Raw genomic sequence first — 56157 nt, 5'->3', positions numbered from 1 at the left:
ATGGGTTCGGTGAAGACGTGCTGGAGCAGCCCGGCGAAGAGCGTCAGGCCGTATTGGTAGAGAAACAGGGGGATGACGGAGAACAGCACGCCCAGGCCGTAGGTCGCGGCCAGGGCCACGGCGGCCAGCCCGTCGAGCAGGGACTTGGTGAACAGCAGGGTCGGGTCGCCGCGCAGGCCCTCGTCGAAGGCGCCCAGGATGGTCATGGACCCGACGCAGAAGAGCAGGAAGGCGGTGACCAGCCCGTCGGTGAACAGTTCGTTTTTGGAGCGCAGGCGGGCCTTGAGACGCTCGGACAGGCCCTCCAGGCGGGCCTCCAGGTGCAGCAGTTCGCCGAGGACCGCCCCGCCGACCACGCTGAAGATGATCACCAGCGGGTTGTTCATTTTCAGGATCATGGTCACCCCGATGCCCAGGGTGCACAGGCCCAGGCCCTGGAAGACCACGGTGCGCACCCGGGCGGGCAGGCGGTTGCCCGCCAGCAGTCCCGCCGCGCCTCCGGCCAGTACGGCCAGCACGTTGACTATGGTTCCCACGGGCAGCATCGCCAGGGTGTTAGGCCAAGGCGGGCGGAAATTCAAGGGGATCGTGGGCCTGCGGGGCGGAAGACGCCCCGCCCGGGCGGGCTTGCGTCCCGGAAGGTTCCCGGGCATGGTGGGCACGGGAGAAGGGAATGCAGGAGGAATGATGCGCGGTTATCTCGAAGCGTTGCGGCAACCGGGGCAGACGGTGAACCCGCTGTTCGCCACCCTGGGCGTGGAAGTGGAGCACGTGACCGACGGCGAGGCCACCTTGCGCCTGGCCACCGGCGGCGGACTGGTGCAGGGCGGCGGGGTCATCGCCGGGGGCATTCTGGCGACCATGGCCGACGAAGCCATGGCCCACGCGGTTATCGGCGGGCTGGCCGACGGGCTTGTGACGGCGACCATGGAGTGCTCGGTGCGCTTTTTGTCCCCGGCGCGGGCCGGGGCGGTGCTGCTGGCGCGGGCGGTGGTGGTCCGCCGGGGGCGGACGGTGGTCTTTGCCGAGGCCAGCGTCACCGACGGCGACGGCAGGCTTTTGGTCCGCGCCTCGGGGTCGTTCCTGGTCCTGCCCCGCAAGGGGAACCCCGCGCCCGGCGAGACCCCTTGACGCGGCTCCCCCGATGCCATAGGAAGTCCGGGCACTGGCCGGGGTGGCGGAACTGGTAGACGCACCAGACTCAAAATCTGGCATTGGCGACAATGTGCGGGTTCGATTCCCGCCCCCGGTACCAGTTGAAGCAAAAGGGTTTTCCTGTTCTCCCGGTGGGAAGGACGGGAAAACCCTTTTTCGTTTGGATTCGCCCGCCCCTTCGGCCCCGTTGCGCCCCGGGCGCACCCCGTTTTTGCGCCGTACCGTCCTTTGGATGCGTACCGGCCCGCTCCGGCTTTTGCGGTTCCGGGGGGCACTTCCCGGCGGGATGTGCTCCGTCGGCGCATCGGCCCGGGGCTTTCCCTGGCGCCGTTGCGCAGCATGCCTTGCGGGCGTCGTCGGGCCTTCCTTCGGCACCGTGGCCGGGCGGCGTGGGATGGCCCACGCGGGTCGCGCGGCCCTGGGCTGCCGGGAGGCGCTGCCGCAGCCAGGCGTGTCCCTTCCGGTCCGGTTTCCCGGAAACTCGCGGGTGCGGATTGCGCAACCCGCTCTCGGGCAACGGATTTCGTCTTTTTGAGTTGACACTGATTTTCATTTTCAATATTGCTGGACGCGGTTCGAGAACGTCGGGAAAGGAGCGGCGCGGATGGACAGGGACTGCGAGTTGGACAAACTCTGCGAGCACGATCCGGTCGGGGAACTGTGGCCGCTCATGGCGCGGCTGGGCACGCCTTTGCAGGTGCTGGACATGCAGGGCCGGATGCTGGAGTGCAACGGCCCGGCCCGGGCCCTGCTGGGCCTCGAAAACGACGACGCCTGGCGCGGGCGCTGCCCGTGCCCTCCGGGCAGCGACGGCGCGGTGCATCTGCCGGACCTGTTGCGCGAATGCGCCCAGGGCTTGCGCGACGAGTTCATCCAGGAGGAGGACCTGCCCAGGGCCGACGGCGTGCCCCTGGCCCTGCGCCGCTGCGGGGCCGTGGTGCGCGACGGCCAGGGGCGGCCCGTGTGCGTGGTCGCCTCGCTGGAGGACCGCTCGGCGGTGCGCCGGGCCGAAGTCCGCCTGCGCCATGCCGCCCTGCACGACGATCTGACCGGCCTGCCCAACCGGACGCTGTTCATGGAGCGGCTGCAAAGCGCCCATCGCCTGGCCCGGCGCCACGACGACTACGATTTTTCCGTGCTGTTCCTGGATTTCGACCGCTTCAAGCTGGTCAACGACAGCCTGGGCCACCGCGCGGGGGACGAATTCCTGAAAACGGCGGCGGGGCGCATCCGGTCCTGCCTGCGCGACGTGGACACCCTGGCCCGCTTCGGCGGCGACGAGTTCACCGTGCTGCTGCCCGACGCCTGGGAGCTGCGCGAGGTCAAGGGCGTCATCGACCGCATCCGCGAGGCCCTGAGCGAGCCGGTGAACCTCGGGGGCCGCGAGTTCTTCGGCAGCGTGAGCATCGGCGTGGTGCTCGGCGCCGGGCGCTACCATCGCGCCGAGGACATCATGCGCGACGCCGAGACGGCCATGTACCGTTCCAAGGCCGTGGGCAAGGCCGGGTACGCCCTGTTCGACGACGGCATGCACCGCCACGCCCTGCGGCTGCTCGAATGCGAAACCGAGCTGCGCCGGGCCCTGGCGCGCAGCGAGCTCCTTTTGCACTACCAGCCCATCGTGAACCTCGAAACCTCCACCGTGGACGGGGTCGAGGCTCTGGTGCGCTGGCAGCACCCCACGCGCGGGCTGCTGCCTCCGGGAGAGTTCGTGCCCCTGGCCGAGGAGGCCGGGCTGATTCTGGACATCGACCGCTGGGTGCTGGGCGAGGCCTGCCGCCAGCTTCGGGCCTGGCAGGAAACCGGGGCGCCCGGGCGGGCCAGCGTGAGCGTCAACCTGTCGCCGCGTTTCTTCATGCGCCCCGGCGCGGCGCGCGATTTCGAGGCCATCGTCCGGGCCAGCGGCGCTCCAGCCGGGCGGCTCAAGGTCGAGATCACCGAGTCGCTGCTGCTGGACCCCTCCAGCGAGGTGGAGCAGGCCATCGCCACCGTGCGGGCCATGGGCGTGTCGCTGGTCATGGACGATTTCGGCACGGGCTATTCGTCCCTGTCCAACCTGCACCGTTTTCCCTTCGACACCATCAAGATCGACCGTTCGTTCATCGCGCGGATGGTGGACAGCCCGGCCCACGGCGGCACGGTGCGGGCCATCATCGGCCTGGGCCGGACCTTCGGCATGGACGTGGTCGCCGAGGGCGTGGAGACCCCGGGCCAGGCCGACGCCCTGCGCGCCCTGGGCTGCGACCGCGTGCAGGGCTGGCTCTACGCCCGGGCGGTGGACGCGGCCAGCGCCGGGGCCATGCTCGGGCGACGCCTGGCTCCGGAGAGCGGCCGCCGGCGCTCCGGCGGGGCGCCCCTGGCCGTGGGCGCGTGAAGGCGCCGCGCGGCCCGGGCGGGCTTGGCAAACGGCCCGCCCCGGTGTATCCAGAGCGCGGACCCCGGGGCCCCGCCCCGGGCGCTGCACCACGCAGAACACCGGAGGCGACCATGGCGCGGCACTTTTTGAAATCGACGCTGGCGGCGGGGGTGCTCCTTGCCGTCGGCCTGGCTCTGTTCGGCTGCAAGACGACCGGCACCGGGGCCGCCCAGGCTCCGGCGGCGGCCCCGACGGGCGCGCCCGCGCCCGCCACCCAGGCCGACCCCATGGCCGACCTGGAGCGGCGCATGTTCCTGTTGCCCGACGGCCGGGACATGAGCTTTGTCATCGTGCGCGCCGTGGGCCAGGGCGCGAACGAAAGCGCGGCGCGCGAGGCCGCGCAGGAATTGACCTTCGCCGATTTCCGAAGCTGGCTGAACGATTCGGCCCAGGCCCATCGCGTGAGCTACCTGGGCGGCGGCAGAATTCAGGTGGACGCCCTGCACCTGCACATGGACGGAGTGGAGTTCATGGAGACGAACTTCGTGTTCCACCTGACGAACTTCGCCACCGCCGGGAAGACCATCGAGGGCGTCATCCTCGACCGGCTGGTGCTCGACGGGCGCGACCTGACGCGCAATGCGGGCCTCAAGGCCTACGAACTGCTGCTCCAGCGCAAGATCGGACTCTAGGGGCCGGGCTTCCGGTGCCGGAGACGCGAACGGGGTGCGGCCGCAAGGCCGCACCCCGTTTGCCGTCGCAGGGGAGCGGGGCGGCTACTTGGCGTCCACCACGCGCACGGCGGTGCCGTAGCAGGAAATGTACTTGCTGCCGTCGGGGTGGAAGGCCACGTTCTCCTGGTAGCCGACGATGGCGTTGGCGCCGTTGGTCAGGGCGCGGGTGATCATGCCGTAGAAGGCCTGCTCCATGTCGTAGGCGCGAAAGGCCGCCAGGCCGATGATCCGGCGCACGGCCTTGCCGGGCATGTCCCGGGTGGTCACGACCTGGAACTGGCCGGAGGTGAACAGCTCCTTGGCGCTGTCGATCTTTTGCCTCTGGGCGCCTTCGGATTCGGGACGTTTGAGCAGCGAGAGCATGATGGTCCTCCTTGGGAGCGTGCTTGCAGGTGCGTGGTGTCGGAGCGCTGGCGTCCGCCACGCCGGTCGGCACCCTTCAAGCAAACACCTTGCCAACGGAGCAACATGCCGTAAATTCAAGATTTACCAGGAATGTTTGGCCCGGTCTTGGTCCTGGGGGCGCTCCGGGCGTCAAGGAGCCGCTTTTCCCTCGACTTTCGAAAATCGCGGAATTAGGACTGGGGCATGAACCCGAACCCCGGGCCGCGCCGGGAACCTGTCCGAGAGAAAAGGCCATGCGCAAGGGAGTGAAGATTTTCGGCACGTTCAACGGCATTTCGCCCCAGGCCTTCGAGCGCCTGGAAGAGGTGCTGGACTTCGACGAGGTCAGCTACGAGGGCGGCACCGTCGTGGTGGAGCACGACGGCGAGTACGAGCAGGTGGAGGATGTCGTGCTGCGGGTCATGGAGGCCATGGCCGAGGGCCACGAGAGCGGGCTGGACATCATCGACCACGACGGGAACACCATCACCCGCTACGTCATCGAGGCCGACGGCTTCCGCGCCAAGCGGCTGAACATGGACGACGTGGTGGCGCCGTATCCCAATTCCCAGGCCTGACGTGCCGCGCGGGCGGGGCGCTCCCTCCCCGCGCGGCGCCTCCGTCCCGCAGGCTACGCCGCCGCGAGCACCGCGCCCAGCAGGCGCGACAGCCGCCCCGAGGCCGCCCCGGCCTGGGCGATGACATCATCCAGGGACGTTTCGCCCATGCAGTCGGGCAGGTTCTTGTTGGTCAGGCACGAGATGCCCAGCACCGCAAGGCCCATGTGCCGCGCGGCAATGACCTCCAGCACCGTGGACATGCCCACCGCGTCGGCCCCCAGCAGGCGAAAGGCGCGGGTTTCCGCCGGGCTCTCAAGATTTGGCCCGCTTACGCCGATATAGACACCACGCTCCAGGCGGATGCCCAGCTCGCGGGCCTGCTCCAGGGCCAGTTCGCGCAGCCCGGCGTCGTAGATGCGGCTCATGTCCGGGAAGCGCTCGCCCCAGGCGTCCTGGTTGGGCCCGATGAGCGGATTGGCGCCGGTGAAGTTGATGTGGTCGGTGATGAGCATCAGCCCGCCCGCGTCGAACTGGGGGTTCAGGGCTCCGGCGGCGTTGGTGATGACCAGCCGCGAGACGCCGAGGGTCGCCAGGGTGCGCACGCCCATGCAGACCTCGGCGGGCGACCAGCCCTCGTAGAGGTGGAAGCGCCCGCGCTGGACCCATACGGGCACTCCGCCCACCAGGGCCGCCGTCAACTTTCCGGCATGGCTCTGGACGGTGGAATGCGGGAAGCCGGGAATGGACGGGTAGTCGAAGGAGGCCACCTCGGCCAGGCCGTCGGCCCAGGCGCCGAGGCCCGTGCCCAGCACCACCGCCGTGCGCGCGGGATGCGGCGCGGGAAGGCCCGCGCGGATGAACTCCGCAGCTTTCTGGACTTTTTCGATGTTTTGCATAATTATGTGAATCTTTGGAACGAGGTTGACGATCGTGTCGGCCTCGGCGGGCCGCCCGGGAGGCAGTGTTGACGCATTCCGCGCCGGTGTCAACGCTGATGCAACACTAGCGGAGCAACGCGCATGGATATCGTTACCCTACTTGGCTCCATACTCGGCTTTGTCCTCGTCATCGGGGCCATGGCCATGGGCGGCGACCTTGCCCTGTTCTACAACGGCCCGGGCCTGCTCATCGTCGTGGGCGGCACCTTCGCGGCCATCTGCGTCACCTTCCCCCTCAAGGATGTCATCGACTCGCACATGGGCGCCCTGTCCATGTTCATGAAGAAGAAGGGCAAGGTCGAGGACGTGGTGAACATCATGGTCCGCATCGCGGAAATCAGCCGCCGCGAGGGGCTCATCGCCCTGGAGAACATCCAGACCGAGAACCCCATCCTCAAGAAAGCCTGCCAGCTCATCGCCGACAACGCCGACCCCCAGCTCATCCGCGACACGCTGACCATCGAGATCGGGACCATGAAGCGCCGCCACAACATCTCCATCGAGGTGTTTCAGAAGCTGGCGGGCTACTCCCCGGCCTTCGGCATGATCGGCACCCTCATCGGCCTGGTGCAGATGCTCTCCAACCTTTCGGACCCGACCTCCCTGGGCCCGGCCATGGCCGTGGCCATCCTGACCACGTTCTACGGCTCGATCATGGCCAACCTGATCTTTTTGCCTTTCGCGGGCAAGATGCGCGCGCGTACCAGCCAGGAGGAACTGCACCTGCAGATCATCTTCGAGGGCGCCAAGTCGATCCTGGAGAACAACAACCCGCGCCTCGTCTACGAGAAGCTGTCGTCCTTCGAGCCGCCCAAGGAGCGCAAGAGCAGTGGCAGATGACAAGTGGGAAACCCTGCTCGGCGTGGAAGAGCCCGAGCCGGAGCAAAACGAGTGGATCCTCACCTTCGCGGATCTGGTCACCTTGCTGCTGGTCTTCTTCATTCTGCTCTATTCCATGTCCACCCTGGACCCCAAGAAGTTCACGGACTCGTTCCTGTCCGTGAAACTGGCCCTGGGCATGAAGGACGACGCCTTGATGACCGCCCGCGTGAAGAGCGAGGAGGCGGCCATCCTGGACACCGTGCTGCTGCAAAAGCAGCTCATCGAGGCCCAGCGCAAGGTGTTTTCCGACGTGCGCACCTTCATCACCCGCCGGGGCGTGGAGGGCGTGGTCGGCGCCGTGCTGGAGGAGGGCAAGATCACCCTGCGCCTGCCCGGCGACGTGCTCTTTGCCAGCGGCGAGGTGGAGCTGAACCAGCGCGGCCAGGAAGTGCTGCGGATGCTCAAGGATTTCCTGGTCAAGGCCAACGACCAGCAGATCAACATCAAGGGCTTCACCGACGACGTTCCGCCCAATCCGCGCGGACGCTTCAAGGATAATTGGGAAATTTCGTCCTTGCGGGCCGTGTATGTTTTGCGCTATCTAATGCAGCTCGGCATCGACCAGAAGCGGTTGACAGCAACGGGGCTGGCCGACATGGAGCCCCTGTTCCCCAACAACACGGAGGAGAACCGCGCCCGCAACCGCCGCGTCGAGATCGTGCTCGAAAAGCAGGTCAGCAGGTAGCAGGAGCCGTGATGTCTTCCGAGGAGTTGTCGTTTTCCATTGCCGGCGACGAGCAGGGTGCCCAGCGGCGGGCCTTCCGGGCCAGAATTCCGGGGCTTGCGGTCTTCATCCCCGAGCGCGGAGCCACCTGTGAGGTGATGGACGTGTCCGCCATGGGCCTGGCCTTCAAGGCCTGCGACGGCGCGCCTTTCGCGGCCGGCTCCCTCGTCGAGTTCGATCTGCTCATCAACAAGAAAGTATTCATCCCCAAGCTGCGCGCCAAAGTCATGCGCACCCTCGACAACGGCCTTGTGGGTTGCAATTTCGAGGGCCTGGACCGCCGCCAGGAAGTCAAACTGGACAAGCTGGTTCTGGAAGTCCAAAAGCGCATGATCGCCTTGCGCAAGAAACAGCAGGGGCAATGATTCAACCAGGACGGGAAACGTGCCCATCAAAGGAAAAGTACTCGTAGCCAACAGAGGCGAAATCGCCATGCGGATAGTCCAGGCCTGCATCAAGCTGGGCCTGGATTTTGTTTGCGTCCATACCGCCGCCGACGCCCACTCCGGCCACGTGCGCATGGCCCGCGAGAAGGGCGGCCCGGGCTCCCTGTACCGCATTTCGTCGTATCAGGACGCCAATGAATTGCTTGCGGTCGCAGACGATGCGGGCGCAACGGCGTTGCACCCCGGCTACGGCTTCTTCGCCGAGGACTTCCGCTTCGCCCGCCGCGTCACCGAGCGCACCCGCTCGCTGGTCTGGATCGGCCCGTCGTGGCGCGTCATCCGCGAGTTGGGCGACAAGATCAACACCAAGCGTCTGGCCCGCGGGCTGGGCGTGCCCACCGTGCCGGGCTCCGACCGCCCGCTCTACGACGAGCTGGAGGCCGAGGAGATCGCCGCCAACCTGTTCAGCTTCCAGCGCGAGCAGGGCGTCGCCCGCCCGGTGGTGCTGGTCAAGGCCTCGGCGGGCGGGGGCGGCATGGGCATCGAGGAAATCCACGACATCGATTCCTTCCGCATGACCTACCGGCGCATCCGCAACTACGCCAAGCGCCAGTTCGGCGACGAGGGCGTGCTCGTGGAGCAGCGCATCTTCGATTTTAACCACCTCGAAGTGCAGATTCTGTGTGACCGCCAGGGCGGCGAGCCCCTGCATTTCGGCACGCGCAACTGCTCGGTGCAGTCCACCGGGCGCCAGAAGCGCATCGAGGTCGCCCCGGGCTTCGCCCCGGCCGAACTGCGCTACGCCTTCGACGCCGCCGGAGTCATGGAGGCCATCAAGGACCACAGCCTGGCCATCGCCCGGGAGGCGGGCTACGACAGCGTGGGCACCTGGGAGTGGATCGTGACCCCCAAGGGCGAGCCGTTCCTCATGGAGGTCAACACGCGCATCCAGGTGGAAAACGGCGTGTCCGCCGTCATTTCGCGCATCGGCGGCAAAAACGGGGTGGACCTCATCGCCGAGCAGATCCGCTGCGCCCTGGGCGAGCGCCCCGGCTACACCCAGAAGGACATTTCCTTCGAGGGCGTGGGCATCGAATACCGCCTCATCGCCGAGGACCCCGACAACAAGTTCACGCCATGGGCCGGGCGCATCGACACCTTCGCCTGGGAGCCCGCACCGTGGCTGTCGATGTACACCCAGGTGCCCACCGACGAGCCCTACCAGATCCCCACGGACTTCGACCCCAACCTGGCCCTGGCCATCGTCTGGGGCAAGGACCTGGCCGAAGCCAAGGCGCGCGGCCTTGAGTTCCTTGACAAACTGGTGTTGGGCGGTACAGATTCCACAGGCGTGGAACTGAAATCCAACGTGGAGTTCCTGCGTCACAAGACGGAGAAGCTGCTGGTCTTCTAGGCGCGACGCGCCTCAACCCCCGGCGCCCTCCGCCCCGCCCGCCGCGCCGCCAGCGCGCTGCCCGGGGCCGCCGCGCCGGTCATCCCCCGGATAGCCATGGACATCGAAAAGCGCATCCAGAGCCTTGTGGAAAGGCTCAAGTATATCCAGGACATCTTCACCGAGAAGGAAAACGCCAACATCGAGCTGCTCCAGTCCAAGCTCAAGGACTTCACGGACAACGGCTCGGGCATGTCGGCCCAGGAAGCCGCCCGTCAGATCGATGCCCTGGAAGACCTTTACGTCTTTCTGGAGAAAAAGCTCGAACGCGAGCTGACGCCCATGGACAAGGTGCGCATCGTGCGTCACCCCCAGCGCATCTGCCTGAAGGACATCCTGGAAAACGTCTACGACAACTACACCGAGATCGGCGGCGAGGGCGAATACAACATCGACCCCAGCGTGCTCATCGCCCGGGCCTACATCACCCGCCGCGTGGGCGGCAAGGTCTACAACCAGCCGGTCATGGTCATCGGCCAGGAAAAGGGCCACGGCGAGGAGTTCCGCAACGGCGGCTCGGTGAAGCCCTGGGGTAACGCCAAGGCCCAGCATTATATGCAGGTCGCCGAAACCGAGAACATCCCCATCCACACCTACGTCTTCACCCCCGGGGCCTACCCCATCGAGGACTACCCCGGCGCCGCCCAGCAGATCGCGCGCAACCTCTACGAGATGGCCGGGCTCAAGGTGCCGGTCATCGCCGTGTTCTCCGAGGGCGGCTCGGGCGGGGCCGAGGCCATCGGCCTGGCCGACATGCGCCTGATGCTCTCCCACGGCTACTATTCGGTCATCAGCCCCGAGGGCGCGGCGGCCATCGAGGGCCGCCTGCGCGACGGCCAGCGCGCCACCCCGGAGCTTATCGAAACCTGCGCCCGGCGGCTGAAAATGACCGCCGACGACAACCGCGCCATGGGCTACGTGGACCGCGTGGTCCAGGAGCCGCCCCTGGGCGCCCGGCCCGAGCACTACGACTTCTTCAAGATCCTGCGCTCGGAGGTCATCCGCGCCACGGACGAGGTGGTCCTCAACGTGCGCGGCTGGAAGTTCTTCCGGGCCATGACCCTTTCGGCCCAGCGCAACAAGCGCAACGCCACCGCCGAGGACATCTACGTGCGCTGGACGCTCTCGGCCGGTGCACGCGACCGGCTGGTCTGGCGGCGCTACCAGCGCTTCCGCCGCATGAGCCGCCACGCCTACATCGACAATTCGCCCCTGGGCAAGAAGATCGAGCGCCTGGCGCGCGAGGCGGGCTGGTCGGTCTACTCCTTCTTCAAGTACGACTTTTTCCGCAAGCACAAGAAGAAGTTCACGCACATGCTGGAGGAGATCGGCAGCGAGTTCCAGGTGGTGCGCGACAAGGCCGCCGTGCCGGTGCGCTGGGCGCGCCGGGTTCTGGCGCTGGACCGCGCCCCGGCCTGCTCCGAGGAGACGGGCAAGAGTCTGACGGAGCTGTCCTGCTGGGACAAGGGCTCCTGCGACGCCCCCGGCGTCTACGTGAGCCCCCAGGCCCGCGAGGACCGCGTGCTGACCTGCACCAATGCCGAAACCCACGGCTGCAAGGACCTTTGGGCTCCGGACCTCTTCGGCGACTTCGCCGGGGTCTGCCCCACCTGCGGGCACCATTTCCGCATGGAATACCAGTGGTACCTGCACAACGTCTTCGACTACGGGTCCATCTTCGAGTTTTCGCGCAGCGTGGAGTCCGGCAATCCGCTGGACTACGACGGCCTGTCGGCCAAGCTGGAAAAAGCCAAGGCCGAGACCGGCCTCAAGTCCGCCTGCGTGACCTTCGAGGCGCGCATCAAGCACGTCAACGTCATCTGCGCCACCCTGGTGGGCACCTTCAGGGGCGGCAGCGTGGGCGCCGCCGAGGGCGAGAAGTTCGTGCGCGCCGCGGAACGCGCGCGCAAGAAGCACTATCCCTTCATCGCCTACGTCCACGGCACGGCGGGCATCCGCATCCAGGAGGGCGTCAACGGCGTCATCCAGATGCCGCGCTGCACCATGGCCGTGCGCCGCTACATCGAGGCGGGCGGGCTGTACATCGTGGTCTACGACACCAACTCCTACGCCGGGCCGGTGGCCAGCTTCCTGGGCTGCTCGCCCTACCAGTTCGCCATCCGCAGCGCCAACATCGGCTTCGCCGGGCCCGGGGTCATCAAGGAAACCACCGGCCTGGACATTCCGCCGAACTATCATGTGGCGCATCAGGCTCTGTCGCGCGGGCATATCCACGGCATCTGGGACCGCCGCGACGTGCGCGCCAACCTGAACCAGGCCTTGCAGACCATGGGCGGGCGCAACCTCTACTACCGCTAGCCCCGCGGCCCTGCGGACACGACAACAGGACGGAATCTCCAGTGATGGATGTGAAGGCTCTTCTCGACGAAATGAAATCCGCCCCCTACAAGCTGGTGGAGGTGGCGGCTCCGCATACGGGCGTGGTGGCCCACGTGGTCACCGAGCCGGGCACCAAGGTCACCGGCCCCCAGGGCACCTGGAACGAGCGCCCCGGCACGCTGCTGGCGCACCTGGAACGCGAGCGCAACAGAAAGCCCATCCGCGCGCCCATGCGCGGCGAGGTGGAAACGGTGTTCACCGAGCACGCCGGGCGCTTCGTGGAGGCGGGCACCGTGCTCTACACCCTGCGCCACTACCTGACCAAGGACGAGGTCATCCAGGAAATTCTCAAGAAGACCTTGTACTTGTTCCAGGCCCGGGAACAGGCCAAGTATTACTTTTTCCCCGAGGTGGACACCAAGATCAAGGCCTACGGTCCGCAGTCCGTGCGCGTGCGCGACGGGCAGGACCTGTTCATCGTCTCGCGCATGAAGCGTGAGACGGTGCTGCCGTATTCCGGCCCGGAAGGCATGATCTACGCCGTGTACTTCAAGGACAACCACAGCGTGGAGGCCGGGCAGCCGCTCATCGGCGTATGCCCGCCGGACCAGTTGACCCTGATCCAGGACGTGGTCAACCGCGTGAAAAGCGAGTGGGAGGAGCGCACCTAGCGCCGCGCATGGGCAGGAATCTGCAAATCCGCGTGACGGCGACGACGTTTCGCCCCGAGGACGTGGCCCGCGACTGGCCCCGGCTGGTGCATCTGGCCTGGCGCGGCGAGCAGGCCCTGCCCGGGGCGGCGCCGCGCGGTGTGCTGGAACTTGCGCGCGACCTGGCGGACGTGCTGCGCCTGGAGGCGCCGCCCGAGGTGCGCCGGGCCCTGGAGGCCGACGCCGCCCGGGCCCAGGCTCTGGCCGACGAGCTGGACGCCGCCCTGGCCGACTGGAACCCCGCGCGGGCCAACGCTTTGTCCGAACGGCTCGAAGCCCTGCTGGACGAATTGGAGCCCCTTGCCCCCGAGGCCCCTTTCATCGTATCCAGGCCCAGGACGAAACTTTAACGGGAGAACGACATGGCATCGCTGAACAAGGTCATGATCATCGGCAGGCTGGGGCGCGACCCCGAGCTGCGCTACAGCCAGAGCGGCGCCGCCATCTGCAACCTGAACGTGGCCACCGACGAGAGCTATACCGACAAGCAGGGCCAGCGCGTGGAGCAGACCGAATGGCACCGGGTGGCCGTGTTCAGCCGCCAGGCGGAGCTGTGCGCCAACTATCTGCATAAGGGCAGTCAGGTCTATGTGGAAGGCAGCCTGCAAACGCGCAAATGGCAGGCCCAGGACGGGACGGACCGCTACACCACGGAAATCAAGGCCCAGCGCGTGCAGTTCCTGGACCCCCGGGGCGCGCAGCAGGGCGGCTACGACGCCCCCCAGCCGCAGCAGGCCCCCGCGCGCCCGTCCGCCCCGGCCAAGGGCGGCAACCGCAAGCCCCAGCAGCAGTTCCAGGAGGACGAAGACCTCGGCCCGGCCTTCCCCAGCGAGGCCAGCGGCATGGACGACGTGCCGTTCTAGGCGCGAAACGTCTCCTGGGCGCAAGGTTGCTGCGCGAAGAGGGCGGGGATTCCCCGCCCTTTTTTTGTGCCCGAAAGGGACCAAAGCGACGGGACCGGGCACCGTCTGGTCAGCCTGATGTGCCTTGGATTCGGGGTGGGGTTTCCGGCGGAATGGATGGGGGACCGGGGACGGCCCGGGCTCAGAGCAGCGGCGCCACGGCGGCGGGGGGCAGGTTGAAGGCCAGCAGGGTGAAGCCGCCGGGCCGGGGGCGCAGCAGCGTGGCGCGGGCGTGCAGGGGCTCCAGGCGGAAAAGGTGCTCCAGAGGCATGCCCAGGGCGTGGCAGAGCACGGCGCGGATGACCCCGGCGTGGGTCACGGCGACGACGGGGCCGGAGGGCGGCGAAGCGGCGAAACGCGCCGCTCCGGGCTCGAAGTGGGCCATGGCGTTGCCGGGGGCGCAGGCCGGAGCGATATCGGGAGCGGGGAGAGCCGGGGTTCGGGAACTTCTTTCTGCGGCCACCTGTGCCGTTTCCGTTTCCTTTGCCAGAGTTGTCAGCGTCGCCAGGGCCGCCAGGGCCCGGGCCTGGAGTTGGGCGAAGCTCTCGCCGCCCGGGGGGCGGAAGTGGGTGAAGTCGCGGCCCCGGGCGGCGTAGGCCGCCGGGTCGGCGGCGCGCACGGCTTCGCGGGGCTGGCCGTCCCAGGTGCCGAGGTCGATTTCGGCCAGCCCGGGCAGGGTGCCCACGGGCAGGCCCAGGGCTTCGGCCAGGGGCCGGGCCGTGGCCTGGGCACGGGCCAGGGGGCTGGCGAACACGGCGCGCGGCCGGGCCGGGGCCAGGGCGGCGGCCAGCGCCTCGGCCTGGGCCTGCCCGGTGGCGGACAGGGGCAGGTCCGTGCCGCCGATGAAGCGACCCTGGCCGCCCTGGGCTTCGGCGTGGCGCAGCAGCACGATCATGGCCGCCCCTCGCGTATGACATCCAGCAAATCCGGGGCTCCGGGGCCCAGCAGTTCGCGCACCCGGGCCGCCACGGCCAGGGCCCGGGCCTTGCGGCCCTCGATGGCCCGATGCACCTCGGGCTCATGGCCCCACTGGGCGATTTTTTCGTCGTAGCGCCGGGCCACGGGCACGGGTTCCTCGCCGCGCACGAGCTTGTCGGCCAGGAAGACGAGTTCGCGCTCTCCGGGCAGGACTCCGGGGGCCAGCTCCAGGTCGCGGTGGGCCGCCACCAGGGGCGCCAGGGCCGTGAAGCCCCAGGCCGCCAGCAGCCGCCCGCCCTCGGCCTCGTGGCGCTTGTGGCCCTTGGCCAAGTCGTGCAGCAGCCCCCCGGCCTCGGCCAGGGCCGGGTCCAGCGGCTCCGGGCGCTCCGGGGTGCCCAGGCGGGCGTTCAAGGCCCGGGCCAGGGCGGCGGCGGCCCGGCCCACGGCCCGGCAATGGGCCCGGGTGGCCTCGGGGGTGCCCGCCAGGGTCCAGAGCATGTCCACCTCCCCGGGCAGGGGCACGTGGCGCCGCGCGGCCAGGGCCGTGGCGCGCTCGTAGTCCCCGGGCTCGTCCAGGTCCATGAGCACGGCGGCGTCGGGCACGGGCACCTCGGTCACGGCCACGCCCGGCGCTTCGAGTACCGCGCGCAGGCCCCCTCGGGCCTGGGCGTCGTCGGGGCCCAGGATGGCCGGGATGAGCCGGGCGCGGATCGCGGGCGGGTGCCCGCGCTGGCCAGCGAAGCACGGCACGGCCCAGTCCGCGTCGCTCGCCGCCAGGGCGGCGGCCACGGCGCGGCAGGTGGCCGGACGGACCAGGGGCGTGTCCGCGGGCAACACGAAAAAGGCTTCGACCTCCGGCCCCAGGGCTGCCACGCCCGTGGTCATGGACCCGAACATGCCTTCGGCGTAGCGCGGGTTGTGCACCGGGCGGGCCCCGGCACGCCGGGCCAGGGCGGCCACGGCGTCGGCCTCGCGGCCCGTGACGACGACCACATCGGCGGCCCCGGCCTCGCGCAGGCAGGCCACGGCGCATTCGAGCACCGTGGCGTCGCCCAGGGGCAGGGCGGGCTTGAGCCGCCCCATGCGCGCGGACAGCCCGGCGGCGGGCACCACGGCGCCCAGGCGCAGGGGAGGGCGGGCCTCCGCCGCGTCTGCCGGAGCCGCCGGGTGCGGCGCGGACTGGCCGCCCGGTGCGCCCTGCGCGGGCTTCACTTGCCGCCCTCGGCCGCCGCGCGGCACTGCACCAGCTCGGCCACGATGCTCACGGCGATCTCCTCGGGCGTGCGCGCGCCGATGCTCAGGCCGATGGGGCAATGGCAGCGGGCGATGGCCGCATCGGGCACGCCCTCGTCGCGCAGGGCGGCGTACACGGCGTCGCGCTTGCGGCTGCTGCCGATCATGCCCACATAGCGCGCGGGGGTTTGCAGGGCGGCGGCCAGCACGGTCTTGTCGTGCAGGTGGCCCCGGGTGACGATGACCAGCGAATCGGCCTCGCCCACCTCCAGGCCGTCCAGGGCCCGGTCCATGGACGGCGGGACCAGCACGGCGTCGGCGTCGGGAAAGCGTTCGCGGTTGGCGAACTCGGTCCGGTCGTCCAGAACCACGGTGCGGAAGCCCGCGATGCGCGCCACCTGGGCCGTGGGCCGCGACACATGCCCGGCGCCGAAGATGAACACGGCGGGCTGCGGCGCCAGAGGCAGGGCCGCCAGGAGGCCGCCCGGGACGGGCAGCAGCCCGGGGCGGCCCGTGTTCTGGGCCGTGTCGCGCGCTCCGGCCAGGGCGGCGGGGTCGTGCCCCGGCCAGGACGGCGGCTGCTGCCCGGGGGCCAGGGCCGCCCGGGCCGTGGCGCGCAGGGCGCCTTCGGCGGGGCCTTCCAGGGCCGTGAGCAGCGTCGCGCGCCGTCCCCGGCGCAGGGCGTCGTCCAGGGCGGCGAAGGCCGGGGCGTCGGCCGGGCCCAGGCGTTCCAGCAGTACGGTCACCCGTCCGCCGCAGACCATGTCGGCCTTGGCGGCCAGGTCGTTGTCCAACTCGTGGCGCTGCACGCACGCCGCCGCCGGACCCCGGGCGAACAGCTCCCGGGCGGCACGCATGGCCCGGGCCTCCAGCAGGCCGCCGCCCACGGTGCCCTCGATGCTTCCGTCGGGCCGCACGGCCATCATGGCCCCGGCCCCGCGCGGGGTGGAGCCGCTGCTGGAGACGATGGTCGCCAGCACGAGGTCCCGGCCCGCTTCCAATGCCGTGCGCACGGCGCGCAGGCAGTCGTTCATGACGTTTCTCCGTTGGTTGGTCCGTTGTCCGCCTTGTCGTCCGTTGTTCCGGGGGCCGGAGGCATGGCCCGTTTGGCGAAGCCCGGGGCGATGCGCCCGTCGCGCGCGGCCACGCGGATATCGGCGCGCGAGGCGTTCCAGGGGGGGGCCGCCAGGGCGGCGGCCACGGCCCGCGCGGGGCTTTGGGCGCCGGGCGCGAGATACAGGTCCAGTCGCCATGCCCCGGGGCGCGGGCCCCGGCTCAAGGCATAATCCAGGACGCCCGCAAGGGCCAGCACTGCGGCGTCCAGGGTGGCGCGGCCCGGGCCGCTCCCGGCCCCCAGCCGTCCCGGCACGGTGTCCAGCCGCCGCAGGGGGCTGGCGCAGGGGCAGGCCCCGGGCAGGATGCGCCCGGCGTCGCCGCTGCGGTAGCGGATGAGCGGCATGGCCCGGCGGCCCAGGGTGCTGATGATGATTTCGCCCCACTGGCCGTCGGCCACGGGCGCGCCCGTGGCCGGGTCGGCGATTTCGACCAGCAGGTCGGCCTCGCGCAGGTGCATGCCCGGGCCCCGGCCGCAGGAGACGGCGCCGCCCAGGCCGGTTTCCGTCATGCCCCAGTGCTCGTGGACGGCGCAGCCCAGCAGGGCCTGCACGCGCGCGGCCAGGCCTTCGGGCAGCGCGTCCCAGCACATGAGCACCCGGCGTACCTGCCCGGGAGGCACTCCCCGCGCCGCCGCCAGGCGCGCCAGGGCGTGGACGTGCACCGGCGTGCCCACCAGCACCCGGGCGCCGGAATGCTTCAGCACGTCCAGCGCGGCGGGCACGTTCCACGGCTCGGGGCAGCACAGGCAGCGCGCGCCCAGTGCTTCCACGCCCCGGGTCAGCAGCCGCCCCACGCCGTCCTCGCCGGCTCCGGGCAGCAGGGCCAGGACCACGTCCCCCGGGGCGGCCAGCAGTTCCATGCCGTGGCGGAAAAAGTCCACTGTGGCGTCCAGGTCGGCCCGGGTGAAGAACAGGCGCTTGGGCGCGCCCGTGGAGCCCGAGGAGGCCAGGGTCACCACCCGGGCCACTTCGTCCTGCGAGGTACACAGCAGCCGTTCGGGCGCCGCGCGCAGGGCCCGGGCCTCCAGGCGCGGCAGGCGGGCGAGGTCCGCCGGGGCGCGCAGGGCGGCGGGGTCCACCCCGGCCAGATGTTCGCGGTAGAAGGGGCTCTCGCGCCGGGCCAGGGCCACGGTTTCGCGCAGGCGGGCCATCTGCCACGCGGCGAGTTCCTCCCGGCCGGGGGGCGGGCCCTGGGCCGGGAGGCCCATGCGCCGGTTCAGCCAGCGGTCAAGGGCGTGCATGGCCGGGCCTCATGGGCGGATGGGGTGCGGGGCCTCGCGCCGGGCGCTGGTGGCCCTGTGCAGCGGCGTGCCGTCCGTGGCCGTGAGGTTGTAGGCGCAAAAGGGCACCAGCCGCCCGTCGGGCGCGGCCACGTGGATGCAGCAGCCGCGCAGGCGCTCCAGGTCCAGGGTCCAGGCGTCCTGGAAGGCCATGGCCGACACGGCGAAGATATGCGTGCGCGCCCGGGCCAGGAAGCGGTCCAGGTCGTCGGCGGGCCCGGCCATGGGCAGGGCCGCGCCCCGGGGGGCGGCCCACTGGCGGGCCACGTAGGCCTTGGCCTTGTCCGCGCCCTCGGCGGCGGGGCGCGGCGCGCAGCAGTTGCCGCCCCCGCGCGACAGGCGCGTCAGGCCGCCGTCTTCGCCCACAAGGTAACTGGCGTTGAAGGAGCACAGGGCGTGCTCGCAGCCCGGGGGCGAGAAGTCGGCGGCGTGGACCAGCCCTGCGGTTTGGGCCTCCAGCGCGGTCATGACCTCGGGCAGGGTGATGCGCGCGGTTTCGGCCGGGGGGGCCGGGGAGCCCGGGTGGCGGCCGAAGTAGCTCACGGGCTGGAAATGCACCCCGCGCACCCCCGGGGCCCGCTCCACGCCCAGGCGCAGGATGGCGCCCAGCTCGGCGTCGTTGACCCCCGGCACCACCGTGGGCACCAGCACCACGCCCACCCCGGCCCGCGCCAGGGCCTCGATGGCCGCGAGCTTGTCCTCCAGCAGGGGGCGCCCGCGCAGGGCTTCGTAGGGGCCCTGGGTCACGCCGTCGAATTGCAGGAAGGCCGAGTCCAGCCCGGCGGCGGCCAGGGTCTCGGCGTAGCCGTCCTCGCGGGCGATGCGCAGGCCGTTGGTGTTGAGCTGCACGAAGGGAAAGCCCGTGGCCTTGGCCTGGGCCACCAGGGCGGGCAGGTCGTCGCGCACCGTGGGTTCGCCGCCCGAAAGCTGGATGTTGCACGGCCCGGACTGGCGCATGATGCCCTCCAGCAGCCGGGCCACGGCCCCGGGAGCCGGGTCCGGGCGTGGAGCCTCGCCCGCGCTGGCAAAGCACAGCGGGCAGGCCAGGTTGCAGCGCCAGGTGACCTCCACCAGGGCCGTGCAGGTGTGTTGGCCGTGGTCCGGGCACAGGCCGCAGTCGTAGGGGCAGCCCCGGGCCCGGGGCGTGGCGGGCGCGGCGGGGGGCGAGGGCGTCTTGGGCCGCAGCCAGCCCGCGAAATCCGGAGCCCCGCGCCATATGGGCGTGGAAAACTCGCCGTGCCGCGGGCAGGTCTTCACCAGTCGGGTCTGGCCGCCCACGGTTTCGCGCCGGGCCGGGACGACTTCCAGGCAGACGGGGCAGACGCTGGCCGTGGGTTGCGGGGCATCGGGAGCGCTCATGCCGGACGGCCCAGGGTCGGGTCGATGCCGTTTTCGGCCAGCAGGTCCATGGTTCGCTCGAAGGTCTCGGCCACGATGGCCCCGCATACGGCGCGGTCGGGGGCCGTGCAGTCGCCGCCGGTGATGGCCCCGCAGCTCACGCCGCCGTGGCGCGCACCGACGGTCTCGCGGAACCAGTCGTTGAGTTCGGCCAGCATCAGCGGCAGGCGGTCGTGGGGTTCCTCCCCGGCCTGACCCCGGCCCGCGTGCAGCCCGAGCACCAGGGCCGCCCCGGTCAGGGCGCCGCAGGGCCCGGCGCAGTCGCCCGCGCCCAGGCACAGGCCCTGGGCCGCGCGCACCAGGTCGGGGTTGTCGCGGCCCAGGTCCTCCAGGGCCAGGAGTACGAAAATCTGGGCGCAGCAGAAGCCCGCACCCGCCAGCCGCGCCATGCGCAGGGGCGTTTCGCCCATCATGCCCATCGTGTCTGTCATGTCGGTCCTCCGGGTTTACGGGCCAGGAGCAGAAAATAGCCGCGCCGCGCCGGGCAGGCCGGGGCCGCGCCGCCGAAGGCCAGCCGTGCCGCCAGCTCCCGGGCCAGGGCGCCGTGGTCCTCCACGGCGAAGGGGTCGAGTCCGGCGGCGCGCACCAGGGCCGCGACCTCGGCCACCGTCCTGGCTCCGGTGGCGCAGGAGGGGGGCGCCTGCTCTCCGGGTTCCTCAGGGGTTTCGATCCCTCCCGTCCCTTCGACCCGGGGCGCGCCCGGGGGCAGGCAGAGGTCCGCCAGGGCCAGCACCCCGCCCGGGGTCAGCACGCGCGCGAACTCGCCCAGGGCCGCCGCCGGGTCGGGCACCAGGGACAGCACGCATTCGCACAGCACCAGCCGTTGGCTGCCCGCGCGCACGGGCAGGGCTCCGGCTGCGGCGCGCATGAGCGGGAGCCCGGGCTGCACCGGGGCGTCGAGTTGCCCGGGGTCCGGGTCCAGCCCCACGGCCCGGGCGCCGTGGCGGCTGCGCAGCCGGGCCACGCTGGCACCGCCGCCCGCGCCCACGTCCAGCACGGGCCAGCCCGGCAAGAGCCCGGCCAGGGCCACGGCGCGCTCGGTCAGTGCGAAGCCTCCCGGGCGCAGGGTCGGCCCGGTGACGGCACGCAGGGCCGGGTCGCGCCACGAGGGCCCGGCGCAGGGGGCCGCCGGAGCGCTGTTTCGGGGCGCGGCCTCGTGGCTCATTTGTCCTCCAGCAGCTTTTCCACTTCGAGCATCTTGCCCAGGGCCAGGTCCTCGGGCACCAGGGTCAGGTCGCAGGCCGTGCAGCGCGGCAGCTCGACCTCGAAGCGGCTGCCCATGTATTCCAGCACCGCCGGGGCCATGACCAGGGGCTGGCCGCAGGCCGTGCAGCGCCAGTCCGAATAGTCGCCGTCCAGAACCTTCATGGTGCTCATGACCGGCCTCCCATGATCTGCATGCGGTGGCTCCAGGCCTTGTGGACCACAAAACCCCCCGCGTCGTCGGGTTCGTATTCCACCCAGTAGGTCACCGGGCCGGGCTGCAGGCTGGCCAGATGGCGGCCCGTGGCGGCGTTGACCATGGCCCGGCCCGTCTCGCGGGCGTGGAGGATGACCTTTTGCAGGTCGGTGACCAGGATGCGCCGGTCCTCCATGGCCCGGGCGGCTTCGGGGGCGAGGGTCAGGGCCACGGCCTCGTGGGCCGGGCGCGGGCCGGGCTCCTCGGCCCACAGGCCGCGCAGCAGCGCCTCGCGCAGGCGTACGCGGTTCTCGCGCCGGGCGGAGTGCCCGGGGGCGGGGCGGGCCGCCGGGTCGGGCGCCTCGCCCGGGGCCAGCAGGTCCAGCAGGTGCAGGGCGCGCTTGCCCGCGCGGGCCAGCATGTCGCGGCACATGGCGCAGGAGGTGACGAAATCCTCGCTGGCCGCCCGGGCGCGCCGGGCGGCGACCTCGGCGCCCAGGGCGGGGTTGGCGGCGTCGAGCAGGCCGCCGAAGCCGCAGCACTCGGTGTATTCGCCCGTGAGGACGGGCTCCACGGTCTCGCGGCCCAGGGCGTGCAGCAGGTCGCGCACGGCTTGGCGCTGGGGCGTGTCGTGGCGCGAGGCACAGGGGTCGTGCACGGCCAGGGCGGAGCCCGGGGCCGGGGCGGGGGCGGCGTGCCGGGTCAGGGCCTCCCACAGGGTGCCCACCCGGGCCTCGGGCAGGGCCCGGCGCAGGGTCAGGGCGCAGGTCGGACAGGCGGCCACGAGTTCCGGTCGGCCCAGGGCCTGCCAGTCGGCGCGCAGGGCCTCGCCAACCTGGGTGAACAGGGCCTCGCGCCCGGCCCAGTGCGCCGGGGCGCCGCAGCAGCGCAGCAGCAGCCCCGTGGGCCCGGGCAGGGCGCTGCGCAGCAGGGCGTAGGCCCGCTCGACGGCCCCGGGGTCCGAGGCCGCAAGCTGGCACCCGGGGAAGAAGGCGAAGGCGCTGGCCGTCTCGCCGGGGGCGTGGCGGGCCAGGGTGCAGTCCGGCCCGCAGGCCTGGGCCATGTCGTCCAGGGCGAAGTCGTGGGCCGAGGGCGGCATCTTGCCGCGCGCCACCATGTCGCGCCGCGCCGTGAGGCACAGTTCGCCCATGTCGAAATCCTCGGGGCAGATGGCCTCGCACAGGCCGCAGACCATGCACGAGTTGATCATGGTGTTGGCCTGGCGCATGCCCATGACGATGGAGGCGTTGTTGTAGATCTGGCGCGCGTAGACCTTGGGGTAGCCCTTGTAGTGCTCCAGGTAGGCGCACTGGCGCACGCACTGCATGCACTGGCAGCGCAGGCAGCGCCCGGCTTCTGCCCGGGCCCAGGCGGCATCGGGGCCGTCCGGGGGCGGGGGCGGCGGAGCCAGGGGCGCCACGCCCGTCAGGTCCGTGGACAGGCGCGACTCGAAGGCTCCTTCGCGTTCGCGCCCGGCCGTGAGGGACGCGCCCTGGGTGAAGCGCTCGATGGAGTTGGCCGCGCGCCGCCCCAGGGCCGCCAGCAGCACCGGGGACGGCGCCGCTCCGGCCGGAGCCCCTGCCGGAGCGGCGGGCAGGGGTGCGGCGAACAGACCCAGGCGTGTGGTGCCCAGAGTCAGGGCGTCGGGCTCGCCCACGCCCAGGGCTGCGGGCGGCAGGGCTTCTGGGTCGGCGAACACTGCGTCCATGCCCTCGGGCAGGGCGCCGGGGTCGTCTTCGCGCCCGGCCATGGCCGGGGTGGGCTCGGCGCCCGTGCGCAGGGTCACACCCATGCGCTCCAGGGCGGCCAGGGCCTCGGCAAGCACGGCCCCGGGCAGTTCGTCGCCGTGGCGGTCCAGCAGTGCGCGGCCCGGCTCGCGGGCCGCCAGGGTCACGGCGTAGCCCTTTTTGGCCAAGTCCCAGGCGCAGGTCAGCCCGGCCAGCCCGCCGCCCAGCACCAGGGCGGCCTTGCCCCGGGCGGGCAGGGGCCGCACGGGCGGGGTGCGCGTGGCGGCCCGGGCCAGGAAGCGCTCCAGCGCGCCCATTTCCACGGCGCCGCCGAGCCCGGCGCGCAGGCAGGCGGCCTTGCAGGGCGCGTCGCAGATGCGGGCCATGACCCCCGGCAGGGGCAGGGTGCGGCAGGCCGTGGCCCAGGCGGCGTCCACCTTGCCCCCGGCCAGGGTCTCGCACAGGCCCCGGGCGTCCAGGTGCAGCGGGCAGGCCGCCTGGCAGCGCGGGGGTTCCTCCTGGGTGCAGCGGGCTTCCCACTGGCGCAGTTCCGTCTGGTCCATGCCCATGGCGGCCTCCGAAAAAGACGGCGGCGGCCCTGCGGCAAACCGCAGCGCCGCCGCCTGTTTATCCAGTTGCTTACGCCTTGGCCTTCAGCCCGGCAAGCACCTTCTCCGGCAGGGCCGGAAGGGCGGTGATGCGCACGCCGCAGGCGTTGTAGATGGCGTTGATGATCGCCGGGTGCGGGGCGCACAGCGGAATCTCGCCGACGCCGGAGGCGCCGAAGGGACCATCGGGGCGCGGGCTCTGCACGTAGATGATCTCCATGTCGTCGGGGATCTGCTTGATGTACGGGAACCCGGCGCCGACCATGGTCGAGTGCTTCTTGATGTCCTCGTAGTCCTCGGACAGGGCAAGGCCGATGCCCTGGGCCATGCCGCCGTAGATCTGGCCGTCGGTGACCAGGACGTTGTTCACCTTGCCGATGTCGGCCACCATGGTCATCTTTTCCACGGAGGTCTTGCCGGTGGCCAGTTCCACGGCGACCTCGGCCATGAACAGGCCGTACATGTAGCAGCAGAACGGGCTGCCCTGGCCGTTGGCGTCGCAGTCGCGGGCCGGGGCGGTGAACTTGCCGCTGTGGCGCACTTCCAGGCCCTCGGCCTTCATCTCGTCATAGGTGCGGAAGGAGCCGTCGGGCTTCTTCATGGCGGCGATGAGCACTTCGCAGGCGTTCTTGGTGGCCTGCCCGGTCATGACCTGGGAGCGGCTGCCGCCCGCGGGGCCCGCGTTGGGCGCCTTGCTGGTGTCGTTCATGACCAGATGAATCTTGTCCGGAGCGATGCCGAGCGGGCGCAGGGCCTCGTGGGCCGTGCCCAGGGAGCCCATGTCCGCGCCCTGGCCGTGGTCTTCCCAGCAGGTGTAGATGGTCACGCTGCCGTCGGGGTTCAGTTCGGCGTCCACCTGGGAGGAGTCGGGGCCGTCCAGGCCCGAGCCGTACACGCCGATGGCGATGCCCACACCGCGCTTCACGGCGTCGGTGGAGGCGGCGGCGGCGCGCTTTTTGGCTTCCGCATACTTGGGCCGCAACGTGTCGATCATCTCGGGCAGGGAGTAGACTTCGGGGTCCTGGCCCGTGGGCGTGGTCGAGCCCTTGCGGTAGACGTTCTTGTAGCGCAGCTCCAGCGGGTCCATGCCCAGCTTTTCGGCCAGTTCGTCCATGAGCACTTCGGAGGGGAACTCGGCCTCGGGGCCGCCGTAGCCGCGGAAGGCCGCGCCCCAGGCGTGGTTGGTGCACACGGTGCGGCCCTCGCCGCGGATGGCCGGGATGTCGTAGCCCGCGCCGATGAATTGGGCGCCGCGCAGGGTCAGCAGGTCGCCGAACTCGGAGTAGGGGCCGTGGTCCACGGTCCAGTCGCTTTCCATGCCCAGGAGCTTGCCGTCCCTGGTGGCGGCCATGCGCACGGAGGTGAACTGGGGCGAGCGCTTTCCGGTGTAGGTCTGCTGCTGGTACCAGGTGTAGTTGAGGAACACGGGCCGCCCGGTGGCCAGGCAGGCCGCGCCCACCAGGGCTTCCATGGTCGGGCTGAACTTGTAGCCGAAGGTGCCGCCCGTGGGGTTCTGGACCATGACGATCTTGTCGGCCTCGAGGCCCAGGCCCGGGGCGATCATGTACAGGTGCAGGTGCAGGCCGATGGACTTGGAGTGGATGACCAGCCGGCCTTCCTCGTCGAGGTAGGCGAAGCCCGTGTCGGGCTCGATGGGCATGTGCGGCTGGCGGGAGGTGAAGTAGTCGCCCTCGACCACCACGTCGGCCTTCTCGAAGATGGGCGCGGTGTCCTCGCCCTTGGCGATCTTCTGGATGTAGTAGACGTTGGGCGTGCCGGGGTGGATTTCCATGGCATCCTCGGCCATGGCCGCCTGGGCGCTCATGTATTCGGGCAGCTGCTCCAGCTCGACGCGGACCTTGGCCACGGCGGCCTGGGCGTTGGCGGCGGTGTCGGCGCAGACGATGGCGATGGCGTCACCGTACTGGAAGACCTTCTCGTCGCACAGGATGGGCCGGTCCCAACCGTCGCCCTTGTTGGTCGGGAAGGTGATCAGCCCGGTGATGCGGTTCTTGCCCTTCACGTCCTTGTGGGTCACGACCTTGAAGACGCCGGGCATCTTCTCGGCTTCGCTGGTGTCGATGGACAGGATTCTCGCGTGGGAGACCTCGGCCTGGACCAGGGCGCAGTGCAGGCTGCCGGGGGGCAGGCGCAGGCCCATGTCCGCGCCGAAGTCCCACGTGCCGGTGACCTTGGCCACAGCCGTGGGCCGGGGGTACTTGGTGCCCCAGATGCGTCCGTCCTCGGGAATCTTGAACAGCAGGTCGTCGGCGCTCATGTCGCCGCGCATGACGGCGGCGGCGTCCATCACCGCGTCGACCAGCGGCTTGTAGCCGGTGCAGCGGCAGGCGTTGCGGTGCTTCTGGAACCAGTCGCGCACTTCCTCGCGGCCGGGGGCGGGGTTGGCTTCCAGCAGGGCGTAGGTGGAGACGATGAAGCCCGGCGAGCAGAAGCCGCACTGGGCGCCGCCGTGGGCGATCCAGGCCAGTTGGATGGGATGGAGCTGGCCGGGGGTGCCGATGCCTTCCAGGGTCAGGATTCTGGAGCCCGAGGGCACGCGGTTCATCTTGCGCGTGCAGGAGCGGACCAGTTTGCCGTCCATGTACACGGTGCACGCGCCGCACTGGCCCGTGCCGCAGCCGACCTTGACGCTGGTCAGCCCGAGGCCCTCGCGCAGATACTGGACCAGGGTGCTGTCCGGGTCGGCCAGCACCATGCGGTCCACGCCGTTGACGTTGAGAGTCAGCCTGAGCATGGGTGTTCCCCTCCTTGAGGTCTGGGGTGGTTTGCCGATATGGCCTGCGCCCCGCCCGGGGCGCGGTCGTGCCTATTTGCCGAATGGACACACGGGGTAGCGGCATTCGGGGCACCCGGCGCAGAAGCCGCCGTGGCCCAGGGCCGTGATGTCCTCGCGCCGGGGCCGCTCCCCGGCCAGGATGCGCGGCACCACCAGGTCGAAGATGCTCGCCCGGTGGTACATGACGCAGCCCGGCAGGCCCACGATGGGCACGTCGCCCTTGTAGGCCAGCATGAACATGACGCCGGGAAAGGTCGGCGCGCCGTAGGTGACGACCTCGGCGCCCGTGGCGCGGATGGCCGCCGGGGTCTGGTCGTCGGGGTCCACGGACATGCCGCCGGTGACCACGACCATCTGCGCGCCCTCGGCCAGGAAGGCCTCGATGGCCGCGCAGGTGGCCCGGGGGTCGTCGCCCACGAAGCGCTGGCCGGTCACCGTCGCGCCCAGAGCGCCGAATTTCTTGCGGATGACCGGGCCGAACTTGTCCTGGATGCGCCCGGTGTAGACCTCGTTGCCGGTGGTGACCACGCCCACGGCCAGCGGCCGGAAGGGCTTGATCCGGACCACCGGCCCGCACTCGGCGCAGATGGCCTCGACCTGGGCGATCTTGGCTTCGTCGATGACCAGGGGCACCACGCGGGTGCCGGCCACGTCGCGCGGGGCGGTGATCTGCTGGCCGGTGTGCAGCGTGGCCAGCACCACCTCTTCGATGGCGTTGATGCGCTCCAGGGCCTGGACGTTGACGCACAGCAGGCCCGGCTCGGCGCGCAGGTTGATGCGCCCCTCGCACACGGGGGTCAGGGTCAGGCCGGGCCCTGCGGCGGCGCGGGCGATGCGCTCGGCGGCTTCGTTTTCGTGGAGCTGCCCGGGTTCGAGGTTCAGGACGTAGATGTGTTCCTTGCCGATTTCCAGCAGCGGCCCGATGTCGTCGCGGGTGACGACATGGCCCTTGCGGAAGGCCGGGCCCTTGTATTCCCCGGGGACGATGCGGGTCATGTCGTGACAGAGCACCATGCCCACCGCCTCTTGGACCGGGACCGATTTCATCATGCGCATACCCCCTGGGTCGCACGTTGCGCGTTCCCCGGGCCGCCCCGAATCCGGCCCGGCTTCCCTGGGGCATTATGCTCTGTCGGGCATAATGCCTTTTGTGCTTAGTTGAGCATGACAACCGAGGCAGGTCAAGAGGGAACCCCTGTGCAAATGGCTCGGTATAGAAGAGTTCCCAGCACCGCGGGAAACTGCTAGGGTCGGGCCTCGTCGCGCAGACTGGCGCGGGCCGGAGGGCAGGGAACGCATGGAGAAGCTGCAACCGAGGATGCGGGTCAAGATTTGGCTGGAGCACGAGGACAAGCTGGTCTTCGGGCCCGGCTGCGCCATGCTGCTGCGCGAGATCGAGCGCAGCGGCTCCCTGTCCGGCGCGGTGAGGAACCTGGGCATGTCCTACCGGGCGGCCTGGGGGCACATCAAGAAGGTCGAGCAGAACCTGGGCCGCGACCTGGTGGTCAAGACCGGGGGCAACAAGGGCGGCTACAGCCTGTCCGACGAAGGGCTTCGGCTGCTCGAAGCCTACGAGGCCTGGCTGCGCGCCGTGCAGGACAACGCCTTCGAGCTGGCGGGGGAACTCTTTCCCTGGGCCGTGCGGCGCTAGCGGGCCGCGGGCGGACGGCCCCGGCGCTTCGGCGCAGAAAATTCAGGCCCGCGCAGGTGACGACACTGCGCGGGCTTGAGTTTTTGGGCGTTGTTCCGCCATGGCCGGACGACCGGCCCAAGACGCGGCGCCGACGGGCAGCTAGGGCTTGGCCTCGGCCCGGGCGTCCAGGCAGTCCTTCACGGCCGCTTCCCACTGCGGGGTGTAGCGGGCCTTGTGGTGTTCGTCGGCCTGGGCGCGGCATTGGAGCAGCGCGTCGTCTTCGGCGCCCGGCGCGCCGAAGGTCGCGCAGCCGGACAGCAGCAGGGCCGCCAGGGCGGCGGCGATCAGGGTTCGCATACTCTCCTCCAGGCGGGCGGGCCGCCGTGTGGGCTCAGGGGGCCAGTTTGTTCCAGGCCGTGCGGGCCACCGGGGTGAAGCCGTCGCGCTGCATGACCATGTCCATGGGCAAAAGCCCCAGGGCGGCCACGTCGGGCACCGGTTCCTCCGTGGCGCCCGAGGCGTCGCAGGTCGCCAGGTAGTGGTTGCACTTGCGGCACAGGTCGGCCCGCTGCTCGGTGTGCTCCCGGGGGTGGAAGTACTCCAGGGTGCCGTGCTCCTCGTTGCCGCAGTGGGGGCAGGCGTGGCGCTTGAAGCGCCAGCGGCTGGCGCACTGCGAGCAATGCAGCCAGCGCTGGCCGCCGTGCTTCTTCAGGTACGGGTCGTCCTGGCCGGAACTGCTCAGGATGGCCAGCCCGGGCAGGGCGCCGCACACGGGGCAGTAGCCCCGGCCCCAGGCGCCCAGGGTCGCCGCGCGGGCCACCTCGACGCCGACGACTTCGAGCACGGGCCGCAGGACCAGGGTCGCGGCCAGGGTCAGGGTCCGCACGCCCACTTCCTTGGGCCGGACCCGTTCCAGGGCGGCCTCGTCGCCCTGGATCAGGGCTTCCATGAGCGCCGCCGGGTCCATGGCGTCGGATTCCAGCGCATACATGAGCCTGCGCAGTTCTTCGGACACGCCGGGGAAGGACTGGGCCATGACCGGCAGCATGCGCCGCGCCGAGGCCAGGAAGGCCAGGGCGTAGTCGCCCAGGGGCGCGTCCACGAAGCGGGGCAGCCCCCGCGAAAGACGCTGGGCGTCGGGCTCCACCGGGGTCATTCCGGCGGCGCGCAAGGCGGCCCGGGTCTTGGCCAGCTCGGTGAACAGCGGCTCGAAGGCGTCGAGCAGCCCGCCCAGGGAGGCGTTGTCGGCGCGCAGGCGCTCGGCCCAGGTGTGCAGGTTCTCCAGTTCCTCGTTTCGATTCATGATACCTGCCTTGTGGAGTGGCGGCGGGAAAACCCCGGAAGGCCTTCCCGCCGCCGTCAGGTGGAGGTGTATCCAGATTATGCGCGGCCGAGTCGGGTCAGGGGCCGGCCCAGCCGGGCAAGCATCTGCTTGCGGTTCATGGGCGAGACCTGGGCCACGGCGTTCTTGTGCAGCCGTGCGGGCTCGTCGGCCAGCAGGTAGATCACCGACACGTCGTCGGGGTCGGCCAGCGACGCGTTGGGAAACTCCTTGAGCACGACCTTCAGGCGCTCCTGGGCCATGGCCAGGATGTCGTCGTACTCGCCGAAGTGCATGGCGCCCATGGCGCAGGTCTTGACGCACATGGGCACGCGGCCGTTCTTCACGCGGTCGATGCACATGTCGCACTTGGAGACCAGCCCGGTGCCGCTGTCGCGGCGCGGGATGTCGTAGGGGCAGGCGTGGCGGACCTCCTCGAACTCCTCGGGGGTCAGGTGCCTGGTCAGGTCGGTGTAGAGCACCGCGCCGGTGTCCTCGTCCTGCACGATGGCGCCGGGCACGTAGTCCTCGGCGGTGAACAGGCAGGGCGGCTGGACGCAATGGCGGCACTGGTCCGGGAAGAAGTACCAGCGGATGACGCCATCGATGAGGTGCTCGCTGAAACGCACGAGCTTGTAGTTGAAGGGGTTCAGATCCGGGGGGTTCTGGTGCGTCCCGGTCTGGCGGGTCTTCAGGGCGGGCAGGTTGTGCCATTCCTTGCAGGCGACCTGGCAGCCCCGGCACGCCGTGCAGCGCGTGGTATCGACGAAGAATGCCTTGGGCATGTCCGACTCCTTGGTGGTCCGCCGGGCGGGAGCTCCCTCCCGCCCGGCGCGTTGGCTACAGTTCGGTCACCTTGTCGGCCTTGCGGATGTTCACGAGGCTGACCTTGTACTCCGGAATGGTCGTGTTGGGGTCGCCCACGGCGGGGGTCAGCCGGTTCACGGCGTCACCGCACTTGGGCGTCATCCATCCGAAGCAGAAGGGCATGCCGATCTCGTGGACGATCCGGCCTTCCACAGGCAGCGGGCGCATCCGTACCGTGACCATGGCCACGGCCTCGACGCGGCCGCGCGCACTTTCCACCACCACCACGTCGCCGTTGGCGATGCCCTTCTCCTCGGCCAGCTCGGGCGACATCTCCACGTACTGCTGGGGCTCGGCCTCAAGCAGCACGGGGGTGTTGCGCGTCTCGCCGCCGCCGCACCAGTGCTCGGTCAGACAGTACGTCGTGAGCACGATGGGGTAGCGGCTGTCGGCGGGCTTGGCCAGCGGGTCGGCGTCGCTCTTCATACGCTTCATGCACGGGTTGCTGAGCTGGCCCGAGAACGGGTTCTTGGCCAGCGGGGTTTCGGCGGGCTCGTAGTGCTCGGGCAGCGGCCCGTCCAGGCGGCCGGGGCCGTAGAGCTGGCCGTAGCCGTCGGCGGACATGATGAAGGGCAGCTTGCCCTTGCCGCTGGCCATGGGCGGCCAGCCGCCGTCGGGCACGTCGCCGACCCACTTGCCGTCCTCCCAGGCGATGACCGGCTTGGCCGGGTTCCACGGCTTGCCGTTGGCGTCCACGGAGGCGCGGTTGTAGAGCACGCGACGGTTCATGGGCCAGGCCCAGGCGAAGTTCGGGAACAGCCCGATGTTGGCCTGCATGGGCGTCTGGCTCAGGTCGCGCCGCTTGGCGAGGTTGCCGGAGTCGAGGTACGAGCCGCTCTGAATCCAGGAGGAGCAGGCCGTGGCGCCGTCGGCCGTGAGGTTGGCGAAGCCCGGCACCTGCTGGCCCTTCTTGTAGGCCACCCCGTTCACCTCCACGTCGCGCGTGAACCAGCCGTTGTTGCGCTTGGCGATCTGCTCGGGGTCGTAGGCCTGGGGCCAGTCGTGGGTCAGGAGCTGCTCGGGGAAGGCCCCGGGTTCCTCGCGGTAGAGCTTGCGCACGGCGTTCATGATGTCCACCACCATGGCGCCCAGGGGGCGGCTCTCGCCGATGGGCTGCTGGGCCATGTAGTGCCACATGAGCCAGCGGCCGGAGTTGGTGATGCTGCCTTCCTTCTCGCCGCGCTGGGCGCTGGGCAGCAGGAAGACCTCGGTGCCGATGTCGGACGGGTTCATGCCCGGGCCGTGCCAGAAGTCCGAGGTTTCGGTGTGGTGCAGTTCGCCGACGACCAGCCAGTCCAGGTTGGACAGGGCGCGCCGGGTCTTGTGCGTGTTGGGCGCGCTCTGGGCCGGGTTGGTGCCGAAGACGAAGCCGCCGCTGATCTGGCCCTTGTACATCCGGTCGAAGAGGTACATGAGCGAGTAGTCGCCGTGCTCGTCCAGGCGCGGAAGCAGGCCGTAGCAGAACTCGTTCTCCTCGGTGGCCCTGTCGCCGAACCAGGACTTGAGCAGGCTGGCCATGTACTTGGGCCGGTGTTGCCACCAGTTGGCGCTCTGCGGGTCGCTGGACTTGGGCGTGTTGGCCTTGTTGTAGTCCGCCAGGGTCGGCCAGTTGGCCTGGACCATGGGCAGGTAGCCGGGCAGGATGTGGTAGAGCAGGGCATGGTCCGTGGAGCCCTGGACGTTGGGCTCGCCGCGCAGGGCGTTGATGCCGCCGCCCGCCACGCCGATGTTGCCCAGCAGGAGCTGCACGATGGCCGCCAGGCGGATGTTCTGCACGCCCACGGTGTGCTGGGTCCAGCCCAGGGCGTACATCATGGTTCCGGCCTTGTCGGGGGCGCCCGTGGCCGCGAAGGCCTCGTACACGCGCATCAGGTTCTCGCGCGAGACGCCGGTGGTGCTGGACACGCGGTCCACCGTGTAGCGGCCGTAGTGGGCGCGCATGAGGTTCAGCACGCAGCGCTTGTTCTTGAGGGTCGTGTCGCGCCGGGGCATGCCGTTCTCGTCGCGCTCGAAGGCCCAGTTGCTGCGATCGTAGCGGCCGGTCTTCTTGTCGAAGCCGGAGAACATGCCGTTGGAGAAGGAGAACTTCTCGCTCACGATGCAGGCAGCGTTGGTGTACTGGACGACGTATTCGTGGAAGAACTTGTCGTTGTCCAGGATGTACTTCACCATGCCGCCCAAAAAGGCGATGTCGGTGCCCGAACGCAGGGGGACGTGGAAGTCGCTGCGCGCGGAGGTTCTGGAGAATTTGGGATCGACATGCATCACCACCGCGCCCTTCTCCTTGGCCTTGAGGACCCACTTGAAGGAGATGGGGTGGTGCTCCGCCGCGTTGCTCCCCATGATGAGGATGGCGTTGGCGTGTTCGATGTCAGTCCAGTGGTTGGTCATCGCGCCGCGTCCGAACGACTCTGCCAGAGCCGGTACAGTGGCGCTGTGTCAGATACGTGCCTGATGGTCGATATGGACGACCCCCAGGCCTCGGAGCATTTGGTGCGAGACGGAACACTCCTCGTTGTCCATCTGCGAGGTGCCGAGTTGGAAAATGGATTCCACGCGGTTGATGGTCTGGCCCTTGTCGTTGACGGTCCTGAAGTCGCGGTCGCGGGTGTCCTTCACCAGACGGGCGATGCGCGAAAGGGTCCAGTCCCAGTCCTTTTCCTCCCACTGCACGGAGCCGGGGGCGCGGTACAGGGGCTTGGTCAGCCGGTGTTCGTTGACGTGCATGCTGAGCAGCGCGGCGCCCTTGGCACACAGCGCGCCCTGGCTCACCGGGTAGTCCGGGTCGCCTTCCACGTTGACCACCGTGCCGTCCTTCACGTGCATGAGCACGTTGCAGCAGCACGAGCAGAACGGGCAGATGGAAATGACCTCCCTGGCACCGTCGATCTTCATCGCGTAGGCGTGTGCCGCGACGGGCTGCAGGTCCAGGCCGAGTTGGCCCAGGGTCAGCCCCACGGCCCCGGCTCCCGCGACCTTGAGGAAACTTCGCCTCGAAATGTCCATAGGATCCCTCCGTCTGGTTGCGCGGTTTGCGGGTTTCCCGCGCGCCGCATTATGCTTTGAGAGGCATATTGAAAAATGTGATCGCTCCCCGCGCTGCCGCGCGGCGGGCGCCGCCATGGGCGGGGCCCGTTCCCTCCGGGGCCGCTGGGCCGGTTCCGGAGGTTCTTGTCTAGTGTCCTAAAGATGGGAGGCCATGGCGTCAAAGAAAGCTGCGTTGCGCATTTTTTTGCACAGAAAATGGGTCATGTTCACATATAACATACTGTATTAAAAAATAATATGTATCGCCAAGCGTTGCTGGAGAACCTGTCGGTCCGGCGCGCCAGGAGTGCCCCGGGGGCGCTGGGGGAGCCTTTGTCGCGTTTTGCCGTGAACGCATAACATGTTGTTTTTTTGTCTGTTGAAGGGCAGGCGAGGCGCCATGCGGCAAGAGGTTTGCCTCAGGAGCGCACCGCTCCCCGTTAAAGGAAAACTTTTTATGCTGTTTGCGGCAAGGAAAGCGTCAGGCGGGCCTTGTTTTGGCGTTCCGCGTCCAGGCGAAGCCGCCATGGGGCCGGGCGCGGGGCTTTTGTGCGTGCCCCGGCGCCCTGGCTGCGCGGGGATGACGGCCGGAGACACTCCCCCTGGCAACTGCGGGCCGACGGTGGCGCGGTTCCCGGGAAGGCGGCGCGTGCCCGGCGCGCCGCGCTTTCTTTTTTTTGCGTGATGTGACGCCAGCTCTGTAACGATTTCATGACTGCGAATAACGGTCTTTGTCTGATTCTCATTTTTGAGGCTGAAAAATAAAATGATTCAAGTCGGAAGAAGGTTGTAATGCAATGGGCGCACGTCGATTTGACGTGGCGCCTGTTTCCCGCTATACAATGGCGATGATCGCGTCGGGTTTTCAGGATTGAGATGCCTGTTTTTTCATCTCTCCGCGAATCCGCTTCCTGATTTTTTGCCCGATTCAGGCGCATGAGTGGCGTTGCGGCATGGGCCGCCGCGCCGCGCGCCGTCCTCCGTTCGCCCCGCTTCGCCGTTCGTCCGCCGCCTGGTCCGCGCCGTCTTGTGCCGTGCCCGGCGGTCCGGTCCGCCGGGGCGCCGCGCGAATCCGCAACCCAAGGAGCAGCCCATGCCGACTTTTACCAAACGACTGCGCACCCTGCCGCTGCTGGCCGCGTGCCTGCTGATGCCTCTGCTGCTGGCCGGATGCGGCCAGGAACCCCGGAACGCCCTGGAGCGCGTCAAGGCCGCCGGGGAGATCAGCTTCGCCATGAGCGGCGGCTATCCGCCGTTCAATTTCTACAACGAAAGCAATGAGCTGGTCGGCTTCGACGTGGACGTGGCCCGCGAGGTCGCCGGGCGCCTGGGCGTAAGCCTCAAGCCTGTGACCACCGAGTGGAGCGGCATCATCGAGGGCCTGCGCGCCGGGGCCTACGACGGCATCCTGGGCAGCATGGCCATCACCGACGAACGGCTGAAGGTCGTGGATTTCTCGGTGCCGTACTACTATTCCGGCGCGCAGCTCCTGGTGCGCGAGGACGCGGCCTTCGGCGCGCCCGGCGACCTGGCCGGACGCACGGTCGGCCTGGTCACGGGCACGACCTTCGAGGGCGACGCCCAGGCCCTGGGCGCGGGCGAGGTGCGCCTGTACAAGGACGACACCCAGACCCTGCTGGAGCTGGACAACGGGGTGGTGGACGCCGTGATCACCGACCGCGTGGTCGGCATCGGGGCCATGAACAGCGGCAAGTTCGCCATCCGCCTGCTGGGCGGCCCCCTGCGCAGCGAGGACATCGGCGTGGCTTTCCGCAAGGACGACGGCGCCCTGCGCGACGCGGTGAACACCGCCCTGGCCGCCATGCACGCCGACGGCACGCTGACGGAGCTGTCCATGAAGTGGCTCGGGGTGGACGTTTCCGTCCGCTAGGCTTCCCGGGCGGGGCGGCGCGCGCCGCCCCGCCGCTTTCCGTTTCGCCGCCTCCTTCCCCTCAGTCCAAGGACACAAGCATGCACTACGACGTTTCGGTGCTCGCGCACTATTTCCCCTTTTTCCTGCCCGCCGCGTGGATGACCCTGCAGGTCACCGTGCTGGGCATCGCCCTGGGCCTGGCCCTGGGCCTGGGCACGGCCTTCCTCAGCCTGTCGCCGCGCCTGGCCCTCAGCGGCCCGGCCCGGCTGTACATCTACGTCATTCGCGGCACGCCGCTGCTGCTGCAACTGCTGTTCATCTACTACGGCCTGCGCGGGGTGCTGGGGCTGGCGGCGGTGCCCTCGGCGGTTCTGGCCCTGGGCGTGCACAACGGAGCCTACATCGCCGTCATCTTCGCCGGGGCCATCCGCTCCATCTCCGGCGGGCAGATGGAGGCCGCGCGCTCCCTGGGCATGACCCACGCCCGGGCCATGCGCCGGATCATCCTGCCCCAGGCCCTGAAGCGCGCGGTACCGCCCCTGGGCAACCAGTTCATCATCGCCCTCAAGGATTCGTCCCTGGCCAGCACCATCACCATCAACGAGCTGCTGCTCAAGTCCCAGCAACTGGCCTCCAGCAACTTCATGATGATGGAGATGCTGACCATCGCCGCGTTGTTTTATCTGTTCTATACCGGGCTGTTCACGGTGCTCTTCCGCAGGGTGGAGCGCCGCCTGGAGGCCGGGGGCTACGCCTAGGAGGGCGCCATGATCGAAATTCGCGGCCTGCACAAGTATTTTGGCGACAACCACGTCCTGCGCGGGGTGGACATGACGGTGGACCAGTCCGAGGTGGTGGTGGTCATCGGCGCCAGCGGTTCGGGCAAAAGCACGCTCTTGCGCTGCGTGAACAAGCTGGAGCGCTTCCAGAAGGGCGAGGTGCGCATCCGGGGCAAGGTCGTGCCCGAGGACGAGCGCGCCCTGAACCGCATGCGCACCCACGTGGGCATGGTTTTTCAGCATTTCAACCTGTTTCCGCACATGACGGTGCTGGGAAACGTCATGGAGGGCCCGGTGCAGGTCAAGGGCGTGCCCCGGGCCCAGGCCCGCAGGACGGGCCTGGCCTACCTGGAAAAGGTCGGCCTGGCCGACAAGGTGGACGCCTACCCCGGGCAGCTTTCCGGCGGGCAGAAGCAGCGTGTGGCCATCGCCCGGGCCCTGGCCATGGAGCCCGACGCCATGCTCTTCGACGAGCCCACCAGCGCCCTGGACCCCGAACTGGTGGGCGAAGTGCTGGCCGTCATGCGCGAACTGGCCGCCGAGGGCATGACCATGATCGTCGTGACCCACGAGATGGGCTTCGCCCGCGAGGTGGCCGACACCGTGTATTTCATGGACGAGGGCGTGGTGGTGGAGCAGGGCCCGCCCGAGCGGATTTTCGAGAACCCCGGGCAACCCAGGACCCGCGAGTTTCTCGCGCAGATTCTCTAGGCTGCCCCAACCCGAACCCCAGGAGGACCATGCAGGTTTTCAACGCACACCAACAAACGGTCGCCCGGCGCATCAACGCCGGGGCCGACCACGGCAACTGGACCGACTGGCGCTGGCACCTGAAACACAGCGTGCGCGACGTGGCGACCTTCGAGCGCCTGGCGGGCCTGCGCCTGGACGCGGAGCACCGCGCCCGCGTGGCCCTGACCACCGAGCGTTTTCCCATGAGCGTCACGCCGTACTACCTCTCGCTCATCGACGGGGAGAACTATGCCGGAGACCCGGTGTTCCGCCAGTCCTTCCCCTCGCCGCGGGAACTGGACATCGGCCCCCACGACATGGCCGACCCGCTGCACGAGGACCGCGACAGCCCCGCCCCCGGCATCACCCACCGCTACCCCGACCGGGTGCTCTTCCACGTCAGCAACCTGTGCTCCATGTACTGCCGTCACTGCACGCGCAAGCGCAAGGTGGGCGACGCCGAGGGCGTGCCCTCGCGCCGCGACCTGGAGGCCGGGCTGGCCTACATCCGCAACACCCCGGCGGTGCGCGACGTGCTGCTGTCCGGCGGGGATCCGCTGATGCTCTCCGACGAGCGGCTGGACTGGATTCTGGGCGAACTGGGGCGCATCGACCACGTGGAGGTGGTGCGCATCGGCACGCGCATGCCCGTGGTGCTGCCCTACCGGGTCACCGACGATCTGGTGGCCATGCTGCGCACCCACCACCCCCTGTGGCTGAACACGCACTTCAACCACCCGCGCGAGCTGACGCGCTCGTCGCGTCGGGCCCTGGCCCGGCTGGCCGACGCGGGCATCCCCCTGGGCAACCAGACCGTGCTGCTGGCGGGCGTCAACGACTGCCCGCGCATCATGCGCGCCCTGGTGCGCAAGCTGGTGCGCGCGCGGGTGCGGCCGTACTACATCTACCAGTGCGACCTGTCCGAGGGCCTGACGCACTTCCGCACGCCGGTGGCCAAGGGCATGGAAATCATGGAGAGCCTGCGCGGGCACACCAGCGGCTTCGCCGTGCCGACCTACGTCATCGACGCCCCGGGCGGCGGGGGCAAGATTCCGGTCATGCCCAACTACATCCTGTCCTGGGGCGTGAACAAGGTCGTGCTGCGCAACTACGAGGGCGTCATCGCCACCTACGACGAGCCGGGCGACTACCGGCCCGCCGAGTGCGACCGCCGCTGCGACGCCTGCGACCTGAGCCTGATGACCGACGATGCCGAGGAGTGGACCGCCGTGGGCATCGAGAAGCTCATCACCGACTGGGACGACACGCGCAGCCTGACCCCCCGGGGCAACGAGCGCCTGGAGCGGAGGCGCCATGACCACTAGCGCCGACCGCGTGACCGCCCTGGGCGGCTCCACGGTGCAGCACGGGCCGTTGTCCAACCGCGTGTACCTGATGCACCTGGACCCCGGCGACTGCCCGCAGATCGTGGACGTGCTGGACGACCTGGCCGCGCGCCGGGGCTACACCAAGGTCTTCGCCAAGGTGCCCGCGCGCGAGACGCGCTGGTTCCTGCGCCGGGGCTACAGCGAGGAGGCCGTGGTGCCCGGGTTTTTCGCCGGGCGCGAGGACGGCGTGTTCCTGGGCAAGTTCCTCTGCTCCCGGCGGCGCGAGCCCGCGGACCCGGGCGCCCTGGCCGGGGTGGTGCGCACGGCGCGGGCCAAGGCCGCCGCCCCGCGCCGGGCTCCGGCCCTGGCCCGGGGGCTGCGTCTGGCCGCCCCCGGCCCGGAACACGCCGAGGCCATGGCCGGGCTTTACGCCCGCGTCTTCGTCAGTTACCCCTTCCCCATTCACGATGCCGCCTACCTGCGCCGGGCCATGGAACAGGGCGTGGTCTTCATGGGCGCCTGGCACGACGGGGAGCTGGTGGGCCTGGCCTCGGCGGAGCCCGACTACGCCGCGCGCAATGCGGAGATGACCGACTTCGCCGTGTTGCCCCGGCAGCGGGGCAACGCCCTGGCCCGCCACCTGCTGCGGGCCCTGGAGGCCGAGATGGCCCCGCGCGGGGTGGACCTGTTCTACACCATCGCCCGGGCCGCCTCCCACGGCATGAACACGACGTTTGCCCGCCAGGGCTACCGCTTTGCCGGAACGCTGGTGAACAATACGCACATCGCGGGCGGCATCGAAAGCATGAACGTCTGGTACAGGCGCCGGAACTGAGGCGCGGGGCGCGGGCGGCCGCCGACCCCGCCGCCCGGCCCCGGCCGCCGGCCGCACAACCGGCGCGTCCGGCCCTCCCCCGGGCGCGCCCATGGGGAGGACCATGGCCCGTTCGCGTTTCGACCTGACCTATTCCGTACCCTGGAACCTGGGGCTCATCTTCGTGGGCTCGGTGCTTTTTGCCCTGGGGGCCAAGGCCATCGTGGAGCCCCACGGGTTCGTGTCCGGCGGCGTGTTCGGCGTGGCCCTGCTGGCGAACTACGCCACCGGCCTGGCCAGTCCGGGCGTGCTCTATTTCCTGCTGAACATCCCGCTCTTCGCCGTGGCCTGGTTCTTCATCAGCCGCCGATTCCTCTTCTACAGCCTGTGGTCCATGGTCGTGACTTCGGCGGCCTTCGAGCTCATCCGGGCCGACTCCGGCATCCGCGACCCGCTGCACGCGGCCATCGCCGCCGGGGTGGTCTGCGGGGCAGGGGCGGGCATGGTCCTGCGCTCCCTGGGCTCCAACGGCGGGCTGGATGTCATCGCCGTGCTGCTCTTCCAGCGCTACAACTTCGGCATCGGCAAGTTCTACTTCCTCTTCAATCTGGCCCTGTTCTCCCTTACTCTTGCCGCCCTGGACGTGGATCTGGTCATCGATTCGCTGATCATGGTCTTCATCACCTCGGTCATGGTCGAATACTTCCTGGCCCTGTTTTCCCAGCGCAAGGTCGTCTACGTCATCTCCGACGCCAGCCCGCGCATCTGCGAGCGCATCCGCGACGAGATGAACCTCGGGGGCACCTTCATCCAGGGCCGGGGCGCCTACAGCGGGCAGGGCAAGGACATTCTGATGACCGTGGTCAACAACGTGCAGCTCAAGCGCCTGGAGGAGGTGGTCTTCACCACCGACGAGAACGCCCTGTTCATCGCCGAAAACACGTTCAGCGTCATCGGGTCGTCCTTTTCACGGCGCAAAATCTACTGAACCGGGGCGGGCGGGGCAGGACCGCCAGGCGGCGGCGGGCCGGGACGCTGCCGGGCCCGCCGGGAGCGGCGCGCGGGCTACAGGGCCGCGTCGGGGTGGATGATGACGCGGTTGCGCCCGGTCTGCTTGGCCTCGTAGAGGGCGGTGTCCGCCGCCGCCACCAGGGTCGAGGGCGCGGAGCCGCGCTCGGGGATCATGCAGGCCACGCCCATGCTCACGGTGACGCAGTGGGAGACGAAGGAGCAGGCGTGGTCCATGTCCAGGGCCTGGACTCCGGCGCGCATCTGTTCGGCCAGGGCGGCGGCATCCTTGGCGGTGGTGTCGGGCAGGATGGCCGCGAACTCCTCGCCGCCGTAGCGGGCCATGGTGTCCGAAGGCCGCTTGAGCACGCTGCTCATGACCTCGGCCGCGTGGCGCAGGCAGTCGTCGCCCGCCAGGTGGCCGTAGTGGTCGTTGTAGTTCTTGAAGCAGTCCAGGTCCACGAAGATGAGCGAGATGGGCTTCTGGTGGCGCTGGGCGCGGCGCCATTCCAGGTCGAGCACCTCGTCGAAGCGGCGGCGGTTGTAGATGCCGGTCAGCCCGTCGATGGCCGACAGGCGCTCCAGCAGCGCGTTGGAGCGCTCCAGTTGGCGGCGCAGCTTCTCCAGCTCCTGGATCTTGGCGTCCAGTTCGCGGGTCTTGTCCTGCAATGTCCGGCGCTGGCGGTACAGTTGCAGGAACACGTCCACCTTGCTGCGCAGGATGTCCGGGTCCAGGGGCTTGAACATGTAGTCCACGGCGCCCGCGTCGTAGCCGCGGAAGATGTGCTTCTGCTCCTTGCTGATGGCCGTGGCGAAGATGATCGGCACGCCGCGGGTGTTCTTGTGTCCGCGCATGAGTTCCGCCGTCTCGAAGCCGTCCATCTCGGGCATCTGCACGTCGAGCAGCACCAGGGCGAAATCCTCGCCGAGCATGCGGCCCAGGGCCTCCTGGCCCGAGGTGGCCTTGACCACCTCGACCTCGGGACCGTCGAGCAGCGCCTCGATGGCCAGGAGGTTCTCGGGCCGGTCGTCCACCGCCAGGATCTTGATGCGTTCAGTCATTGTCTTTCGCCATCCTTGAAAGCAGGGGGCCGATGGCCTCCAGGGGCAGAACATGGTCCACCGCCGTGGCCGCCAGGGCGGCCTGGGGCATTGCCGGGGCCGTGGCCGTGGCGGGGTCCTGCACTATGGTCAGCCCACCCGCGCGGGCGATGGCCGCCAGGCCCCGGCTGCCGTCCTCGTTGGCTCCGGTGAGCACGACCCCCGCCAGGGCCGGGCCGAAGGCCACGGCGGCCGTCTCGAACAGCACGTCCACCGAGGGCCGCGCGAAGCAGACCCGCTCGTCCGTGGACAGGGACAGGGTCGCGTCCTGCTCCACGAGCAGATGGTAGTTGGCGGGCGCGAAATAGGCCGTTGCCGGGCGCAGGGGCTCCTTTTCGTCGGCCTCCTTGACGCGGATGCGGCAGCGCTCGTCGAGCAGGGCCGGGATGGAGCTGTCGGCCGTGGGGCTGACGTGCTGCACCACCAGCACGGGCAGGGGAAAGTCGGCCTCCAGGGCGCCCAGCACCCGGGCCAGGGCCTCCATGCCCCCGGTGGAGGCGCCCACGACCACGGCCCGCAGACGGCGCGCGTTCATGGCTCGTCGTCCTGCGTCGCGCCGGGCAACAGCTTGCGGCGGAAAATCTTCTGCCCCGGCTGCAACTGCTCGAAGGCCTGGAGATGCCCGGAGAACTGGAGGCTCTCCTTGGTGCCCAGGCACAGGATGCCGCCCGGGCACAGGCTGTCGTGGAACAGGTCCAGGGCCCGGGCCTGGAGCTGGGGGTTGAAGTAGATGAGCACGTTGCGGCAGAAGATGAGGTGCATCTCGCCGAAAACCCCGTCGGTGACGAGGTTGTGCTCGGAGAAGACCACGTGCTCGCGCAGGGTGCGGTCGATGAGGGCGCTTTCGTAGCGCGCGGTGTAGTAGTCGGCGAAGGAGGCCTCGCCCCCGGCGGCCTGGTAGTTGCGCGTGTAGTTGCGGATGGCCTCCAGGGGGTAGATGCCCTCCTTGGCGCGGCGCAGGGCCTCGGGGTTGAAGTCCGTGGCGTAGATGCGCGCGCGGCCCTCCAGCCCGGCCTCGCGCAGCACGATGGCCATGGAGTAGACCTCCTCGCCCGTGGAGCAGCCCGCGTGCCAGATTTTCACGAAGGGCCAGGTGCGCAGCCGGGGCACGATCTCCTCGCGCAGGGCGCGGTAGAAGGGCGGATCGCGGAACATCTCGGTGATGTTGATGGACAGCACGGCCAGCAGCGAGCCGAAGAACTCGCGGTCCGTCAGGGCGCGGTGCATCATCGCCGGGACGGAGTCCATGCCGGACAGTTCCATGCGGTGCAGCAGGCGGCGGCGGACGTGGGCCCGCGAATAGTCGCGGAAGTCGTAGCCCCAGCGACGGAAGACGGCCTCCAGCAGGCAGTCGATCTCGATGCCCAGCACATCGGCCCCGGCGTCGGGGGCGGCGTCGGGGGCGGGCTCGGGGGCCGGGGCGCGGTCGTTGGGTTCGGCCTTCATCGGTACAACCAGACGCGCAACAGCGAGAAGAGCTTGTCGGTGTCCACGGGCTTGGCCATGTAGTCGCTGGCCCCGGCCTCGATGCACTTGTTGCGGTCGCCCTTCATGGCCTTGGCCGTGAGGGCGATGATGGGCAGGTTCTGGAAGCGTTTGCGCTTGCGGATGGCGCGCATGGCCTCGTAGCCGTCCATCTCGGGCATCATGATGTCCATGAGCACGAGGTCCGTCTCGGGGTTGGAGGACAGCTTCTCCACGCCCTCACGGCCGTTGCGGGCGATGGCCACCTCCATGCCGTGGGCCTCCAGGGCGCTGGACAGGGCGAAGACGTTGCGCATGTCGTCGTCCACCAGCAGAATTTTTTTGCCCGCGAGCATGGCCTCCTTGTCGTGGACCATGCGCAGCATGCGCTGCTTGTCCTCGGGCAGGTTGGCCTCCACGCGGTGCAGGAACAGGGTGGTCTCGTCCAGCAGGCGCTCGGGCGAGCGCGCGCCCTTGATGATGATGCTCTCGGCGTGGCGTGAAAGCTCCTCCTCCTCCTCGCGGCTCAGTTCGCGCCCGGTGTAGACGATGATGGGCAGCCTGTCGGCCACGCCGTCGTTGCGGATGCGCCGCAGCAGCTCGAAGCCGGACATGTCCTTCAGGCCGAGGTCGAGGATCATGCAGTCGAAGGTTTCGGTTTCCAGCATTTCATAGGCTTCCTCGCCGGTCTCCACGGCCACGGTTTCCACGTCGCCGTTGCCGATGAGCGCGCGGATGCTTTCGCGCTGGAGGGCGTCGTCCTCGACCACCAGAAGGCGCTTCACGGGCTTGGAGAGCACGCCCTCGATGCGCGCCAGGGCCTTGTTCACGGCCTCCAGGGTCACCGGCTTGGTCAGGTAGCCCACGGCGCCCATGCGCATGGCGTCCAGGGTTTCGTCGGCGGCGGACATGAAATGCACCGGGATGTGCCGCAGCTCGGGGTTGCTCTTCAGGCGGTCCATGACCGTCCAGCCGTCGATGCCGGGCAGGCCGATGTCGAGCACCACGGCGCTGGGCCGGTAGTAGTCCGCGAAATGCAGGCCGGTTTCGCCGTCGCCGGCCACAAGGCATTTGAAGCCCCGGTCGTGGGCCATGTCCACGAGGATGCGCGCGAAGTTGGGGTCGTCCTCGACGATGAGCAGCGCGCGGTCGCCCTTCTTGATGGATTTGCGGTCGTCTGGAATCTGGTCCGTGGATTCCAGCGGAGCCGGGGGCGCGGGGGGCTCGGGAGCCGCCGGGGCTTCCGGCGCGCCGGAAGCGGTGGACGCGCCGTGGGCAGCGGACGCGCCGGACGCGGGGGGCGCCTCGGGGGCCGGGGGCCTGGGCGCCTGGGGCGCGGCCTGGGGCTGCGCGTTTCCGGGCTGCGCCGTCTGGGGGGCGGAGGCCTGGGCGCGGGCGGCTTTCTTGGCCGCCGCGCCGCCCCGGGCCGAGCGGGGCACCCAGGCGGCCTTTTCCTGCTCCGGGCCGGGCTCGGGGGCACGGTAGGTTTCGGGCAGGAACAGGGTGAAGGTCGAGCCCTGGCCCGGGGCGCTCCGCAGTTGCAGTTCGCCGCCCAGCAGCCGCGCCAGCTCGCGCGAGATGGACAGGCCGAGGCCCGTGCCGCCGTATTTGCGGCTGGTGGTTCCGTCGGCCTGCTGGAAGGCCTCGAAGACGACGGCCTGTTTGTCCTCGGGGATGCCGATGCCGGTGTCGATGACGGCGAAGGCCAGGGAGGTCGCGGGGTCCAGGCCGCTGGCGGCGAGGCTGGCGTCCGTCGCGGGGCGCGAGATGGCCAGGGTCACCGTGCCCTGCGCGGTGAACTTGAAGGCGTTGGAGATGAGGTTGCGCAGAATCTGTTGCAGGCGCTGGGCGTCGGTGGTCAGTACGGGCGGGGCGTCCTCGGCCACGTCCACCACGAAGGCCACGCCCTTGTCCGTGGCGATTTCGGCGAAGATGCGCGTCAGGTCGGCGGTGACGCGGCGCACTGGCAGTTCTTCGGGCACGACCTCCACCTTGCCCGACTCGACCTTGGACAGGTCGAGAATCTCGTTGATGAGCGAGAGCAGGTCGGCGCCCGAGGAGTTCACGGCCCGGGCGGACTCGACCTGCTTGGGCGTCAGGTTGCCCGCCGGGTTGTCGGCCAGGAGCTGCGAAAGGATGAGGATGCTGTTCAGCGGCGTGCGCAGCTCGTGGGACATGTTGGCCAGGAATTCGGATTTGTATTTGCTGGCGATTTCCAGGTCGCGGGCCTTCTGTTCGATGAGGTCCTGGGCGCGCAGCAGGTCGATGTTTTTCTGGCGCAGGGCCGCGCCCTGCTTTTCCAGGGTCTTGGTGCGCTCCTCCAGTTCCTCGTTGGTGACGCGCAGTTCCTCCTGCTGGGCCTGGAGCTTTTCCTCCGAGGCCTTGAGGGCCCGGGTCTGCTCCTCCAGTTCCTCGTTGGTGACGCGCAGTTCCTCCTGCTGGGCCTGGAGTTCGGCCTCGGAGGTCTTGAGGGCCGCGGCCTGGGCTTCCAGGTCCGTATTGGCGCGCGCAAGCTGCTCCTGCTGCTCGCGCATGGCTTCGGCCTGGGCCTGGGCCTGGCGCAAAAGGTCCTGGATGACCTGGTGCGAGCGGGCGGTGAGCACGTGGATGGCCAGGATTTCCAGGCTCTCGGCCACCAGCCGGCGCATCAGGGGCGTGAAGGGCGCTGTGGCGCCCAGCAGCACAACGCCGAGGACTTCGTTTTCGTGGATTACGGGGGCGATGAGCACGTGGGGCGGCACGCGTTCGTCCAGGCCGGAGCTGATGGGCGGAGCCTGGCCGGGATCGATCTGCGAGAAGACCACCGTCTGGCGCTCCAGGGCCACCTGGCCCACCAGCCCCTGGCCCAGGGAGAAGCGCGTGAAGCTGCCCCGGCGGTCGGAGAAGGCATAGCCCGCCACGAGGTCCAGGAAATCGGCCCCCTCGGGGCGGGCATAGACCGCGCCGACCTGGGCGCCGCAGAAGGCGGCGAAATAGGTGATGAAGCGCCGGGTGATTTCCTCGGGGTCGTGCACGCCGCGCAGGGCGTCGTCCAGCCCCTGTTTGCCGCGCGCCAGCCAGTCGATGTCGCGCAGGCTCCCGGCCATGCGGTTCAGGGTCCGGGCCAGGACGCCCAGCTCGTCGCGCTGGTCCAGGTTCAGGTGCGCCGAAAGGTCGCCGTCGGCAATGGCCCGGGCGAAGGCCACGTCCTGCTCGATGGGCCGAACCAGACGGCGGGTGAACAGGAAGGAGCCCACGGCCACGGCCAGCAGCAGCCCGCCCCCGGCCAGGCTCAGGCGCCCGAGCAGGGCCTTGGCCGGGGCGGTGACCTCGGCCACGTCCATCTTGGAGACCAGGGCCCAGTCCAGCTCATGGTGGCGCAGGGGCGTGTAGGCCACCAGAACCGGGGAGCCCTCGCTGTCGGTGAATTGCCCCGCGCCGCCCTCGGGCCCGGCCTCGAAGGCCTTGGTCCAGTAGGCCGTGGGCGCGATCGTGCGGCCGATGACGTAGGCGCCGTCGCCCATGGTCCGCATGGACGAGCGGAACTCGTAGGTGCCCCGCCCGGCATCGCGGGCGATGATGTACGATTCGCCGCGCTCGCCCATGCCCTGGCGGGTGCGCATGAGCGCCTCGAAGGTGTCGGGCGAGAACTGCACGGCCACCATGCCCAGGAGCGTGCCGTCCGGGGCGAAGACGGGATGGCCCATGAAGGCGGACTCCACGTCCTGCGCCGGGGAGAAGGGCGCGAAATCCACGAAGCGCAGGCGCATGGAGCGGGTCACGAGCCGCCAGAGCTCGGCCAGGTTGGAGTCCGCCAGTTGGCCCACGGTGAGCATGGTGCCCGGGGCGGCGTCGGAGCGCGAGGAGAACAGAAGCTGGCCGTCGGTGGAGACGAGCAGCACGTCGTGATAGCCGAAGGTGCGCGCGTACTGGGTGAAGTAGGGCCGGTACTGGTTGTGCACGGCGTGGAAGATGCGCGCCTCCATGGCGTGCTCGGCCAGGCCGTCGGCGCCGATCCTGTGCTGTTCCAGTTCGCGCAGGGCGTTCTGGGCCTGCATGCTCTCGGCCAGGATGCGCAGGTCGTCTTCGCGTTCGCGGAAGAAGCCGCCGATCTGGGCGGTCTTGATGTCCTGCACTGTGCGCAACTGGTTGAACGCCTGCTCCATGAGGGCGTCGGAGGCCAGCCGGGTGCCCATCCAGCCCACGGCGAACAGGGGCAGGGCGCCGGTGAGCAGGAACAGCAGGACCAGCTTGGGCTTCATGCGGATGTCGGCGAATCGGATCATGGGGCGCCTCGTCTGGGCTGGGGCCGCACGCAAAAGGCGCGGCGGTCGGCTGGCGGCGTTTCCGTGCCGCTGGCGTTTTCCACAAAACTCCGGTGGATGCGTGATGGATAACCCTCCGGTCAATACATGCAACATGCGTTTTCTGCAAGCATAATGCGGTGCGTGATACGTTCCGGCAATGTTGCGATTTGATTTCAACATGTGGATAACGGCGTCGTGAATCCGGATGCGCCACCGGGCGGGCCGGTGCGCCATCTTGAATCCGGATGCCAAGGCGTCTATAGTGGCGCCCTGAAGCCGCCGGGCCCGCCCCGGGCGCGGCGGTGCGCACCCCGGCCGGGAGCCGTCATGTCTTCCCCCGTACGCTACGCCTATTATTCCATCGCCGCCTCGGTGCTGACCCTGGGCCTGAAGTTCGGGGCCTGGTCGCTCACGGGCTCGGTGGGCCTGCTCTCCGACGCCACGGAGTCGCTGGTGAACCTTGCGGCGGGCATGCTGGCCCTGTGGGCGCTGCTGGTGGCCGTGCAGCCCGCCGACGACGCCCACGCCTACGGCCACGGCAAGGCCGAGTACTTCTCCAGCGGCGCCGAGGGCGTGCTGATCATCGTCGCCGCCGGGGGCATCGTCTGGGCCGCCGTGGGCCGCTTCCTGGACCCGCAGCCCCTGGACCGCCTGGGCCTGGGGCTGGTCATGGCCCTGGTGGCCTCGGCGGTGAACTGGGTCACGGCCCAGGGCATGCTGCGCGCCGCGCAGCGCTACGACAGCATCACCCTGGAGGCCGACGCCCGGCACCTGATGACCGACGTGTGGACCTCCGTGGGGCTCGTGGCCGGGCTGGCGGTGCTGCTGGTGGCCCCGCCCTCGTGGGCCGTGCTCGACCCGATCGTCGCCGTGGTCATGGCCGCGAACATCGTGTGCACCGGGGTGGGGCTGGTGCGCCGCTCCATGGGCGGGCTCATGGACAAGGCCCTGCCCGAGGCCGAAATGCGCGCCATCCACGAGGCCATCCGCGCCGTGGCCGGGCAGGACGCCCTCTACCACGGCCTGCGCACGCGCAAGTCCGGCCCGCGCCGCTTCGTGGATTTCCACCTGCTGCTGCCCGGGTCCACCTCCGTGGCCCGGTCCCACGCGCTGTGCGACGCCGTGGAGCTGTCCATCGTCTCGCGGCTGCCGGGCACGCAGGTGACCATCCACGTGGAGCCCGTGGAGGACCCGGCCTCCTTCGACGGCCACGCCGTGGGCGGAGCCTGCGCCGGGAGCGGCAATTGCGGAAGCTGCCCTTCGGGCAAGGGCTGAGCCGGGGCGCCCGGCGGCCCGCCGTTGCGTATCGCCCCGTTTTCCGGTAGGCGGACACCTCTTATGAGCACCTTCGACTGGAACGACTTCATGGCCGCCCGGCTGGCCGAGGCCCGGGCCCGCTCCCTGTGGCGCGACATCCCGCCCGTGGACCGCGGGGCGGACCGCGTGCTGTCGTGGCAGGGCCGCCGTCTGCTGAACCTGGCCTCCAACAACTACCTCGGGCTGGCCGGGCGCGGCGAACTGCGCGCCGCCGCCGAACGTGCCGCCCAGGAACTGGGCACCACCTCCGGCGCCTCGCGGCTGGTCACGGGCAACTTCGCGGCCTGCGACGAACTGGAACGCCTGACGGCGGAGTTCAAGGCCCAGCGCGCGGCCCTGATCCTCGGCTCGGGCTACATGGCCAACCTGTGCGTCATGGCCGCCTTTGCCGACCGCCGGACCACGGTCTTCTCCGACCGCCTGAACCACGCCAGCATCGTGGACGGCATCGCCCTGGCCCGCGCCGCCCACGTGCGCTACCGCCACGGCGACATGGCCCACCTGGAGGCCCTGCTGGCGCGCCACGCCGCCGCCCCGCGCAAGATCATCGTCACCGACACCGTGTTCAGCATGGACGGCGACGTGGCCGATCTGGCGCGCATCGTGGAGCTGGCCCAGGAGCACGGCGCGCTGACGGTGGTGGACGAGGCCCACGCCACGGGCGTGCTCGGCGAGGGGCGCGGGCTGGCCCATGAACTGGGCCTCTCCGACGCCGTGGACGTGCACATGGGCACCTTTTCCAAGGCCCTGGGTTCCTACGGGGCCTATGTGGCCGGGCGCGAGGACGTGGTGGCCATGCTGCGCAACTTCGGGCGCCCGTTCATCTTTTCCACGGCCCTGCCGCCCACGGTCGTCGCCGCCAGTCTGGCGGCGTTGCGTCTGGTGGCCGCCGGAGGCGCCAAGGCCCGCAAGCTGCTGGACTACGCCGCCGACCTGCGCCACCACTTGGCGGCCCTGGGCTTTTCCACCGGGCGCTCGGTGACGCAGATCATCCCCGTGGTCATGGGCGACAATGCCGCGGCCCTGGCCGCACGCGATTTTCTCATGGAGCGCGGGGTGCTCGTTCCGGCCATCCGTCCGCCCTCGGTGCCCGAGGGCACGGCGCGGCTGCGCGTCTCCCTGCGTGCGGACCTGACCGAGGCCGACATGGAGCGCGTGCATACGGCCTTTGCGGATCTGGCCGTGGCCCGTTCGCGCGGGGAACTGGCGTGAGCCTCGGGGCCTTCGTTTCCGGCTGGGCCGGATACGCGCCGCTGTTTCCGCACCTGTCGCGCACGCTGGATTTCGTGGTGCCCTTCGTGGACGAGGACGAAGCCGGGCTTGCGGCCCGGCTCTCCGCCGGGGGGCGGGTGCTGGTGGCGTGGTCCACGGGGGCGCACATGGTCCTGCGCCTGCGGGCCGAGCTGTTTCCGCGCTTCGGGAAAGTGGTGCTCGTGGCGCCCTTTGTGGCCTTTTACGACTATGTGGCGCGCGAGCCCGTGCGGGCCATGCGCGCGGCCGTGGCCGCCGAAGGGCCCCGGCGCACGGTGCGTGCCTTCCACCGCGCCTGCGGCCTGCGCGGGGGCGTGCCCGATGCCCCAGACGCCGACGGCCCGGCCCTGGCCCGGGGCCTGGACTACCTGCTGACCTCGCGGGCCGTGCTGGCCGCCGGGGAGGACGGCGCGCGGGTGCGCGTGGTCCACGGCGCGGGCGACCGCGTGCTGCCCCTGGCGGCCTCGGCCCACGTGGCCGGGCTGCTGTCCGGCTCCTGGCGCTCCCTGGTGGACGCCGGGCACCATGTTCCCGAAGACATCCTTTTGGGCATTCTGCATGAAGAAACGGGTTGCGACGCGTTTCAGCCGCGCGGCTGAAAGCTACGCGGGGGCGGCCCGGGCCCAGGCCGAGGTCGCCCGGGCCTGCGCGGCGGCGCTGCCCGCCGGGCCCTGCGGGCTGGCCGTGGAGATCGGCGCCGGGGGCGGGCTGCTTACGGAGCTGGCCCGCGAGCGTTGCGCCTGGAGCCGCTACGTGGCCCTGGACATCGCCCCGGGCATGCTGGCCCGGCTGCCCCTGCGCGGCCCGCACGAGGCGGCCCTTGTCGCCGACGGCGAGGCCGCGCCCCTGCGCCCGGGCCGGGCGGACCTGCTGCTCAGCGCCTCGGCCATGCAGTGGTACCGCGACCCGTGGCGCTCCATTCCGGCCAACCTGGAACTCTTGGCCCCGGGCGGCGCCTTTGCCCTGGCCCTGTTCGTGGAGGGCACCCTGGCCGAACTGGCCCGGGCCAGCGCGGAGACGGGCTTCGGCTCCGTGCTGCCCCTGCGCCCGGCGCGGGAGTATGTGAATCTGCTGGCCTCCCTGCCGGGGGTGGCCTTCCAATGGCGCGAGCTGGAGGCGGCGCACACGGCGCCCTCGGTGCGCGAGGCCCTGGCCGGGCTGCGGCGCACCGGCGCCACGGCCACCCCGGCCCCGCGCGCCCACGCCCCCGCGCGCTGGCGGGCATTTACCCGGCGCTACGAGGAACTCTTCCCCGTGCCCGGCGGGGTGCGCGTGAGCTACCGCGCCGTGCTCTTGTGGGGCCGCCGGGAGGGGTAGGGGCCGGGGAACCCCGGGCGCCCGGGAGCAGGGCGCGTGCCGAAACGAACGGCCCGCCGCGTAGCGCACGCGGCGGGCCGTTGGCGTTTTGGGATTTCGTCCGAATCCCTAGATGTCGAAGAGCATTTCCAGGTCGTCGCGGGTCAGGGACTTCCAGGAGTCCTGCCCGGGGATGATGGACTCGGCCACCCCGCGCTTCATGTCCTGAAGCTGGAGAATCTTCTCCTCCACCGTGTTCTGGCAGATCATCTTGTAGGAGAAGACCTGGCGCGTCTGGCCGATGCGGTGGGTGCGGTCCGTGGCCTGGGACTCCACGGCGGGGTTCCACCACGGGTCGTAGTGAATCACGTAGTCGGCGCTGGTCAGGTTCAGGCCCGTGCCGCCCGCCTTGAGGGAGATGAGGAAGATGGGAATGTCCGGGTCCTGGTTGAAGCGGTCGACCTGCTCGAAGCGGTCCTTGGAGGCGCCGTCGAGGTAGGCGAAGGGGATGTCGCTGATCTGCAACCAGGAGCGGATGATGTGCAGCATCTGTACGAACTGCGAGAAGACCAGCACCTTGTGGCCTTCCTCGATGATGTCCGTGACCATGTCCTTGAAGGCGTCGAACTTGCCCGAGGGCAGGTTGGTGGACACGCCGGGCATGTCGAGCTTGAGCAGGCGCGGGTGGCAGCAGATCTGGCGCAGCTTGAGCAGCGCGTCGAGGATGGACATCTGGCTCTTGGCCATGCCCTTTTCGTCCACGTCGGCCAGCACCTGCTCCTTGAGCTTTTTCGCCAGCTTGGCGTACAGTTCAAGCTGCTCGTCGGCCAGGGCGCAGTACTGCACGTTCTCGATCTTGGGCGGCAGGTCCTTGGCCACCTGGCCCTTGGTGCGGCGCAGGATGAACGGCTTGACCCGCGTGCGCAGGAATTCCAGGGTCTCCTCGTCGCCGTCCTTGATGGGTTTGACGACGCCGCGCTGGAAGGAATGCTGCGAGCCGAGGAACCCGGGCATGAGGAACTCGAACAGGCTCCACAGCTCGAAGAGGTTGTTCTCGATGGGCGTGCCCGAGAGGCACACGCGCAGCTTGGCGTCGAGTTTGCGCACGCTGCGCGCGGTGATGGTGTTCGGGTTCTTGATGTTCTGGGCTTCGTCCAGGATGATGGAGTTGAACTCGAACTTTTGCAGTTCTTCCAGGTCGCGGCGCAGCAGGGCGTAGGTCGTCAGCACCAGGTGCGACTCGCCGATGTGGTGGAAGAGATTTTCGCGCCGCGAGCCGTAGATGGTCAGCCGCGTCAGGCCGGGCACGAATTTTTCGGCCTCGCGTTCCCAGTTGGGCAGCACCGAGGTGGGCACGACGATCAGGTTCGGCCCCTCCATCTTGCGTTCGACCATGGACTGGATGAACGACAGGGTCTGGATGGTTTTGCCCAGGCCCATCTCGTCGGCCAGGATGCCGCCGAAGCCGTATTCGCGCAGGAAGTTCAGGAACGACAGGCCCTGGGTCTGGTAGGGCCGCAGGCTGGCGTTCAGGCCCTTGGGCGCGTCGAGCTGGCGGATGGCCGTGAAGTTGTGGATCTTGGTGCGCAGTTCCTCCCAGAAGCCGTCCACCCGGGCCTCGGGCAGGTCTTCCAGGATCTTGTCCAGCACCGGGGCCTCGAACTGCTGGAATTCCTTCTTGGGCGGCTTGGCCGGGTCCAGGCCCATGGCCCGCAGCTTGTGGCCCAGCTTCTCCAGCCAGGCCTCGGGCAGGCTGGTGTAGGTGCCGTCCTTGAGCTGCACGTAGCGCTTGCCGCTGGTCCAGGCCTCCCAGATGGTGTCCATGTCCACGCGCTGGCCGTCGTAGTCCACGGCCAGTTCGAGGTTGAACCACTTCTGTTCCTCTTCGGTCTGCACTTCGGCGACGATGGTCGGCGAGGTCAGGCGGACCTTGTAGCGCGTGAGGTTCTTCTCGCCGTAGACGCGGTATTTGGCCACCAGGGTCGGGTAGGCGTCGAGCAGGAAGGCGATGGCCTCCTCGGGCTCCAGGAACCAGTTCTCGTTGTTGCGCGGCTGGAAGTGCATGTCCACGAGCATCTGGGTCAGCTCGCCCTCGGCGGCCTGATCGCGCAGCAGCAGATACGACTTGCCGCCGTACTGGTAGCTGCCGGTTTGCAGGTCGGGGTTGGGCCCGGGCAGGGAGGCCTCGCCGTGCTCGGTGTCGTAGATGTTCTGGATGCGCAGGGTCAGCAGGCTGCCTTCCTCGTCCAGGTAGAGCTTGGGCCGGTAGCTGGCGGGCACGAAGATCGGCTTCATGCGCTCGATGAACTCGTCGTGGCCGTGCAGGTCCGAAGTGGGCAGGCGCGTCCAGACGCGGTCCAGGAACTCGGAAATGTCTTCCTGGGGAATGATCGGCGGCGACTCGACCATGGACTTGATCAGGTCGGGCTCAAGGCCGGTCTGCACCGGGTAGAAGGTCTGCTTCAGGCAGACCCACAGCGGCATGCGCCCGTAGAAGAAGACTTCCTGGTTGCGGATGGAGAAGGGCACCTTGCCCTCGCGCGAGAGCATCACGTCGAAGGACAGGCCCTCGTCGCCGATGACCGGCGAGAGTTGCAGGCGCATGGTCTTCAGTTCGATGCGCACGGGCTGTTCGGTGTCCTGCCAGAACAGGTAGTATTCGTTGCGGATGGCCCGGAAGAACCAGGAGTGCAGGCCCGAGGGGATCTCCACCCGGTGCCCGGCGTAGTCGAGGTAATGGGCGATCTGGCGGGCCAGGGTCGGCAGCATGGGCGCCATTTCGCACCAGTCGGGGTTCTCGGCGATCTGGGCGAGGGTGACCTCGTTTTGCACGTTGGACAGGCCGGACTTGTTCTGCCGGGCGCGGAAGAAGGACACCTGGAGGCGGCCATGCTCGGGGTGGAAGCGGTAGATCAGGTAGTGCTTGCCCGCCTCGGGGTCCGGCTCGGTGGAGAAATAGGCGCGGAAGGTCTGGCGCCAGTCGGCATGGGCCCGGATGGGCGCGGCCTCGTCCTTGACCTCGAAGGTCTGGTAGAGCTTGAGGGCCGTTGCGGCCACATGGCGGCAGACCCCCGAGAACGAGTCCGGGCAGTTGCAGTAGAAATTCACCGCCCCGGCGGCGAGGTTCAGCCCCAGCTCGGGGCTGTAGGACTGGAAGTCGTCGCCCTCGATCTGGCCTTCCACGTCCCAGTAGCCCTCGCGCTTGTTGAGCGACAGCTTCTGCACCCCGCCCGCTGCAAGGATGGCGTGGGCGCCCTCGACGATGTATTCGGGGACGGTGAAATTGATGAATTCCTGGAGAAGGCTTTCGACGACCTTCTCTTCTCCGCTGTCCATGTGTGCCTTGGCCTCGTGTTCGCAGCCGGATGGTTTTTCCGGTGGGGTGGTCTGGTCCGTGGTCGGGGTGGTTCGGCGTCCTGCCCTGTGATGCTACCAAAATTTGGGGCCTTGGCAAGAGCCCCTTGGCTTTTCAGGCGCCGTGGTCCATACTCGCAAGTCCCGGCAAAGGGTCGACCGCCGGGGGGGCGGCTGTATGTATCACACTTCACAATAAAGGCAAGACCGGAAACCCCATGCCCCACAGACGTTTATTTTCAAGCATTTTCATAGTGTTGTGCCTTGCCCTGGGTGCCTGCGATTCCGGCTCCGGCGGCTCGGGGCAGCAGTCCGGAGCCGATGCGGGCCGGGCGGCGGACATTCCCCGGACCCCCGAGGACGGCGGCACCTACGTCACCGCCACCATCGGCGAGCCGTCGAACCTCATTCCGCTCCTGGCGTCGGATTCGTCCTCCCACGAGGTGGCCGGCCTGCTGTACACCTCCTTGCTCAAATACAACAAGAACCTGGAGATCGAGCCCCGGGCGGCCAAGTCCTACGAGGTGCTCGACGGCGGGCGGCTGCTGCGCTTCGAGCTGCGCCCCGGCATCCTGTGGAACGACGGCCGGGAGCTGACCGCCGAGGACGTGGAGTTCACCTACAAGCTGTACATCGACCCCAAGGTGCCTACGGCCTATGCCGAGAATTACAAATTGGTCAAGGAGTTCAAGGTTACGGGCCGCTACACCTTCGAGGTGCGCTACGACAAGCCCCTGGCCCGGGCCCTGACCTCATGGATGCTCGACATTCTGCCCAAGCACGTTTTGGAGGGCCAGAACATCCTGGAGACGCCGTTCTCCCGCGCGCCCGTGGGCGCCGGGCCCTACCGGCTGGCGGAGTGGACCCAGGGCAGCCGCCTGGTGCTTACGGCCAACCCCGACTACTTCGAGGGCCGCCCCCATTTCGACCGCGTGATCTACCGCATCATCCCCGATCAGGCGACCATGTTCATGGAGCTCAAGGCCCGCAACCTGGACCTCATGGACCTGACCCCGCAGCAATACCGCTTCCAGACCACGGGCCCCGAGTGGGAAGCGGATTTCCGCAAGTACGAGTATCTGGCCTTCGGCTACACCTACGTGGGATACAATCTGTCCAACCCCATGTTCTCCGACGTGCGCGTGCGCCGCGCCTTCGCCCACGCCATCGACAAGCAGGCCATCGTCAAGGGCGTGCTGCTCGGCCTGGGTCGGCCGACCATCGGCCCCTACAAGCCCGGCACCTGGGTCTACAACGAGGCCATCGAGGACTACCCCCTCGACCTTGAGGCCGCCCGGGCCCTGCTGGCCGAGGCGGGCTGGACGGACACCGACGGCGACGGCGTGCTCGACAAGGACGGCCGACCCTTCGAATTCACCCTGATGACCAACCAGGGCAACGAATCGCGCATCAAGGCCGCGACCATCATCCAGGCCAATCTGGCCGCCGTGGGCGTGCGCGTGAAGATCCGCACCGTGGAATGGTCGGCCTTCATCAAGGAGTTCATCGACACCGGGCGCTTCGAGGCCCTGGTCATGGGCTGGAACATCATCATCGACCCCGACCTGTACGACGTGTGGCACTCCTCCATGGCCGTGCCCGGCGGGCTGAACTTCGTGGGCTACAAGAACCCCGAGCTGGACGCCCTGCTGGACAAGGGCCGCCACCTGCTGGGCCAGGACGAGCGCAAGGCCGTCTACGACGAGGCGCAACGCATCCTGCACGAGGACCAGCCGTACACCTTCCTGTACTGCCCGCTGGCCCTGCCCGTGGTGGCCGGGCGCATCCAGGGCATCGAGCCCGCCCCGGCGGGCATTGCCCACAACTTCGAGAAGTGGTGGATTCCCAAGGCGCTCCAACGCTCCACCATGCAGCAATAAGGCACCACGCGCATGATCCGCATCACGGACATCCTCGACCGTTGCAGCTACCTGCCCGAGGCGGACAGGGCGCTGATCCAGAAGGCCTACGTGTTTTCGGCGGCGGCCCACGCCGGGCAGGTGCGCCTGTCCGGCGAACCGTATCTTTCGCACCCGCTCGACGTGGCCTACGAGCTGGCCGGGATGCGCCTGGACGGCGCGACCATCGCCGCCGGGCTTTTGCACGACACGGTGGAGGACACCAAGGCCGAGGTGGAGGAGATCGACTCGCAGTTCGGCGAGGACGTGGCCGACATCGTCGACGGCGTGACCAAGATCAGCCAGATGCAGATGTCCTTCGACTCCAAGGAGGAAGCCCAGGCCGAGAACATGCGCAAGATGATTATGGCCATGAGCGAGGACATCCGCGTGCTCCTGGTCAAGCTGTGCGACCGCCTGCACAACATGCGCACCCTCGACTTCCAGAAGCCCCACAAGCGCAAGCTCATCTCCCAGGAGACCATGGACATCTACGCGCCCCTGGCCAACCGCCTGGGGCTGCACCTGCTCAAGACCGAACTCGAAGACCTGGCCTTCAGGCATATCCGCCCCGACGTGTCCGATCAGGTCACCAAGGGCCTGACGCACTACGCCGAAAGCGGGCGCGAGTACATCGAGCGCGTGGTGCAGCTCATCACGCGCAAGCTCAAGGACAACGGCATCAAGGCCGACGTGTCCGGCCGGGTCAAGCACGTGTACAGCACCTGGCGCAAGATGGAGCAGCAGGGCCTGACCCTGGACGAGGTCCACGACCTCATCGCCTTCCGCGTGGTGGTGGCGACCATCAA

48 protein-coding genes and 1 tRNA gene (2 of these 49 running past the window's edge) are annotated in these 56157 nt (G+C 69.4%); 26 read left to right on the top strand and 23 right to left on the bottom strand.

Annotated elements, in window-relative coordinates; all coding sequences use genetic code 11:
- On the bottom strand, nt 1–545 hold the 5' portion of the coding sequence (locus ACZ5KV_RS01765; RefSeq protein ID WP_464240627.1) for a DUF554 domain-containing protein. Its footprint begins 136 nt before the window's first position; 545 of the gene's 681 nt are visible here — the first part of the coding sequence; the start codon lies at nt 543–545; its stop codon lies off the left edge, out of view.
- A 142-nt stretch (nt 546–687) separates the two neighbouring features.
- Between ACZ5KV_RS01765 and ACZ5KV_RS01760 the strand changes: the two genes are divergently transcribed.
- From ACZ5KV_RS01760 to ACZ5KV_RS01745, 4 genes are all read left to right on the top strand, one after another.
- Entirely contained in the window at nt 688–1131 is a 444-nt protein-coding gene (locus ACZ5KV_RS01760; protein WP_464240626.1) for a PaaI family thioesterase, read from the top strand.
- A gap of 37 nt (nt 1132–1168) precedes the next feature.
- Nucleotides 1169–1255: transfer RNA gene (locus ACZ5KV_RS01755), tRNA-Leu, on the top strand.
- A gap of 504 nt (nt 1256–1759) precedes the next feature.
- On the top strand, nt 1760–3529 hold the full coding sequence (locus tag ACZ5KV_RS01750; protein ID WP_464240625.1) for a putative bifunctional diguanylate cyclase/phosphodiesterase: 1770 nt from the start codon (nt 1760–1762) through the stop codon (nt 3527–3529).
- Between the two features lie 113 nt (nt 3530–3642).
- Nucleotides 3643–4203 carry a hypothetical protein gene (locus tag ACZ5KV_RS01745; RefSeq protein WP_464240624.1) on the top strand — a complete coding sequence of 187 codons (561 nt, stop codon included), beginning with the start codon at nt 3643–3645 and terminating at the stop codon, nt 4201–4203.
- 84 nt (nt 4204–4287) lie between these two features.
- Here ACZ5KV_RS01745 and ACZ5KV_RS01740 read toward each other — a convergent pair whose 3' ends face one another.
- Nucleotides 4288–4608, bottom strand: coding sequence for a hypothetical protein (locus ACZ5KV_RS01740; RefSeq protein WP_464240623.1), 321 nt, complete (start codon nt 4606–4608; stop codon nt 4288–4290).
- 275 nt (nt 4609–4883) lie between these two features.
- On the opposite strand from ACZ5KV_RS01740, the gene ACZ5KV_RS01735 reads away from it, so the two are divergent.
- A complete protein-coding gene (locus ACZ5KV_RS01735) occupies nt 4884–5207 on the top strand; it encodes a hypothetical protein (RefSeq protein WP_464240622.1) in 324 nt (107 codons plus the stop codon).
- A 53-nt stretch (nt 5208–5260) separates the two neighbouring features.
- Here ACZ5KV_RS01735 and ACZ5KV_RS01730 read toward each other — a convergent pair whose 3' ends face one another.
- Nucleotides 5261–6085, bottom strand: a complete 825-nt coding sequence (locus ACZ5KV_RS01730; RefSeq protein WP_464240621.1) for a purine-nucleoside phosphorylase — start codon at nt 6083–6085, stop codon at nt 5261–5263.
- 123 nt (nt 6086–6208) lie between these two features.
- Here ACZ5KV_RS01730 and ACZ5KV_RS01725 point away from each other — a divergent pair, with 123 nt between their 5' ends.
- The 8 genes from ACZ5KV_RS01725 (at nt 6209) to ACZ5KV_RS01690 (ending at nt 13485) form a co-directional block, all read left to right on the top strand.
- A complete protein-coding gene (locus ACZ5KV_RS01725; RefSeq protein WP_464240620.1) occupies nt 6209–6967 on the top strand; it encodes a motility protein A in 759 nt (252 codons plus the stop codon).
- The gene (locus ACZ5KV_RS01720) at nt 6957–7694 is read left to right on the top strand and encodes an OmpA/MotB family protein (protein ID WP_464240619.1); all 738 of its coding nucleotides are present in this window, start codon (nt 6957–6959) and stop codon (nt 7692–7694) included. The genes ACZ5KV_RS01725 and ACZ5KV_RS01720 overlap by 11 nt, the downstream gene beginning before the upstream one ends.
- Nucleotides 7695–7705: 11 nt before the next feature.
- Nucleotides 7706–8098: a PilZ domain-containing protein gene (locus ACZ5KV_RS01715; RefSeq protein WP_464240618.1), complete on the top strand. Its 393-nt coding sequence runs from the start codon at nt 7706–7708 to the stop codon at nt 8096–8098.
- A gap of 67 nt (nt 8099–8165) precedes the next feature.
- Complete coding sequence (locus tag ACZ5KV_RS01710) at nt 8166–9533, top strand: ATP-binding protein (RefSeq protein ID WP_464240617.1); 1368 nt, start codon at nt 8166–8168, stop codon at nt 9531–9533.
- Between the two features lie 96 nt (nt 9534–9629).
- On the top strand, nt 9630–11891 hold the full coding sequence (locus ACZ5KV_RS01705; protein ID WP_464240616.1) for a carboxyl transferase domain-containing protein: 2262 nt from the start codon (nt 9630–9632) through the stop codon (nt 11889–11891).
- A 41-nt stretch (nt 11892–11932) separates the two neighbouring features.
- Entirely contained in the window at nt 11933–12583 is a 651-nt protein-coding gene (locus tag ACZ5KV_RS01700) for a biotin attachment protein (RefSeq protein WP_464240615.1), read from the top strand.
- An 8-nt stretch (nt 12584–12591) separates the two neighbouring features.
- Entirely contained in the window at nt 12592–12972 is a 381-nt protein-coding gene (locus tag ACZ5KV_RS01695; RefSeq protein ID WP_464240614.1) for a hypothetical protein, read from the top strand.
- 12 nt (nt 12973–12984) lie between these two features.
- On the top strand, nt 12985–13485 hold the full coding sequence (locus ACZ5KV_RS01690) for a single-stranded DNA-binding protein (RefSeq protein WP_464240613.1): 501 nt from the start codon (nt 12985–12987) through the stop codon (nt 13483–13485).
- A gap of 181 nt (nt 13486–13666) precedes the next feature.
- Here ACZ5KV_RS01690 and ACZ5KV_RS01685 read toward each other — a convergent pair whose 3' ends face one another.
- From ACZ5KV_RS01685 to ACZ5KV_RS01635, 11 genes are all read right to left on the bottom strand, one after another.
- Entirely contained in the window at nt 13667–14419 is a 753-nt protein-coding gene (locus tag ACZ5KV_RS01685) for a histidine phosphatase family protein (protein ID WP_464240612.1), read from the bottom strand.
- On the bottom strand, nt 14416–15654 hold the full coding sequence (locus ACZ5KV_RS01680; RefSeq protein WP_464240611.1) for a DVU_1551 family NTP transferase: 1239 nt from the start codon (nt 15652–15654) through the stop codon (nt 14416–14418). The genes ACZ5KV_RS01685 and ACZ5KV_RS01680 overlap by 4 nt, the downstream gene beginning before the upstream one ends.
- Entirely contained in the window at nt 15651–16709 is a 1059-nt protein-coding gene (locus tag ACZ5KV_RS01675) for an XdhC family aldehyde oxidoreductase maturation factor (protein ID WP_464240610.1), read from the bottom strand. Before ACZ5KV_RS01675 ends, ACZ5KV_RS01680 begins: the two co-directional genes overlap by 4 nt.
- On the bottom strand, nt 16706–18031 hold the full coding sequence (locus ACZ5KV_RS01670; RefSeq protein ID WP_464240609.1) for a DVU_1553 family AMP-dependent CoA ligase: 1326 nt from the start codon (nt 18029–18031) through the stop codon (nt 16706–16708). The genes ACZ5KV_RS01675 and ACZ5KV_RS01670 overlap by 4 nt, the downstream gene beginning before the upstream one ends.
- 9 nt (nt 18032–18040) lie before the next feature.
- Nucleotides 18041–19429 (bottom strand): radical SAM (seleno)protein TrsS, encoded by a 1389-nt coding sequence (gene trsS, locus ACZ5KV_RS01665; protein ID WP_464240608.1) that lies wholly within the window; start codon nt 19427–19429, stop codon nt 18041–18043.
- Nucleotides 19426–19899, bottom strand: coding sequence for a DVU_1555 family C-GCAxxG-C-C protein (locus ACZ5KV_RS01660; RefSeq protein WP_464240607.1), 474 nt, complete (start codon nt 19897–19899; stop codon nt 19426–19428). Before ACZ5KV_RS01660 ends, trsS begins: the two co-directional genes overlap by 4 nt.
- On the bottom strand, nt 19896–20633 hold the full coding sequence (gene trsM, locus ACZ5KV_RS01655) for a DVU_1556 family methyltransferase (protein ID WP_464240606.1): 738 nt from the start codon (nt 20631–20633) through the stop codon (nt 19896–19898). The genes ACZ5KV_RS01660 and trsM overlap by 4 nt, the downstream gene beginning before the upstream one ends.
- Complete coding sequence (locus tag ACZ5KV_RS01650; RefSeq protein ID WP_464240605.1) at nt 20630–20845, bottom strand: DVU_1557 family redox protein; 216 nt, start codon at nt 20843–20845, stop codon at nt 20630–20632. The genes trsM and ACZ5KV_RS01650 overlap by 4 nt, the downstream gene beginning before the upstream one ends.
- Nucleotides 20842–23163 carry a pyridine nucleotide-disulfide oxidoreductase/dicluster-binding protein gene (locus ACZ5KV_RS01645; protein ID WP_464240604.1) on the bottom strand — a complete coding sequence of 774 codons (2322 nt, stop codon included), beginning with the start codon at nt 23161–23163 and terminating at the stop codon, nt 20842–20844. The genes ACZ5KV_RS01650 and ACZ5KV_RS01645 overlap by 4 nt, the downstream gene beginning before the upstream one ends.
- Before the next feature lie 70 nt (nt 23164–23233).
- Nucleotides 23234–25957, bottom strand: coding sequence for a molybdopterin-dependent aldehyde oxidoreductase (locus ACZ5KV_RS01640; protein ID WP_464240603.1), 2724 nt, complete (start codon nt 25955–25957; stop codon nt 23234–23236).
- Nucleotides 25958–26029: 72 nt separating this feature from the next.
- Nucleotides 26030–27046 (bottom strand): molybdopterin-binding protein, encoded by a 1017-nt coding sequence (locus ACZ5KV_RS01635; RefSeq protein WP_464241791.1) that lies wholly within the window; start codon nt 27044–27046, stop codon nt 26030–26032.
- Between the two features lie 250 nt (nt 27047–27296).
- On the opposite strand from ACZ5KV_RS01635, the gene ACZ5KV_RS01630 reads away from it, so the two are divergent.
- Nucleotides 27297–27650: a winged helix-turn-helix domain-containing protein gene (locus ACZ5KV_RS01630; protein ID WP_464240602.1), complete on the top strand. Its 354-nt coding sequence runs from the start codon at nt 27297–27299 to the stop codon at nt 27648–27650.
- 141 nt (nt 27651–27791) lie between these two features.
- On the opposite strand, the gene ACZ5KV_RS01625 is transcribed toward ACZ5KV_RS01630, so the two are convergent.
- The 4 genes from ACZ5KV_RS01625 to fdnG form a co-directional block, all read right to left on the bottom strand.
- Nucleotides 27792–27989, bottom strand: a complete 198-nt coding sequence (locus ACZ5KV_RS01625; protein WP_464240601.1) for a hypothetical protein — start codon at nt 27987–27989, stop codon at nt 27792–27794.
- A 34-nt stretch (nt 27990–28023) separates the two neighbouring features.
- Entirely contained in the window at nt 28024–28935 is a 912-nt protein-coding gene (locus ACZ5KV_RS01620) for a formate dehydrogenase accessory protein FdhE (RefSeq protein ID WP_464240600.1), read from the bottom strand.
- Nucleotides 28936–29012: 77 nt separating this feature from the next.
- The gene (locus ACZ5KV_RS01615) at nt 29013–29738 is read right to left on the bottom strand and encodes a 4Fe-4S dicluster domain-containing protein (protein ID WP_464240599.1); all 726 of its coding nucleotides are present in this window, start codon (nt 29736–29738) and stop codon (nt 29013–29015) included.
- Nucleotides 29739–29793: 55 nt separating this feature from the next.
- On the bottom strand, nt 29794–32826 hold the full coding sequence (gene fdnG / locus ACZ5KV_RS01610; protein ID WP_464240598.1) for a formate dehydrogenase-N subunit alpha: 3033 nt from the start codon (nt 32824–32826) through the stop codon (nt 29794–29796).
- 1114 nt (nt 32827–33940) lie between these two features.
- Between fdnG and ACZ5KV_RS01605 the strand changes: the two genes are divergently transcribed.
- From ACZ5KV_RS01605 to ACZ5KV_RS01580, 6 genes are all read left to right on the top strand, one after another.
- Nucleotides 33941–34738: an ABC transporter substrate-binding protein gene (locus ACZ5KV_RS01605; protein WP_464240597.1), complete on the top strand. Its 798-nt coding sequence runs from the start codon at nt 33941–33943 to the stop codon at nt 34736–34738.
- An 80-nt stretch (nt 34739–34818) separates the two neighbouring features.
- Nucleotides 34819–35478, top strand: a complete 660-nt coding sequence (locus tag ACZ5KV_RS01600; RefSeq protein WP_464240596.1) for an amino acid ABC transporter permease — start codon at nt 34819–34821, stop codon at nt 35476–35478.
- 9 nt (nt 35479–35487) lie between these two features.
- A complete protein-coding gene (locus ACZ5KV_RS01595; protein ID WP_464240595.1) occupies nt 35488–36210 on the top strand; it encodes an amino acid ABC transporter ATP-binding protein in 723 nt (240 codons plus the stop codon).
- A gap of 29 nt (nt 36211–36239) precedes the next feature.
- Nucleotides 36240–37556, top strand: a complete 1317-nt coding sequence (gene kamA / locus ACZ5KV_RS01590; protein WP_464240594.1) for a lysine 2,3-aminomutase — start codon at nt 36240–36242, stop codon at nt 37554–37556.
- Complete coding sequence (gene ablB / locus ACZ5KV_RS01585; RefSeq protein ID WP_464240593.1) at nt 37546–38394, top strand: putative beta-lysine N-acetyltransferase; 849 nt, start codon at nt 37546–37548, stop codon at nt 38392–38394. The genes kamA and ablB overlap by 11 nt, the downstream gene beginning before the upstream one ends.
- 103 nt (nt 38395–38497) lie before the next feature.
- Entirely contained in the window at nt 38498–39361 is an 864-nt protein-coding gene (locus ACZ5KV_RS01580) for a YitT family protein (RefSeq protein WP_464240592.1), read from the top strand.
- Nucleotides 39362–39438: 77 nt separating this feature from the next.
- Here ACZ5KV_RS01580 and ACZ5KV_RS01575 read toward each other — a convergent pair whose 3' ends face one another.
- Genes ACZ5KV_RS01575 through ACZ5KV_RS01560 form a run of 4 tightly spaced genes read right to left on the bottom strand, consistent with a single transcriptional unit; the run spans nt 39439 to nt 46211 of the window.
- Nucleotides 39439–40443: a diguanylate cyclase domain-containing protein gene (locus ACZ5KV_RS01575; protein WP_464240591.1), complete on the bottom strand. Its 1005-nt coding sequence runs from the start codon at nt 40441–40443 to the stop codon at nt 39439–39441.
- Nucleotides 40436–41017, bottom strand: coding sequence for a chemotaxis protein CheB (locus ACZ5KV_RS01570; protein WP_464240590.1), 582 nt, complete (start codon nt 41015–41017; stop codon nt 40436–40438). The genes ACZ5KV_RS01575 and ACZ5KV_RS01570 overlap by 8 nt, the downstream gene beginning before the upstream one ends.
- On the bottom strand, nt 41014–41928 hold the full coding sequence (locus ACZ5KV_RS01565) for a CheR family methyltransferase (RefSeq protein ID WP_464240589.1): 915 nt from the start codon (nt 41926–41928) through the stop codon (nt 41014–41016). Before ACZ5KV_RS01565 ends, ACZ5KV_RS01570 begins: the two co-directional genes overlap by 4 nt.
- On the bottom strand, nt 41925–46211 hold the full coding sequence (locus ACZ5KV_RS01560) for a response regulator (protein ID WP_464240588.1): 4287 nt from the start codon (nt 46209–46211) through the stop codon (nt 41925–41927). Before ACZ5KV_RS01560 ends, ACZ5KV_RS01565 begins: the two co-directional genes overlap by 4 nt.
- 348 nt (nt 46212–46559) lie before the next feature.
- On the opposite strand from ACZ5KV_RS01560, the gene ACZ5KV_RS01555 reads away from it, so the two are divergent.
- The 4 genes from ACZ5KV_RS01555 (at nt 46560) to ACZ5KV_RS01540 (ending at nt 50117) form a co-directional block, all read left to right on the top strand.
- The gene (locus tag ACZ5KV_RS01555) at nt 46560–47507 is read left to right on the top strand and encodes a cation diffusion facilitator family transporter (RefSeq protein ID WP_464240587.1); all 948 of its coding nucleotides are present in this window, start codon (nt 46560–46562) and stop codon (nt 47505–47507) included.
- Nucleotides 47508–47570: 63 nt separating this feature from the next.
- Nucleotides 47571–48761, top strand: coding sequence for an 8-amino-7-oxononanoate synthase (bioF, locus tag ACZ5KV_RS01550; RefSeq protein ID WP_464240586.1), 1191 nt, complete (start codon nt 47571–47573; stop codon nt 48759–48761).
- Nucleotides 48758–49399, top strand: coding sequence for an alpha/beta fold hydrolase (locus tag ACZ5KV_RS01545; protein ID WP_464240585.1), 642 nt, complete (start codon nt 48758–48760; stop codon nt 49397–49399). The genes bioF and ACZ5KV_RS01545 overlap by 4 nt, the downstream gene beginning before the upstream one ends.
- The gene (locus ACZ5KV_RS01540) at nt 49359–50117 is read left to right on the top strand and encodes a methyltransferase domain-containing protein (protein ID WP_464240584.1); all 759 of its coding nucleotides are present in this window, start codon (nt 49359–49361) and stop codon (nt 50115–50117) included. The genes ACZ5KV_RS01545 and ACZ5KV_RS01540 overlap by 41 nt, the downstream gene beginning before the upstream one ends.
- Before the next feature lie 108 nt (nt 50118–50225).
- Here ACZ5KV_RS01540 and ACZ5KV_RS01535 read toward each other — a convergent pair whose 3' ends face one another.
- Complete coding sequence (locus tag ACZ5KV_RS01535) at nt 50226–53432, bottom strand: DEAD/DEAH box helicase (RefSeq protein WP_464240583.1); 3207 nt, start codon at nt 53430–53432, stop codon at nt 50226–50228.
- 236 nt (nt 53433–53668) lie between these two features.
- On the opposite strand from ACZ5KV_RS01535, the gene ACZ5KV_RS01530 reads away from it, so the two are divergent.
- Nucleotides 53669–55330 carry a peptide-binding protein gene (locus tag ACZ5KV_RS01530; protein ID WP_464240582.1) on the top strand — a complete coding sequence of 554 codons (1662 nt, stop codon included), beginning with the start codon at nt 53669–53671 and terminating at the stop codon, nt 55328–55330.
- Nucleotides 55331–55342: 12 nt separating this feature from the next.
- Nucleotides 55343–56157 carry the 5' end (the start) of a RelA/SpoT family protein gene (locus tag ACZ5KV_RS01525; RefSeq protein WP_464240581.1) on the top strand. It continues 1387 nt past the right edge of the window, so the window shows 815 of its 2202 coding nt (coding positions 1–815); it begins with the start codon at nt 55343–55345; its stop codon lies beyond the right edge, outside the window.

The organism is Desulfocurvus thunnarius (assembly GCF_055390965.1).
The sequence above is the reverse complement of the archived record's forward strand: the minus strand, read 5'-3'. Positions and strand labels throughout refer to the sequence as shown.

Bases quoted from the DNA above. Each gene is read 5' to 3' on its own strand.
- ACZ5KV_RS01760 (WP_464240626.1), top strand. From the start codon at position 688: ATGCGCGGTTATCTCGAAGCGTTGCGGCAACCGGGGCAGACGGTGAAC.
- ACZ5KV_RS01750 (WP_464240625.1), top strand. From the start codon at position 1,760: ATGGACAGGGACTGCGAGTTGGACAAACTCTGCGAGCACGATCCGGTC.
- ACZ5KV_RS01745 (WP_464240624.1), top strand. From the start codon at position 3,643: ATGGCGCGGCACTTTTTGAAATCGACGCTGGCGGCGGGGGTGCTCCTT.
- ACZ5KV_RS01740 (WP_464240623.1), bottom strand. From the start codon at position 4,608: ATGCTCTCGCTGCTCAAACGTCCCGAATCCGAAGGCGCCCAGAGGCAA.
- ACZ5KV_RS01735 (WP_464240622.1), top strand. From the start codon at position 4,884: ATGCGCAAGGGAGTGAAGATTTTCGGCACGTTCAACGGCATTTCGCCC.
- ACZ5KV_RS01730 (WP_464240621.1), bottom strand. From the start codon at position 6,085: ATGCAAAACATCGAAAAAGTCCAGAAAGCTGCGGAGTTCATCCGCGCG.
- ACZ5KV_RS01725 (WP_464240620.1), top strand. From the start codon at position 6,209: ATGGATATCGTTACCCTACTTGGCTCCATACTCGGCTTTGTCCTCGTC.
- ACZ5KV_RS01715 (WP_464240618.1), top strand. From the start codon at position 7,706: ATGTCTTCCGAGGAGTTGTCGTTTTCCATTGCCGGCGACGAGCAGGGT.
- ACZ5KV_RS01710 (WP_464240617.1), top strand. From the start codon at position 8,166: ATGCGGATAGTCCAGGCCTGCATCAAGCTGGGCCTGGATTTTGTTTGC.
- ACZ5KV_RS01705 (WP_464240616.1), top strand. From the start codon at position 9,630: ATGGACATCGAAAAGCGCATCCAGAGCCTTGTGGAAAGGCTCAAGTAT.
- ACZ5KV_RS01695 (WP_464240614.1), top strand. From the start codon at position 12,592: ATGGGCAGGAATCTGCAAATCCGCGTGACGGCGACGACGTTTCGCCCC.
- ACZ5KV_RS01690 (WP_464240613.1), top strand. From the start codon at position 12,985: ATGGCATCGCTGAACAAGGTCATGATCATCGGCAGGCTGGGGCGCGAC.
- ACZ5KV_RS01685 (WP_464240612.1), bottom strand. From the start codon at position 14,419: ATGATCGTGCTGCTGCGCCACGCCGAAGCCCAGGGCGGCCAGGGTCGC.
- ACZ5KV_RS01675 (WP_464240610.1), bottom strand. From the start codon at position 16,709: ATGAACGACTGCCTGCGCGCCGTGCGCACGGCATTGGAAGCGGGCCGG.
- ACZ5KV_RS01670 (WP_464240609.1), bottom strand. From the start codon at position 18,031: ATGCACGCCCTTGACCGCTGGCTGAACCGGCGCATGGGCCTCCCGGCC.
- trsS (WP_464240608.1), bottom strand. From the start codon at position 19,429: ATGAGCGCTCCCGATGCCCCGCAACCCACGGCCAGCGTCTGCCCCGTC.
- ACZ5KV_RS01660 (WP_464240607.1), bottom strand. From the start codon at position 19,899: ATGACAGACACGATGGGCATGATGGGCGAAACGCCCCTGCGCATGGCG.
- trsM (WP_464240606.1), bottom strand. From the start codon at position 20,633: ATGAGCCACGAGGCCGCGCCCCGAAACAGCGCTCCGGCGGCCCCCTGC.
- ACZ5KV_RS01650 (WP_464240605.1), bottom strand. From the start codon at position 20,845: ATGAGCACCATGAAGGTTCTGGACGGCGACTATTCGGACTGGCGCTGC.
- ACZ5KV_RS01645 (WP_464240604.1), bottom strand. From the start codon at position 23,163: ATGGGCATGGACCAGACGGAACTGCGCCAGTGGGAAGCCCGCTGCACC.
- ACZ5KV_RS01640 (WP_464240603.1), bottom strand. From the start codon at position 25,957: ATGCTCAGGCTGACTCTCAACGTCAACGGCGTGGACCGCATGGTGCTG.
- ACZ5KV_RS01635 (WP_464241791.1), bottom strand. From the start codon at position 27,046: ATGAAATCGGTCCCGGTCCAAGAGGCGGTGGGCATGGTGCTCTGTCAC.
- ACZ5KV_RS01630 (WP_464240602.1), top strand. From the start codon at position 27,297: ATGGAGAAGCTGCAACCGAGGATGCGGGTCAAGATTTGGCTGGAGCAC.
- ACZ5KV_RS01625 (WP_464240601.1), bottom strand. From the start codon at position 27,989: ATGCGAACCCTGATCGCCGCCGCCCTGGCGGCCCTGCTGCTGTCCGGC.
- ACZ5KV_RS01620 (WP_464240600.1), bottom strand. From the start codon at position 28,935: ATGAATCGAAACGAGGAACTGGAGAACCTGCACACCTGGGCCGAGCGC.
- ACZ5KV_RS01615 (WP_464240599.1), bottom strand. From the start codon at position 29,738: ATGCCCAAGGCATTCTTCGTCGATACCACGCGCTGCACGGCGTGCCGG.
- ACZ5KV_RS01605 (WP_464240597.1), top strand. From the start codon at position 33,941: ATGCCGACTTTTACCAAACGACTGCGCACCCTGCCGCTGCTGGCCGCG.
- ACZ5KV_RS01600 (WP_464240596.1), top strand. From the start codon at position 34,819: ATGCACTACGACGTTTCGGTGCTCGCGCACTATTTCCCCTTTTTCCTG.
- ACZ5KV_RS01595 (WP_464240595.1), top strand. From the start codon at position 35,488: ATGATCGAAATTCGCGGCCTGCACAAGTATTTTGGCGACAACCACGTC.
- kamA (WP_464240594.1), top strand. From the start codon at position 36,240: ATGCAGGTTTTCAACGCACACCAACAAACGGTCGCCCGGCGCATCAAC.
- ablB (WP_464240593.1), top strand. From the start codon at position 37,546: ATGACCACTAGCGCCGACCGCGTGACCGCCCTGGGCGGCTCCACGGTG.
- ACZ5KV_RS01580 (WP_464240592.1), top strand. From the start codon at position 38,498: ATGGCCCGTTCGCGTTTCGACCTGACCTATTCCGTACCCTGGAACCTG.
- ACZ5KV_RS01575 (WP_464240591.1), bottom strand. From the start codon at position 40,443: ATGACTGAACGCATCAAGATCCTGGCGGTGGACGACCGGCCCGAGAAC.
- ACZ5KV_RS01570 (WP_464240590.1), bottom strand. From the start codon at position 41,017: ATGAACGCGCGCCGTCTGCGGGCCGTGGTCGTGGGCGCCTCCACCGGG.
- ACZ5KV_RS01565 (WP_464240589.1), bottom strand. From the start codon at position 41,928: ATGAAGGCCGAACCCAACGACCGCGCCCCGGCCCCCGAGCCCGCCCCC.
- ACZ5KV_RS01560 (WP_464240588.1), bottom strand. From the start codon at position 46,211: ATGATCCGATTCGCCGACATCCGCATGAAGCCCAAGCTGGTCCTGCTG.
- ACZ5KV_RS01555 (WP_464240587.1), top strand. From the start codon at position 46,560: ATGTCTTCCCCCGTACGCTACGCCTATTATTCCATCGCCGCCTCGGTG.
- bioF (WP_464240586.1), top strand. From the start codon at position 47,571: ATGAGCACCTTCGACTGGAACGACTTCATGGCCGCCCGGCTGGCCGAG.
- ACZ5KV_RS01540 (WP_464240584.1), top strand. From the start codon at position 49,359: ATGAAGAAACGGGTTGCGACGCGTTTCAGCCGCGCGGCTGAAAGCTAC.
- ACZ5KV_RS01535 (WP_464240583.1), bottom strand. From the start codon at position 53,432: ATGGACAGCGGAGAAGAGAAGGTCGTCGAAAGCCTTCTCCAGGAATTC.
- ACZ5KV_RS01530 (WP_464240582.1), top strand. From the start codon at position 53,669: ATGCCCCACAGACGTTTATTTTCAAGCATTTTCATAGTGTTGTGCCTT.